At 47.0% G+C, this 46098-nt stretch carries 43 protein-coding genes and 6 tRNA genes; 27 read left to right on the top strand and 22 right to left on the bottom strand.

The features are described 5' to 3' along the window. Nucleotides 1–1441, bottom strand: a 1441-nt coding sequence (locus Q0144_RS06545) for an aryl-sulfate sulfotransferase (protein ID WP_298062701.1), incomplete at its 3' end; no start/stop codon positions are given. Between the two features lie 188 nt (nt 1442–1629). Between Q0144_RS06545 and Q0144_RS06540 the strand changes: the two genes are divergently transcribed. Continuing rightward, on the top strand, nt 1630–1839 hold the full coding sequence (locus Q0144_RS06540) for a 4-oxalocrotonate tautomerase family protein (protein ID WP_297942528.1): 210 nt from the start codon (nt 1630–1632) through the stop codon (nt 1837–1839). 23 nt (nt 1840–1862) lie between these two features. Here the strand turns inward: Q0144_RS06540 and Q0144_RS06535 are convergent, their stop codons facing one another. The 8 genes from Q0144_RS06535 to thiD form a co-directional block, all read right to left on the bottom strand. Then, a complete protein-coding gene (locus Q0144_RS06535) occupies nt 1863–2447 on the bottom strand; it encodes an NAD(P)H-binding protein (RefSeq protein ID WP_298062699.1) in 585 nt (194 codons plus the stop codon). A 250-nt stretch (nt 2448–2697) separates the two neighbouring features. Continuing rightward, nucleotides 2698–3459 (bottom strand): SDR family NAD(P)-dependent oxidoreductase, encoded by a 762-nt coding sequence (locus Q0144_RS06530; RefSeq protein ID WP_298062697.1) that lies wholly within the window; start codon nt 3457–3459, stop codon nt 2698–2700. A 141-nt stretch (nt 3460–3600) separates the two neighbouring features. Then, complete coding sequence (locus Q0144_RS06525; RefSeq protein WP_298062696.1) at nt 3601–4053, bottom strand: flavin reductase family protein; 453 nt, start codon at nt 4051–4053, stop codon at nt 3601–3603. Nucleotides 4054–4323: 270 nt separating this feature from the next. Beyond that, a complete protein-coding gene (locus tag Q0144_RS06520; RefSeq protein WP_298062694.1) occupies nt 4324–4806 on the bottom strand; it encodes a hypothetical protein in 483 nt (160 codons plus the stop codon). Between the two features lie 21 nt (nt 4807–4827). Beyond that, the gene (locus tag Q0144_RS06515; protein WP_298062692.1) at nt 4828–6411 is read right to left on the bottom strand and encodes a tannase/feruloyl esterase family alpha/beta hydrolase; all 1584 of its coding nucleotides are present in this window, start codon (nt 6409–6411) and stop codon (nt 4828–4830) included. Between the two features lie 163 nt (nt 6412–6574). After that, nucleotides 6575–6727, bottom strand: a complete 153-nt coding sequence (locus tag Q0144_RS06510; protein ID WP_298062690.1) for a DUF1440 domain-containing protein — start codon at nt 6725–6727, stop codon at nt 6575–6577. 108 nt (nt 6728–6835) lie between these two features. Continuing rightward, complete coding sequence (locus Q0144_RS06505; protein WP_298062688.1) at nt 6836–7987, bottom strand: MFS transporter; 1152 nt, start codon at nt 7985–7987, stop codon at nt 6836–6838. A 587-nt stretch (nt 7988–8574) separates the two neighbouring features. Further along, nucleotides 8575–9675, bottom strand: coding sequence for a bifunctional hydroxymethylpyrimidine kinase/phosphomethylpyrimidine kinase (thiD, locus tag Q0144_RS06500; protein ID WP_298062686.1), 1101 nt, complete (start codon nt 9673–9675; stop codon nt 8575–8577). A 174-nt stretch (nt 9676–9849) separates the two neighbouring features. On the opposite strand from thiD, the gene Q0144_RS06495 reads away from it, so the two are divergent. The 10 genes from Q0144_RS06495 (at nt 9850) to Q0144_RS06450 (ending at nt 20556) form a co-directional block, all read left to right on the top strand. Continuing rightward, nucleotides 9850–10977: an efflux RND transporter periplasmic adaptor subunit gene (locus tag Q0144_RS06495; RefSeq protein ID WP_298062683.1), complete on the top strand. Its 1128-nt coding sequence runs from the start codon at nt 9850–9852 to the stop codon at nt 10975–10977. Beyond that, on the top strand, nt 10977–14135 hold the full coding sequence (locus tag Q0144_RS06490; protein WP_298062681.1) for a multidrug efflux RND transporter permease subunit: 3159 nt from the start codon (nt 10977–10979) through the stop codon (nt 14133–14135). The genes Q0144_RS06495 and Q0144_RS06490 overlap by 1 nt, the downstream gene beginning before the upstream one ends. Beyond that, on the top strand, nt 14122–15579 hold the full coding sequence (locus tag Q0144_RS06485) for a TolC family protein (protein WP_298062679.1): 1458 nt from the start codon (nt 14122–14124) through the stop codon (nt 15577–15579). The genes Q0144_RS06490 and Q0144_RS06485 overlap by 14 nt, the downstream gene beginning before the upstream one ends. A gap of 424 nt (nt 15580–16003) precedes the next feature. After that, a tRNA-Ser gene (locus tag Q0144_RS06480) sits at nt 16004–16091 on the top strand. A 229-nt stretch (nt 16092–16320) separates the two neighbouring features. After that, nucleotides 16321–17274 carry a Dyp-type peroxidase gene (locus Q0144_RS06475; RefSeq protein ID WP_298062677.1) on the top strand — a complete coding sequence of 318 codons (954 nt, stop codon included), beginning with the start codon at nt 16321–16323 and terminating at the stop codon, nt 17272–17274. A 26-nt stretch (nt 17275–17300) separates the two neighbouring features. After that, nucleotides 17301–17915 (top strand): hypothetical protein, encoded by a 615-nt coding sequence (locus tag Q0144_RS06470; protein WP_298062675.1) that lies wholly within the window; start codon nt 17301–17303, stop codon nt 17913–17915. 79 nt (nt 17916–17994) lie between these two features. Beyond that, a complete protein-coding gene (locus Q0144_RS06465; protein WP_298062673.1) occupies nt 17995–18141 on the top strand; it encodes a hypothetical protein in 147 nt (48 codons plus the stop codon). 318 nt (nt 18142–18459) lie between these two features. Further along, nucleotides 18460–19344 (top strand): hypothetical protein, encoded by an 885-nt coding sequence (locus Q0144_RS06460; RefSeq protein WP_298062671.1) that lies wholly within the window; start codon nt 18460–18462, stop codon nt 19342–19344. 490 nt (nt 19345–19834) lie between these two features. Then, complete coding sequence (locus Q0144_RS06455; RefSeq protein ID WP_298062669.1) at nt 19835–20419, top strand: hypothetical protein; 585 nt, start codon at nt 19835–19837, stop codon at nt 20417–20419. Beyond that, entirely contained in the window at nt 20416–20556 is a 141-nt protein-coding gene (locus tag Q0144_RS06450) for a hypothetical protein (protein ID WP_298062667.1), read from the top strand. The genes Q0144_RS06455 and Q0144_RS06450 overlap by 4 nt, the downstream gene beginning before the upstream one ends. A gap of 393 nt (nt 20557–20949) precedes the next feature. On the opposite strand, the gene Q0144_RS06445 is transcribed toward Q0144_RS06450, so the two are convergent. The 6 genes from Q0144_RS06445 to Q0144_RS06420 all read right to left on the bottom strand — a co-directional run bounded on the left by Q0144_RS06445 (nt 20950) and on the right by Q0144_RS06420 (nt 23176). After that, nucleotides 20950–21957, bottom strand: a complete 1008-nt coding sequence (locus Q0144_RS06445) for a PQQ-binding-like beta-propeller repeat protein (RefSeq protein WP_298062665.1) — start codon at nt 21955–21957, stop codon at nt 20950–20952. Between the two features lie 618 nt (nt 21958–22575). Further along, a tRNA-Ser gene (locus Q0144_RS06440) sits at nt 22576–22663 on the bottom strand. Nucleotides 22664–22721: 58 nt separating this feature from the next. Then, nucleotides 22722–22877: a hypothetical protein gene (locus Q0144_RS06435; protein WP_177387338.1), complete on the bottom strand. Its 156-nt coding sequence runs from the start codon at nt 22875–22877 to the stop codon at nt 22722–22724. A gap of 20 nt (nt 22878–22897) precedes the next feature. Then, a tRNA-Cys gene (locus tag Q0144_RS06430) sits at nt 22898–22971 on the bottom strand. Nucleotides 22972–22987: 16 nt separating this feature from the next. Beyond that, nucleotides 22988–23074, bottom strand: a tRNA-Leu gene (locus tag Q0144_RS06425). 27 nt (nt 23075–23101) lie between these two features. Next, nucleotides 23102–23176, bottom strand: a tRNA-Gly gene (locus Q0144_RS06420). A 133-nt stretch (nt 23177–23309) separates the two neighbouring features. Here Q0144_RS06420 and Q0144_RS06415 point away from each other — a divergent pair. The 12 genes from Q0144_RS06415 to Q0144_RS06360 all read left to right on the top strand — a co-directional run bounded on the left by Q0144_RS06415 (nt 23310) and on the right by Q0144_RS06360 (nt 30182). After that, nucleotides 23310–23385, top strand: a tRNA-Ala gene (locus tag Q0144_RS06415). Nucleotides 23386–23836: 451 nt separating this feature from the next. Next, on the top strand, nt 23837–24208 hold the full coding sequence (gene imm40 / locus Q0144_RS06410; protein WP_298062662.1) for an Imm40 family immunity protein: 372 nt from the start codon (nt 23837–23839) through the stop codon (nt 24206–24208). Between the two features lie 123 nt (nt 24209–24331). Next, entirely contained in the window at nt 24332–24721 is a 390-nt protein-coding gene (locus tag Q0144_RS06405; RefSeq protein ID WP_298062661.1) for a hypothetical protein, read from the top strand. Nucleotides 24722–24827: 106 nt separating this feature from the next. Further along, nucleotides 24828–25580, top strand: a complete 753-nt coding sequence (locus Q0144_RS06400; protein ID WP_298062659.1) for a hypothetical protein — start codon at nt 24828–24830, stop codon at nt 25578–25580. A 26-nt stretch (nt 25581–25606) separates the two neighbouring features. Further along, entirely contained in the window at nt 25607–25996 is a 390-nt protein-coding gene (locus Q0144_RS06395) for a hypothetical protein (protein WP_298062657.1), read from the top strand. Nucleotides 25997–26044: 48 nt separating this feature from the next. Further along, nucleotides 26045–26419 carry a hypothetical protein gene (locus tag Q0144_RS06390; RefSeq protein ID WP_298062655.1) on the top strand — a complete coding sequence of 125 codons (375 nt, stop codon included), beginning with the start codon at nt 26045–26047 and terminating at the stop codon, nt 26417–26419. A gap of 40 nt (nt 26420–26459) precedes the next feature. Then, nucleotides 26460–27212 (top strand): hypothetical protein, encoded by a 753-nt coding sequence (locus Q0144_RS06385; RefSeq protein WP_298062653.1) that lies wholly within the window; start codon nt 26460–26462, stop codon nt 27210–27212. Between the two features lie 64 nt (nt 27213–27276). Next, nucleotides 27277–27753, top strand: coding sequence for a hypothetical protein (locus tag Q0144_RS06380; protein WP_298062651.1), 477 nt, complete (start codon nt 27277–27279; stop codon nt 27751–27753). Nucleotides 27754–27787: 34 nt separating this feature from the next. Continuing rightward, nucleotides 27788–28264, top strand: coding sequence for a hypothetical protein (locus Q0144_RS06375; RefSeq protein ID WP_298062649.1), 477 nt, complete (start codon nt 27788–27790; stop codon nt 28262–28264). A 155-nt stretch (nt 28265–28419) separates the two neighbouring features. After that, a complete protein-coding gene (locus Q0144_RS06370) occupies nt 28420–28929 on the top strand; it encodes a hypothetical protein (protein ID WP_298062647.1) in 510 nt (169 codons plus the stop codon). A gap of 19 nt (nt 28930–28948) precedes the next feature. After that, nucleotides 28949–29185 carry a hypothetical protein gene (locus Q0144_RS06365; RefSeq protein WP_298062645.1) on the top strand — a complete coding sequence of 79 codons (237 nt, stop codon included), beginning with the start codon at nt 28949–28951 and terminating at the stop codon, nt 29183–29185. A gap of 82 nt (nt 29186–29267) precedes the next feature. Next, complete coding sequence (locus Q0144_RS06360) at nt 29268–30182, top strand: DUF3137 domain-containing protein (protein WP_298062643.1); 915 nt, start codon at nt 29268–29270, stop codon at nt 30180–30182. Nucleotides 30183–30416: 234 nt separating this feature from the next. Here the strand turns inward: Q0144_RS06360 and Q0144_RS06355 are convergent, their stop codons facing one another. Then, nucleotides 30417–32789, bottom strand: a complete 2373-nt coding sequence (locus Q0144_RS06355; protein ID WP_298062641.1) for a ribonucleoside-diphosphate reductase subunit alpha — start codon at nt 32787–32789, stop codon at nt 30417–30419. 373 nt (nt 32790–33162) lie between these two features. Continuing rightward, nucleotides 33163–34611: a DUF945 family protein gene (locus tag Q0144_RS06350; protein WP_298062639.1), complete on the bottom strand. Its 1449-nt coding sequence runs from the start codon at nt 34609–34611 to the stop codon at nt 33163–33165. A gap of 137 nt (nt 34612–34748) precedes the next feature. On the opposite strand from Q0144_RS06350, the gene Q0144_RS06345 reads away from it, so the two are divergent. Next, a complete protein-coding gene (locus Q0144_RS06345) occupies nt 34749–36380 on the top strand; it encodes a CTP synthase (protein ID WP_298062637.1) in 1632 nt (543 codons plus the stop codon). Next, entirely contained in the window at nt 36370–37950 is a 1581-nt protein-coding gene (recJ, locus tag Q0144_RS06340) for a single-stranded-DNA-specific exonuclease RecJ (RefSeq protein WP_298062635.1), read from the top strand. The genes Q0144_RS06345 and recJ overlap by 11 nt, the downstream gene beginning before the upstream one ends. Before the next feature lie 301 nt (nt 37951–38251). Here the strand turns inward: recJ and Q0144_RS06335 are convergent, their stop codons facing one another. From Q0144_RS06335 to Q0144_RS06315, 5 genes are all read right to left on the bottom strand, one after another. Further along, entirely contained in the window at nt 38252–38581 is a 330-nt protein-coding gene (locus Q0144_RS06335) for a cupin domain-containing protein (RefSeq protein WP_291939008.1), read from the bottom strand. Between the two features lie 66 nt (nt 38582–38647). Next, the gene (locus tag Q0144_RS06330) at nt 38648–40882 is read right to left on the bottom strand and encodes an NnrS family protein (RefSeq protein WP_298062633.1); all 2235 of its coding nucleotides are present in this window, start codon (nt 40880–40882) and stop codon (nt 38648–38650) included. Then, complete coding sequence (locus Q0144_RS06325) at nt 40875–41564, bottom strand: ATP-binding cassette domain-containing protein (RefSeq protein WP_298062631.1); 690 nt, start codon at nt 41562–41564, stop codon at nt 40875–40877. Before Q0144_RS06325 ends, Q0144_RS06330 begins: the two co-directional genes overlap by 8 nt. Next, a complete protein-coding gene (locus tag Q0144_RS06320) occupies nt 41564–42361 on the bottom strand; it encodes an ABC transporter permease subunit (protein ID WP_298062629.1) in 798 nt (265 codons plus the stop codon). Before Q0144_RS06320 ends, Q0144_RS06325 begins: the two co-directional genes overlap by 1 nt. Beyond that, nucleotides 42355–43314: an ABC transporter substrate-binding protein gene (locus tag Q0144_RS06315; RefSeq protein ID WP_298062628.1), complete on the bottom strand. Its 960-nt coding sequence runs from the start codon at nt 43312–43314 to the stop codon at nt 42355–42357. Before Q0144_RS06315 ends, Q0144_RS06320 begins: the two co-directional genes overlap by 7 nt. Before the next feature lie 193 nt (nt 43315–43507). Between Q0144_RS06315 and ilvD the strand changes: the two genes are divergently transcribed. Beyond that, a complete protein-coding gene (gene ilvD / locus Q0144_RS06310) occupies nt 43508–45181 on the top strand; it encodes a dihydroxy-acid dehydratase (protein WP_298062626.1) in 1674 nt (557 codons plus the stop codon). Nucleotides 45182–45237: 56 nt separating this feature from the next. Continuing rightward, a partial coding sequence (locus Q0144_RS06305) for a hypothetical protein (RefSeq protein WP_298062624.1) occupies nt 45238–46098 on the top strand: 861 nt, incomplete at its 3' end.

Genomic DNA, 46098 nt, shown 5'->3' with positions numbered 1-46098 from the left:
GCGCAGGCTGCTCCATACCGCGGCCGTCGCCGTTGTCAAATACGCTGATGTGCTTGATTGGGCCCTTGTTATCATAGCGCGGAGTGAGCCACGCGGTGTGCTGCGTCCACGACCAATCAAAGTCGCCCTCGCACCTTGAGTTTTCGCATTTGATCTTGTTGCCGTTTTTATCCACGGGCACCAGCACTTTTTCTTTAAAGTCCGCGCTCCAGCCCTCAGGCGATGCGAGGATCCATTTTACCTTTTTGTCGCGGCCGATCTTAACTATGCCTTGGTGGCGAAGCGAGAGGATGATGCCGTCGTCGCTAGGATCGTGCGAGATCGAGTTTACGTGCGCCCAGTTGCGTCCGGTGCCGGTCGAGGTCACGTCGCCAAAAGGCAGATCGTCGCTTATTTTGATCTCTTTGGCGTCCATATCGATATTTAGGCACACGGCGCGAGCGTCAAGAGCCTTGATGAGGTTGCTGCGGTAGACGTTTTTGCCGAAAATTTCATTCAGATCCCACTCGTCCACGACCTTGCCGCTACCGTCCACTTCGATGATGTGATCTCTGATTGTGTGCGAGATCCTGCCGTCTGCGTGGTGGTAGTTGTATTTACCGACGCGAAGCAGTAAGTGATCGCCTTTTAGCGGCATCACCTCGTGGCTAAGGTCGATGTAGCCGCGCGGCAGCTCGCGATTATACACCTCCTTGCCCATCATATCGTAGCGCATATATCGCTGTGCCATGCCCCAGCTCAGATCGCCGTTTGGCAGCTGATGAAAGCCCATCATCATGCCGCCGTCCATCACTCTACGCTCGCTGCGGTCGTAAAATTTCTGATAATCCAGATACCATCTGACCTCGCCCTGCGTATCGACGACGAAATTTTCGGTGAAATCATTCCAGCTAGCCGCACCGCCGTTTTTCCAATCAAGCGGTTTATGGACGCTCGTGATGGTGTTGTTGATGAGATAGAGCCTGTTTTTAAAGGCGGGATCGACCTTTTTAACCTTCATCTTTTGCATGTGGCTAAATCTATAATCGCGGCTATACGTCACGATCGGCTGAGCGTAAATTTTATACTTTTCGACCTTCTTTTCGCCGTTAAAAACGTAGCTTACTTCAACCTCGTTTAGATAGTCGGGATAAAGCCCCCAGATCGGCACGCCGTCGTGCGTCAGCAGCGCATGCTCGGAGACATTATAGGCGATGTCGATACCGCCGCTAGGTTTACCCAGCACCCGCACGTGGATATCCTTGATATCCTTGCCCGCCCTATCGATAACGGCGGTCAGAGGCGCCACATCGTAGGGGTTGATAAATACCGAGCCGAGCTCGCCCTGGGTTTTTACCTGATGCGCCAAAACGCCCGCACTCGCAGTCTGCGGCACCGCTATAAACGCGCCGCCTACCAAGGCCGCAGCCAAAACGATAGAACCGAAAAAATTCTTACACATATTCGCTCCTTTTGGGTAAATTTATCAAATTTTACTACTACCGAATCACATAATAATCATACTAGCTTTAAATCAAATTTAAAGTTAAATTCTAATATATCTACTTAAATTTTAGAACGCAAACGAGACGGGTAACAGGCTAAAATTTAATATAATTAGCCCTGCTTTATCAAATTTAAGGAGAGAAAATGCCATTCGTAAATATAAAAGTAGCCGCTCCAGAGCCTACAAAAGAGCAAAAAAAGCAAATCATCGCCGAGATTACGGACACGCTAGCGCGCGTATTAGGCAAAGACCCAGCCGCAATACTCGTGATGATCGAAACGCTCGGTATGGACAGCATCGGTAAAAGCGGTCTAAGTCTTGAGGAGATCAAACAAAATAAAGAGAAAAAATGAGCGAATTTTTATAGGATTTTGAGCTAAAAATCACGCTCGCAGCGGGCAATACTTGCGCCGCTAAGCGGTCTAAATTTACCGAGCACGCAGGCGGGCAGCAGTTTAAAAACCGCCGCCGCGAGCCGCTCCAGCGGGCGAACATCCGATCTCTCGCCGAGGATTATCGGCGGACGGACGATCTGAAGGCTGTCAAAGCCAAGCTCGCTCACGCGCCGCTCAATACGTCCTTTGGCGCGCAGATAAAAGCTTAGCGAATCCTCGTTCGCACCCGGAGATGATACGAGCACGAAGCGCCGCACGCCCGCTGCTTTGCCCCACTTCGCCGCCGCATAGACATAGTCCACATCCACGCGCAAAAACGCCTCGCGCGAACCCGCCTGCTTCATCGTCGTGCCCAACGCGCAAAAAATTTCGTCAAATTTATGTGGCGCGATATCCGAAATGCTCTCAAAATCAATGATCCGCGCGCGAAGCTTAGGACGGCAAAAGCCTATCTCGCGGCGCGTCCATACTTCTACCTCATCGTAACCCGAGCTCTCGCAAAGCTCGCGCACCAGCTCCCTGCCTACGACGCCCGTAGCGCCTAGTACAAGAGCGGATTTTCCCATTTTCACTCCCTGAATTTCTTTAAATTTTAACGCGTTGTGCAGTCAAATTTAACTCCGGCGCTACGTTATTCTAAATTTTACGCGCATATCGTCTGCACAGCACGGCTCATCGTGCGATCTATAAATGCGTAAAATTCAAAGGCGCCTGCCTGCGCAGCTTGTCGCTACGAAGCTAATTAAGTCCTGCTCGCACGTAAAGAAGCAACTTAACAGCGCAAGCTATAAGTGAGCTTGCGCCTCACCCGATCCGCTATTTGGCGGCTGCTATATAATTAAATTTCGGTTCGCTAAGTTTAAATTCGAAGCTAGCCAAATCCACCTCTCCGATGCATGCATCGCTATCGTAAAGCGTGAGCAAAAATTCTGCCGTTTGTTCGCTGCTGTGGTATTGCGAAAACGCCGCATCGTAATCAAATCCGCGCTTTCCCGAAGCTACGTCGCAAAACTCGCTTTTAGTCGCGGCGGGAGCTAGAACTTTAGCCTGCATTTTGGCGTCTTTATTCTGCGCCAGCTCGTGGCTCAAACCCTCGGTGAAAGCGCTTACGAAAAATTTTGTAGCGCAATACGGCACGACGCCGGGCGCCAGAAAATAGCCGCCCACAGAGGAGATGTTTATAAGCTGAGTTTGTTTGCGTTTGTAATCTCGCGTAAATAAGCTCGAAAGTATCGCGAGCGCGGTTACGTTTAGGTCTATCATTCTTACCGTTTTTTGTAAATCCTGCTCTCCCACTAAGCCAAAATCCCCAAAGCCAGCGCTATTAATTAGCGCCTTTAGCTCGTAGCTTTTTAGCTCGTCCCAAAGTGCTAGGACGTTCTCGCTGCGTGCAAGGTCGCAAATTTTAATGACTACGTCCGATTTGGGCGCGATCTGCGCGATCTCCTTCTTTAAGCTTTGCAGCAACTCCGCTCTGCGCGCGATTAGGATCAAATTTTCTCCGCGCCTCGCAAACGCCTCGGCCGCGGCCGCTCCAATACCAGAACTCGCGCCGGTGATGACGATATATTTTTTCATTTTCTATCCTTTTTAGATTCTTTAGTTTGAAATTTTATCGAAGCTCGCCGCGTATTCACGCGTGCGCTCGTCTTAAATTTACAAATTTGCCGGCATTTTGCGAGGCGGTTTATTCGTCGCTTATAGGCGTGCGCTTGGTATCTACCGCCTTGCCGTCCAGATAATACCGACCGCCCCGGCGACGTAGTGAAGCGTCTTTAGCTCGTCAGGGATCTTTTCAAACAGCCAGTGTCCGCCGTCAAATATCCGCTCGTCCGCATACGCCGCGACGACCTCGCCGATGAAAAGATCATAGCTCTGCTCGTTATGAGGCTCGGGGATACGCTTGCAAACGAGCCATGCGGCGCAGCCCGCGATCAGCGGTACGCGGGAGTCATCTTTATAAAAAATTTCCACGTTTTTCATCTTGTCCGCATTATCAAAGCGCGAGTTGTTCTCGGCACCCAGCTCGCTAAGCGGCTCCGCCTGCGCTGCCGTGGGGATCTGCACGGCGAAATACCCGCTCTTTTCGATGAGCGTCCTCGTGTACGAGCCGTTGTGCGGCACGATGGTAACTTTGTCGTAGTCAAGCGCCTGCGCCCACGTTATCGCCATCGCATTGACGTCGCCATCGTATTTGGCCGATACAAGCGCGGTCGCGCCTGGGTTTGGGATATGATTTTTGTAGATCGACTTTTATGACCTCAATTTTTGCTCCTTTAATTAAATTTTATCGGCGGCAGATGCCGCAAATAACCGAATGCTTGGTATTAACTTGCCCTTAAATTTAAGCCTTAGGCTCTACTAGGCCAGCCCGAGCTTTGGCGCGCTTGGATTAAATTTCTCCACAGCGCACGAAATTTGGCTGACTTAAAATTTCACCCGCTATTTTCTGCGGATCTTATAGCCCTTGCCGCTTTTTGTTTTTAGCAGCGAAATTTTGCCGTCCTTCGAGACATAGCCACCTCCCTTAACTTTGCTTAAAATTTCGCTCTGCGGTAAGCTCGACCAAAAAATTTCTACCCTGCTTTTATCCGCGGAAAATATCCCGTAGATCGCAAGCGTAGCGTTATCCGGATCGTCTAGCCTCACGTCCGCGACGTCAAAAACCTGCACGCAGCCATTCTTGATCTTTGAAAAGCTCTGCCCTGCGGCGACCAAGCAGCCGTGCTCATCCGTGCCGCCGCCTATCACCGGCCCCTGCGCCGCGGGCACTTTGCAGACGCCCTCACTAGCGCCGCAGTCCGCAGCCGAGCTTTCGCCCCTCTTATCCATTGCGCTTGCCTCCTTGCCTAGCTTTGCGTCGTGCGCCGCGCAGCCACACAAAAGCGCCGCCGCAAAGGCCGCAATTAAAATTTTACTTCTCATCTTTACTCCTTTAAATAAATTTTATCTGCACTCAAAGCTACTCGCGCTATTTTCGTCGCCACCTACGTAGGCAGCCGCTTTCGGATACGCGCAGATCGGGATCTGTTTGTCCGCGCGGCTCGTGCTTTTGCCTAGCAGGCTAGATGGAGCCGTTCCCTGCTCGCGCCACGCTTCAAGCGCGCTTAGCGGATCGACGTCATCGATGCCGTTACCGCCGCCACAGTGATTCATCCCAGGCAGTGCAAAAAATCGCGCAAATTCGTCCGCATTCGCGTTCGTTTCCACTAGCTTTTTAAACCAATCGCGCTGATCCATCGCCGAAAATACAGGATCGGAAACGCCCGTTACGATGATGAGCTTACCGCCGTTAGCGCGGAAGCTATCTAGCTTGGTCGAAATCGCATCGTTTATCGCCGCGGTCTCGAACGTTCGCTCTACGTCCTTATCGAAATCAAATTTCATCAGATCAAACTCCGGTTGCGGCGACGTCAAGAAATAATAATTCATCGAACCCTTTGAGAGCACGATATTTCTAGCATTTGGCTCTGCCGTTTGCGAGTCGCCTAGCTTCCACATGCGCCAGCCCGGCTGATTTACCCCTGCGTCGTAAAACCAGCCGCTGTAAATTTGCTCGCCCTTGTTGTTTTTTGCGCCCTCAAATATCGCTTTTATCGCAGAAATTTTTTCTTTAGCTAGATCAAGTCCGCTGGGATCGAACTCGCAACGCTCCCAAGCGCCGATGATTCCGTCTTTTGGCCCGTCTAGCGCATCGCATTTATCCAAAACCGCCTTGCTTAGCTTATCCAAATCCTCCTGCGTAAGGGCGTTTGCAAAAATTTTATCCCCTGCGGCGTTTTTAGGCGCGATCTTCATAAGCTGCCGGTTGTCCCACTGCTCCGCGATCGCCGCGCGCGAAAGCCTAAAACCCGGATTTGCCGCGATTACGCCGTCAAATTCCAGTGGATACCTCTGCGCCGCCATCAGAGCCGAGCGCCCGCCGTTTGAGCAGCCCATAAAATAGCTGTGCGCGGGCGCTTTTTTATACGCCGCGAAAACCAGCTGTTTTGAGACGCTCGCGACCTTGCCGATAGCCTGATACGCATAATCTAACCGCGCCTGTTGCTCAAGTCCGAACTCGGGCGTAGGCGTAGGATGTCCCGAATCAGTCGTGACGACCGCATAGCCCCTCATAAGCGCGGGCGTTGCGGTGCTAGTGCGGATAGATACGGCGCCAAGAGCCGGCGCTACAAAGCCGTCCAAACCGCCTCCGCCCTGAAATAGCAGTTTGCCGTTCCAGTCGCCTGGCAAGCGCAGCTCAAATTTTATGCCGTAATGCTTGCCGTCCGAGCCCGTGCGCGAGGCTATCTCGCCGTGAATTATGCAGTGCGGCGCGGCTTTTAGCGTCTTTTTGGCTCCGCCGGTTAGCGCAGACATCCTATCGGCGCCGATTTCGCCGCTTTGATTCCAGATCGCTTCACTGATCTTTGTATCGTAAATTTTCGTGCCCTTTAGCGCCGCGCAAGCCCGCTCGCCAAAATCGCTCGCAAGCGCTCCCTGTAAGCCCAAAGTAGCCGTAAAGGCCGCAACTAAAATTTTATATTTCATTGCCACTCCTTTTAAAATTTTATTAATCGTAATTCTAACATAAAAATTTATCGTGAATTTCAAGCGTATTTGAGAAATTATGGAATTCCTAGCGGAGCCATGCGGAATTTCAAATTTTAATTAAAAGGACGAAGCGCTCGGACAATCCACAGGATCAATCTGACTAACCCGCCACGCAATTTCGCAAATCGCGGCGAAATACTTCGATCGCCCAAAACCAAACCACGTGCCCAAAAAATCCCGAAACGAACTCATACCACGGAAGCTGAAAAAGCGGTGGTGTAAGTCCTAAAAGCGGCAGCGTGATGCAATGCACTGCGATATTTATGACGATGCCAATGCGGCGCCCTGAAATAGCGTAATTTTAGGTAATTTCTCGACAGCGAAGTGTATTTAATTTTAAATTTTCTATTGTCGCGAAGCATTAAATTTCACGCGTACCCTTAAAGCTTGCACGGTAAAAAATCAGCAGCGTGGCGGCTAACGCGGCAAAGCCGCAAAATAGCCCTTGGTAGCTTAAATATTCAAGCGCCTTGCCACCTACGGCAGTACCGATGCCGCCTCCGAAAAATATCGCCGTGCCTATGATCCCAGAGGATAGACCTTTGGCGGAGCCGCAACGAAGCGCTGCGCTTGCTAGGACCGACTGCGCACAAACATAGCCAAATCCCAACAAAAATGTTCCTACATATGCAGTGGCAGCGAAGCAACTCGCCAAAAGGCACAGCGCCGAAGCGGACGCCAAAAAGCCGAGGGATAGAATTTCTTTTAGCGGCAACTTCTCTTTTAAATATCTAGCAGCGTTTCCTGCCAAAAAGCAAGCGACGCCGTAAAGCATAAGGCAAGCTCCGGCGAAATTTGAGCTCAAACCCAGCTTTTTAAGCAGATAAGCACCTATGAATGAATACGCCCCAAGCACGATTACGCCGTTACATAAAGCCAAAAAATAGCTTCTCAAAAGCGCAGCATCGCCGCGCAAGCTAGCTATGGATTTTACGAAGCTCTCGCCTCCGCTTTTCGGAGCGTCTTTGAAATTTAGCGTAAATAGTGATACGAAAGATACTGCAGACAGCGCAGAAAAGGCTAAAAATATCTCCCTCCAAGAAAATCTAGCCACCGCCCACCCGCCTAAAGCTGCACTCAGTCCCTGCCCTAAAAATACCGAGCCTAGAAATATCGCTACGATTTTTTGTCTATCCTTATCGTCATATGCATCGCCTATAACGCCGAGGCAGACGGCGATTATACCCGCTGCCGCGCATCCCGTGCAAAAACGAAATAAAACAAGCCACGCTAGACTTTTTGCAGTGGAGCAAAGAAGCGTAAATATCGCCAAAAAAAGCATTAGCGAGATTAAAATTTTACCTCTGCCGTAGCGATCGCTAAGATGTCCGTAAACCGGCTGAAGTAAGCCATAGGGGATCAGATATGCCGTCAAAACTGCCGAGGCGGCGCTTACCTGCACCCCAAACGTATCTGCGATGCTAGGTAGCAGTAGCGATGCGATCCAGTTATCTGCGGCAGAGATTGTCCCCGAGGCGATGATTAAGGGTAGTAGTCCTTTTTTGCGGCGCATTTTAAATTCCTAAATTTACGTAATTTTAGCCATTATAACTCTTTTGCGAGGAAATTTGGAATTTTAGCGAACTCAGCAAATATGAGACGAAAGGAATGGATCGCGAATTCGCAGCGATGTCGCAATGCTGCGGCAAGTATAGCGCAATGGTCGGACATACAATGCGATGCATCTACCTTGAAGGGGCGAAGACAGGTAGTAACGTGAGCAGTGAGTGCATGACTAGCTTATATTTATAATCCACTTTTTTCGCGTATAAAGACCTATAAGAAATAACGCAAATTTAACAATGTCGCGAAGCAGGACTATAGCATAAGGCAAATAAGGAAAGCCCTAACTTGCAACGCGAACCCTATAATAAAATTCAAAAATTCTTTAAAATTCTACGCGGATTATGATGCCTAAAAATCAACTAAAATTTTAAGTATGCATATCCCCGTAGCGCACGCTTTTTAGCCGCGCAATCCCGTCGTTTATCACAAGTCGCGACGAGCCATTCGGACGATCTCGTGCCGCTAGGTTAAATTTAATAGCAGCGGAATTTTGAAATTTTACGAATGCAGGGATTTCAATGAGCGCTTGAAATTTTAATCCGGGGCGATGATTTTGATTTCATTCGCGCAAGATCCGCTAAAGTCCGCGCCAAAGGGATCTTGGACCGTGAAATAATGATCTATCGCGCCGCATCCGTGTCCGATCTGCTCACCCCAGCCAAGCGCCCTGCGCACGAAGCCCTTGGCATGGGTGACGGCTGCGGGCAGGCTAAGCCCCGCCGCTAGCGCGCACGCGATCGCGCTTGAGAGCGTGCAGCCCGTGCCGTGGGTGTTACGCGTAGCAATTTTCGGCGCGAAAAACTCATAAAATTTGCCGTTTTCGTACAAAATATCGACTGCGAAATTTCTCAAATCCCCGTCCTCGCCGCTCGGTTCAAAACCAGCGCCTAGGGAGGGTGCGGATAAATTTTGCCCAAAAGAAGGCTCCGCACCCGCCGTTAAATTTACGTCTTCGCTAGTAAAATTTTCACCCGCGAAATTTGCGCTCTTCGTCGAACCCGCAGAATTTTCGCGTGCGCCATTTTCGCCCGCTTGGCGCTGCGAAGCATTAAAATTTCGCGCCGTATCCGCTCCCGCCGCGCCGCAAGCCTCGCTCGCACCCGCAAGATCGCCACCTTTAATCAAAATCGCGCCGCTAAAAAATTGCGAAATTTTAACCGCAGCAGCGCGCATGTCGGCTAAACTTGAAATTTTCATCTCCGCCAAAACCTCGGCTTCGCGCACGTTGGGCGTGATGATCTCCGCGGCGGGGGCGAGCTCGTATTTTAGCGCATGCAGCGCGCTTTGTTTCATCAAAACTCCGCCGCTGGTGGCGACCATCACGGGATCTAAGACGACGTTTTTCGCGCCGTGCTTGCTCAGGCTCTTTGCGATGGTCTCGGCAACCCCTGCATTGGAGATCATTCCGATTTTAACGGCGTCCGGAAAGATGTCGCTAAAAATCGCATCGAGCTGCGCCTCCACAAAATCTGGCAAAACGTCTAGTACGCCGAATACGCCGCGAGAATTTTGCGCCGTAAGCGCCGTAATAGCGCTCATAGCAAACATCTTATGCGCGCTAATCGTCTTGATATCGGCTTGGATGCCGGCACCGCCGCCGCTATCCGAACCCGCGATAGTAAGAATTCTTTTCATATAAAGCCTTTAAAATTTTAGCGCGATTATATCGAAATTCCGCTATAATTCCGTCCGATATATTATTTTACGGGCCAAATTTAAGTTTTATTTATATAGTTTTTATTATAATTTATAATTTATTCGTAATAACTATTACAAATACAAAATTTTAACCCAAACAGAGGAATTTACATGAAAAAAGTCGCTAGTTTGATTTTCGCAGCGTTTTTAGTTTCGGGCTGCTCCTATTTCGAAAAAAAGGAAGATAAAGGCGCGAAGCAAGGCGGCGAGACTCCCGCGCTGCCGGTAGGCGTATTTATCGCTAAATCCGCCGATGTGCCGATAATTTTGAAATTTAACGGACAGACCGTAAGCGAGCTTGAGATAATGCTAAAGCCGCAGGTTTCAGGCACTATCGAAAAGCAGCTTTTCGAGCCTGGTCGTAGCGTCAAAAAGGGCGACGTGCTCTACGAGATCGACCGCTCGCGCTACCAAGCGGCGTTTGACAGCGCAAACGCTAATCTGCAAAACGCCTCGGCGGACTACAAAAGAGCCAAGGCGCTAAAAGCTAGCAATACGATCTCTCAAAAGGATTTCGACACCGCAAAGGCCGCGTTTATGGTGGCTGAAGCAAATTTTAAAAGTGCAAAGATCGATCTTGATCACTCGCTCGTAACCGCGCCTTTTGACGGCATGGCTGGCGATACGCAAAAAGACGTAGGCGCATACGTAAACGTGGGCGAGGATCTGGTTAGGCTTTCTAAATTTGATCCGATCGACGTGGAATTCGGTATCGCGGACGTCGATAGGCTGGAGCTTGATGTAAATTTAAAAAACGGGCAGTGGAAGCAGCTGGGTCGCCAGGTAAGCATAAATCTCGGCGGCAAGGACTACAACGGCACGCTAAGCTTCATCGATAGCGTTATCAATACAAACACCGCGTCCGTCAGCGCCAAGGCGCAAATTCCAAATCCAAACTTAGAAATTCGCCCTGGAATTTTTACTAAAGTAAGCGTCGAGGGCTTTTATCAGAAAAACGGCTTTAAAATTCCGCAAGTTGCGCTCAAACAAGATCTTAGCAACACCATAGTCTATGTCGTACAAGACGGCAAGGTTGCTAAAAAAGTAGTCAAAATTTCGGCGCAAGATACCCGCACGGCGACGATCTCAAGCGGGCTGCAGGACGGCGATCAGATCATTTTGGATAATTTTAAAAAGATCAACGTGGGCTCCAAGGTCACTCCCGTACCCGCAAGCACCGATCCTTACGTAGCAGGACAGCCTGAAGCATCTCAGAGCAATGCGGAAAGCGGGAAATAATGTTTTCTAAATTTTTCATCAACCGCCCCGTTTTTGCCTGCGTCGTTTCGATCATAATCGTAATCGCGGGCGTTTTGGCTCTTAAAAATTCTTCCGTCGAGGAGTATCCGCAACTCACGCCGCCGCAAATCGTCGTTAGCGCTACATATAGCGGCGCGGACGCGCAAACGATCGCTGACGTTGTCGCAGCCCCTCTTGAAAATGCGATCAATGGCGTTGAAAATATGATCTATATGGAAAGCTCGGCAAGCTCCTCCGGCGACGTTCGTATCAACGTATATTTTCAAATCGGCACAAATCCAGCAGATGCGAAAGTCAATGTAAACAACCGCGTAACGCCAGCTCTTACGCTACTTCCCGATGAAGTGCGCCGCTATGGCGTAACCGTCACCGAGCGCAGCAGCACGATGCTGGAAGTGCTCGCGTTTTACGATCCTAGCGAGCAAATGGACGTCGTAGAGATGCAAAACTACGTAGCTATCAACGTCGTAGATGAGCTAAAGCGCGTGCCGGGCGTCGGCGAAGCGCAGGCGCTGGGAACGAAAGACTACGCGATGAGGATCTGGGTAAAGCCCGAGCTGCTTAAGAAATTTAACGTTACTACCGCCGAGATAATCGCCGCAATAAGCGAGCAAAATAGCCAATACGCCGCGGGTAAGATGGGTGAGCAGCCGATGAACTTAGGCAATCCCTACGTATATGCGATCAAGCCTGAGGGTCGTTTAAAAACCGTAGAAGAGTTTGAAAATATCATCATACGCGCGCAAAAAGATGGGAATTTCTTGCGCGTAAAAGATGTCGCCGAGGTCAAACTTGGCGGCGCAAGCTACAATATCTCGGCGAAATTTAACGGTAAAGAGATGGTGCCTGTTCTTATCTTTATGCAAAGTGGCGCCAACGCCCTAGCCGTAGTTGAAGCGGTAAATAAGCGCATAGACGAGCTTAAACCAAATTTCCCAGGCGAGCTGACCTACGACGTCGCCTACGATACGACTAGCTTCGTAAAAGTATCGATCGAAGAGGTCATTCATACCTTCATTGAAGCGTTAATCCTCGTCATCATCGTTATGTATATGTTCTTAGGCAATCTTAGAGCGACGATCATTCCGACGCTTGCCGCTCCGGTGTCGATCTGCGGCGCGTTTATCGGAATTTATGCCTTCGGATTTTCAATAAATTTAATCACTCTTTTCGCGCTTATTTTAGCTATCGGCATCGTCGTGGACGACGCCATTATCGTGATCGAAAACGTAGAGAGAATTTTGCACGAGGAGCCGGATCTTAGCGTCAAAGAGGCTACCACAAAAGCGATGGGCGAAATCGTAGCGCCCGTCATCTCGATCGTGCTCGTGCTCTCAGCGGTTTTCGTGCCGGTTGCGTTTATGGAGGGCTTTACCGGGGTTATGCAAAGGCAATTTGCATTAACGCTCGTAGCCTCGGTATGTTTTTCAGGCTTCGTAGCCCTTACGCTAACGCCCGCACTTTGCGCTCTAATCTTGCAAAAAAAGGAGTCCGAGCCGTTTTTTTTCATAAGATGGTTTAATAATCTTTTTAGCATCTCAACTAAAATTTACGCCGCAGGCGTCGGCATGGTTCTTCGCCACGTACTAATCAGCCTCGTTTTTGTAGGCATCATCATCTATGCGATGGTGAAGCTTCTTGTGCTCACTCCTAGCGGCCTGGTGCCTAACGAGGACAAAGGCTCGATTATGGCGATGACTACGCTTCCCTCGGCATCTACGCTGCCTAGGACGGAAGCCGATCAGGATTTCATCGCAAGTATCGCTAAAAAGTATCCAAACGTAAAAGATATAACCCAAATCACGGGATACGATATGCTAGCCGGAGCGCTTAGAGAAAATGCGGGAGCTTTTTTTATGAAGCTAAAAGACTGGAAGGAGCGCCCCGGCGATGAAAATTCCAACTTCGCCATAGCCGCCGCGTTAAACGGGCAGCTCTACGGCGCGGATCGCAACTCGATGACCTACGTCGTCACGCCGCCGCCTATTATGGGGCTTTCGCTTACGGGCGGATTTGAGCTCTACGCGCAAAGCACGACGGGCAAGAGCTACGATGAAATTCGCGCAGATATGGATCGCGTAACTGCCAAAGCCAATCAACACCCCGCTTTAAAGCTCGTGCGAACGACGCTGGATACCGATTTCCCGCAGTATAAGCTCTATATAGATAAAGAGAAGATAAAGATGCTAGGCGTTAAGATAGCCGACATTTTCACCGTGCTAAATTCCACCATCGGGCAGTATTACATCAACGACTTTAACCTCTTGGGTCGCACGTTTAAGGTCTATATCCGCGCTACGCAAAACTACAGAGACGATCCTAACGATCTAAAATCGCTCTACGTCCGCAGCGACAGCGGCGATCTGATCGCGTTAAATTCTTTAGTGAGGCTTGAGCGCTCGCTGGGCCCTGATTCCGTTAATAGATTTAACGCCTTCCCAGCAGCGCAGATTATGGGCGAGCCAAATACGGGTTATACCTCGGGTCAGGCGATTGCAGCGATCCAAGAGGTTATAAAAGAGGAGCTTCCTAGCGGATATTCTATCGGCTGGGCGGGCTCCGCGTATCAAGAGGTCAGCGAGACCGGCAAAGGCTCGCAGGCATTTGTATTTGGAATGATCTTCGTGTTTTTGATCCTAGCGGCTCAATATGAAAGGTGGCTCATGCCGCTTGCCGTGCTTACCGCCGTGCCGTTTTCGGTATTTGGTGCGCTCGTATTTACGTACTTCCGCGGGCTAAATAATGACATATATTTTCAGATCGGGCTTTTACTTCTAATCGGTCTGGCGGCGAAAAACGCGATTTTGATCGTAGAATTTGCGATGAACGAGCACCTAAACAACCACCGCCCGATCGCGGAAGCTGCCGTCGAGGCCGCCAAGATGAGGTTTCGCCCTATCGTGATGACGAGTCTTGCATTCGGCCTCGGCGTGCTTCCGATGGTTATCGCTACCGGCGCAGGCGCTGCTAGCCGCCATGCGCTAGGAACCGGCGTCGTAGGCGGAATGCTCGCGGCATCTACGATCGCGATCTTTTTCGTGCCGCTATTTTTCTACCTGCTCGAAAGCTTCAACGCTTGGCTTGATAGACGCGGTAAAAAAGTCCAAACCAACGAGGTGAACGATGAAAATAAATAATGCTCTTTTAAGCGCCTTGACGCTTGGAATTTTACTCTGCGGTTGCAACTTCAAGCCCGTTACGCCGCAAAAGCAGACCGGCTTTAAGGCGGATTACGCGAGCACGAATGTTAGCACGCAGTGGTGGAAAAGCTTTAACGATCCGCAGTTAAATGCCCTTATCCAAAGCGCGCTGGAGCAAAATTCCGACCTGCAAACCGCGCTGAATAACGTCGAGTACGCACGCGTAAATTTAGGGCTGAACAAGATTGAATATCTGCCGAACGTAAATTTAAGCGGCAGCGCAGTGCGTCAAAATAATTTCGGCAACCAGCCCGATCGCAACTCCCACGGCTCGTATCAGATTGGCGCCGTGCTAAGCTACGAGATCGATTTTTGGGGGCGCGTGCGCAATAGCGTAGATTCGGCGCGATCGAAATTTAATGCGACGAAATATGACTACGAAACCGCCAAAAACACGATTACTAGCACGGTTGCGACGACTTATTTTACGCTACTAGCACTAAAGCAGCAGGAGAAAATTTTAAAAGACAGTCTAAAAAGCTATCAAGATACGCAAAACTACCGCAAAAAGCAGCTCGATGCGGGCGCGGTTAGCGAGATCGTATTTTATCAGGCCAAAGCTGCGGTGCAAAGCGCCGAGGCAAGCCTCATAAGCGTGCAAAATCAGCTCTCCGCAGCTCAAACTTCGCTAAATATCCTAACGGGCAAGAGCTACGATGAAATTTTACGCGGCGCGCCGCAGACCGCCGCGAAAATGCCTAGCGCACCGCAGATCCCAAGCGGAATCCCAAGCGACGTGATCCTGCACCGCCCCGACGTCGCAAGCTCGCTCGAAAATCTGCGCTCAAGCAACTTCTTAGTAGGCGTCGCCAAGGCGGGCTACTTCCCTACCTTCTCGCTTACGGGCTCGGCAGGATATGCAAGCGGCGAGTTTGACAGGCTGTTTACCGCAAGCGCGAGTACATGGAATATCGGGGGCTCGCTCGTAGGGCCGCTACTTGACTTCGGCCGCCAAAAAAGGCGTGTAGAGCTTGCGAATTTGGAGCAAAACGCGAGCTTCATCGCATACGACAAAGCGCTTAAAACCGCTTTCGGCGACGTTCGCGACGCGCTTGTAGGCGTACAAAACGCCAAATTGAGGCAAGCAAGCCTCGCCGATCTCGTCGCTTCGCAGAGCAAAATTTATTCAAACGCCTCAAGCAGGTATCAGGCGGGCTACAGCGATCATCTGGAGTTTTTGGATTCGCAGCGAAACCTACTTAGCGCGCAGCTAAACAAAGTGCAGACCGATCTTGACGTGCTAAACGCGACAGTGAATGCATACAAGGCGCTCGGCGGCGGCTTTAGCATAGAAGATAGCGAAATAAAGGCGCTTATCGGCGCCGAGCAGGACGTGCAGCCCGATATGTCCGCCTTCCCGAAGGATAGGATTTTTAATTAGCTTTCTAAATTTACTGGCGGCGCGAAATTTTAAAATACCCGTAAATTTAAAGCGCCGCCGAAATTTTACGGCGCAAGCGGACTATATGAAAGTAAAATCTACTTGCGCTTTTTAAATTTAGCCCCGCGGCGGGCGGCAAATCCAAATTTCAAAGATAATCTAAATTTTAAAATAGCCGCAGCGAGGTGAAATCGTCGCTCGGCTAGGAAGCGCAAAGCGGCTTGGCTTAGTGGCGCGGTAGAATTTTAGGCGCGCGGTAGAATTTCTAAGCGGCACGGCAAAATTACAAGCAGCGCGATAAAATTTCAAACGCTACGGTAAAATTCTAAGCGCCGCGTTTTAAATTTAAAGGCAAAACGGATTGCGCGCCAAAACGGAATTTGGCAAAATTTTAGATTTTCGCTATAATCACGACTTTTAATTTAGATGGGTGTCCGAGCGGTTGAAGGAGCACGCCTGGAACGCGTGTAAAGTGCAAGCTTTCGAGGGTTCGAATCCCTTCCCATCTGCCACTACTTTAAAATTTCGTCCTCGCAAAACTCTAAAATTTCGCTTCCCATTCGGCGTAAATTTTATAAATTTAAAGCCCAAATTCCACCCTTGCCGCAAGTCCCACGATCAAAGACAAAATTTCCTCCGCCGAAATCAAACCCGAAAGCCACCTAAATTCTATCTCTACGCCCGCCGTTTACCGATATTGCGCTAAAATTCCTTTTAAAATTTCACTTTGAAGGAGCGAAAATGAGTAAAGAAAAAAGTTGCGCCTGTGCGCATGCAAAATCCCAAAACGTAACCGACGCGCCCGGCAATAACACCGTGTTTATGATCTGGCGTTTTAGCGCAGACAAAACCGCCTGTAAAAAGGCTTTCGAGGGTCTTTGCGGCCTGGTGATAAATTTAAACAAAACCGCCGTTACGAGATTCGGCGCGGCTAGCGAAACGAGCTGCGTGCTGGGCGTGGGCTTTGAGGCATGGAAAATGCTCGGCTTGCCGAAGCCTTTGCCGAAAGAGCTAAAAAATTTCGAAGAGATTAGGGGCGATAAACACGCTGCGCCCGCCACCGGAGGCGATCTGCACATCCACATCAGAGCCGCAAATCAAGCCGTTTGCTACGATATGGCAAGCGAGATCAGAGCCGCGCTGAAGGATGTCGCGACGTGCGAGGAGGAGATCTGCGGCTTTAAATACTACGACGGGCGCGCTATCATCGGCTTTGTGGACGGCACCGAAAATCCGCAAGGCGCAGATCGCGACTTTTTCGCCAAGGTAGGCGACGAGGATGCGGCGTATAAGGGCGGCAGCTATCTTTTTACGCAAAAATATATCCACGATATGAGCGCGTGGAACGCCGCGGGCGTCGCCGAGCAGGAGCGCGTCATCGGTAGATCCAAGCAAAACGATATCGAAATGAGCGAGGAGATAAAACCCAGCAACTCGCACTCCGCCGCAGCCAACGTAGGCGACGACAAAAAGGTCGTGCGCGGCAATATGCCGTTTATGCAAGACGGTGAGACGGGAACCTACTTCATCGCCTACGCAAGCACCTTCAGTACGCTGGAGCTGATGCTTGAGAGTATGTTTATCGGCCGCCCGCGAGGCAACTACGACCGCCTACTGGATTTCAGCACCGCAAAGACGGGCGCGCTCTTTTTCGCTCCGACCTTCGATATGCTGCAGGCTTATAGCGCAGAGTAAATTTAGCTTTAAATTAAAGGCGCGCAATGTTTTGCGATCTAAGCCCGTATCAGAGCAGGCGCTGCAAAGAGATCATAGAAAATAGAGCCGAAAACAGCGAAAATATCAGCGGCTTACTGGAGTTTATAAACTCTAAATTTAAGGTTCGTCCTATCAGCGCGTTTTACGGCGCGGGCAGGGACTCGGCGTGGCTTAAGATCGTGCTTCGCTTCGATAAAGATGCCGCAAAAATCACCGATAAAAAGTGCATCGAGCGCTATCTCGCCCGCACGCCGCTTTACGCGAAGCTAAACGAGCTAAAGAATTTTTATATCTCGGTCGAGTCCTTCGAGTCGCAGATCCGCACCGATCTGATCCAAGGCGCGGTAGAGGAGCTGCTGCGAAACCGAAACGAGCTTTTAGCGCCGCTTAAAATTTGGTATATCGCGGCGGTGTCCGACGCGCCCGTAGTTTTTTATTTCACGAGGCAGGACGCGGCACGCCGCGAAGGGGGCGGAAAGATAGAGCGGCTGATAAGAAATTTTATAGAGAAAGCGCAGGACGCTAAATATCTGAGCCACATGGAATTTAAGCTGTTTTTTGACAGCAAGGAGTTCGTGGATCTTGAGTGCGGCGGAAATTTGTTCTATTATTTTAAATGAAATTTAGCTAAGGAGTGAAAATGGATGCGAAGCTTTACAGAAGGTAACGCAGATCTCGCGGGGGCTTGAAGAGAGCGGCGTGCAGAGCCTAAAAGCAGCACTTGATGGCGAAGGCGACGAGGTTAGCAAGACGCAAGCTCGCGTGATATTAGGCGAATACTACGTGATGAAAGGGGATTTCGCGCAGGCTAAGGAATATCTAGGGCCCGTGGCGCAAGGCGCCTAGCGACTGCGGGATCAATACGACGATCTGCTGGACGATGAAATTTGCAGAGCCGATATGCTTTTGGATATGATCGAGCGCTTCGGGTTTTTGGCGGAGTAAAAGAGCAAGTAACAATCAATCCAATGCGCTAAGGATCTAATGTTGAATTGCATAATATATCGACAAAATTTAAACTTCTTAATAGCCTTATTTCAAAGTTTAAAATCTGTTATTGAAAGTGAACTTAGTGTATAAAATGGTAAAATTATTATATAATGAGCTTAATTATACTAAGAAGATACGAAAGCGAAAAAATTAATTTGAATACGGATAAATTTTATGGATCCAATAGTTATCAATATACAAAAGCAAATATTGAGTAAAAGTACTACGGATGTTCTTAGGCAAGCATATATTATTGCTAGAAAATTAAAGATCAAAGATTTTGAAATTTGGATTAGCAATGAGTTGAATGGGTATAAAGAAGGTGCTAGTATTCCAGAGTATAGAAATATTTTTGGAGATATTAAAGGGTGGAATCCGTATCATGGTTGGGTTTCTGTAATAATTGAGAATATTGAAATGTATAATAAATTAACTATGTCTAAAATTGGACAAGGAATTCCAGGATTGGAAAATATAATCAATCGCTCTGAAAATAAGAGCATCATAAGTATAAATTTACCAGACTCGTTTAACCAACTTATAAGCGATGGTGTTCCAACTAAATATAGAAAAGAGTTAAGCCCCACTAGTATAATCGGCATTATTGAGACCGTGAAAAATATTATTATGGAATGGATATTAAAATTGGAAGAAGATGGTATTATAGGAGTGGATATGAAATTTACAGATGAAGAAAAGAAAATTGCAAGTGAAAAGAACTACACGGTAAATAATTTTTATGGCAATGTTTCAAACAGCCAAATTCAGCAGAATAGCAATTACTCTTCGCAAACAATTAATAATAGTTTGGATATTGATAAAATAGTTAAAGTCCTAGAATTAATTAACACCCATAAAAAAGACATTTTGGTATCGCTAGACAATCCAAAAGATTTTGAACAAGAACTAGACGCGGTTAATAATGAAGTAAAAAAAGCAAGTCCCTCTAAAGTAGTTTTAAGTCAATCGTTAAAAACCCTTAGAAATATACTTGAAGGAATTACTGGAAACGTTATTGCTGCAGGAATTTTATATCAACTTAAACTCATATTTTCATGAGAAAAAGGATTATAAAATCCAGCATTATACATTGCTATTCTGTCGTAAATACTTGAATGACCCAAAGTGGACAAATGCTAAAATTATTCATTCAAAAACGTGGAGCCGACACAATTAAAATGAATTATTATAGGATGGATGACCAAGCCTACGTCTGCGTAGCAGAGAGTATGCGATAATCATCTATTTTGATTGCCCGCTTATTTTAAAGAATATGAAAAAGAGGCGGGCGCTCGCTAGAGGAGCTTTGGAGCGAGGCGGATGAGTTTTACTGTTTTGATTTCGAGCCATGAGGCCTCGAAATTTCATGCGGCGGTGCGGCAAGCGTACATGGTACTGATAAATTTGAACTAAATAAAATTTTGAAAGGACGCAAACAGGCTCTGCTTGGGATAGCGTCGCTAGAACGTACGGCACGAACGGCAAATTTAACGCCGCAAAACGCCCGAGCCGCTAGCGATAAAATTTTAAAACGGGAGCAAAAAATTTAATGAAAAATTTTAACGACGAGCCGCAGAGGTCGCAGCAGCCTGAGCAAAACGGCGCCGAGCGCCTAAATCCGCCGCAATTTGACAATAAATCCCTCGTCGTCAAAGACTACAACATAATAGTATTCTTTATTTATAACCTATTCTTCGCTCCCTTGGCAGTACCGGTATTTCTATACATAGGGGATATTTTTCCATACTATACGCCGTTTGTTTCCGTAGCATTCGCCGTCGTGTCCTATCTCAACAGTGCCCATACGCGCTTTGTTCATTTGACGAATAGGAGCATTAACTACGTTAACAAGGGCAAAATCACGAAATCTATAAAATTTGATGAGATATCGCTCATAAAGCTCACTGCTACGCCGCTATTCGGACATATCGTGCCAGCTAGAAATTCCGTAGGTATTGTGTTTTCGTTCATCGTAATAGCCGTCGCGTTTACCGGATTTTTACAAAGCCTTAGAGGATTTATAATTTTTATTATGAGCGCGGTGTCATTGATTTTGCCGTTTTTCATCTCCAAACTGATTTTTTCAAAGATCACGGGGAGGGGAAATTTAGCTTCCGCGCGATCGATACTTTGATCATCTATGACGGCAAGGGCGGATTTATCAGTTTTATGATGAGCGGAGCGGACTTTGAAAGGGTTTGCCGCTACATGCTGAAAGAGCGGCGGATCAGCCCGTCAAAATTTCAAAAGCAGTTTGTGATATTTCAATGAAACGGGCGTCGCGATCAATATCATCGCCGAGGTTTGCCCGCGCACGCCACAAAGCTCTATGGAATTTCACGGCAGCTCGCATCACTTCGCGCCTTGAAATTTTGCCGCGACTGTTTTAAATTTTAAGGCGCGGGGTTTGAATTTCAGTCCGAAACGACGCGCCGGGCAAATAAATTTTACTTAGCAAGTGAGCTACGACGTGCTTTATACCAAAGAATTCGCGGTTTTTGGCATTTGCCGAATGGGCGAGAGATGGGATACGGCTCGCAAGGGTGCTGCGGCTAGCGGACATGAGACTTAAATAGGTAAATTTCATATCCAAAATGTTCGGCGGTTCAAGCCTTGCGTTTAAATTTAATCTACAACTACAAGCCGAATTTTAATATGTCCAATTTAAATATCAGCGCAGACGGCATGCATCGTGGCTCCGTCGTTTGCCACGACGTAGAGGCGACCCCTACTAGCGAGCATGATCTGATCCGAGCCGAATTGAAACTCGCCGAATTCCACCTCTTTTAAGATCAAGCCGTCCTCCGCGCTAATCAAAACAGGCTTGCCGCGGCGATCTGCGAGTAAAATTTTATCCTCGCACCACGCGAAATGCTCGGTGCCGCCGGTGTCAAGCTTAAAGATCACCTCGCCGCTTGTCGCGTCTACGGCGTATAGGTGCCCGCCCTTGCCTGCGGTGCCGAAATACAGCGTCTTGTGACCCTGCCGCTTGTCTTGCTCGCTAAAATGCGACGTCGCTGCGTCGCGCAGCCAAACGGGCGTATACAGATACGCGCCTAGCTTCAGCCGCCAAAGCGTTTTGCCTTTTGCGGCCGCTTTTTTGCAGGGCCGCTTGCTGCCGTTTGAAATTTTATCTTTCGCTTCGCTCGTTTTATCGCGTAGATCGTTTTTGCTTTCTTTACAAACAGTCGCCACATCGTCATTTTCGGAGGAATTTTTTAAATTTTCGCCCGCCGCGCCGCTGAAATTTACTGCGCCGCCCAAATCGGCAGCCGCGCCGTTTAAATTTGACCCGCCTTGAGAGGCTCTGCATTCCATCATAAAGGGTGAACTCATCCGCACGGCAAAGCCGTCAAACTCGTAGGTTCGCGCATCGTTGTAGATCTGCTTCACGGGCGTTGGGGTATCGCCAAGCTCGGTCATTTCGCCGTCTTGTATTTTGATGAGCTTTGCGGGCGAATCGACGAAGCCCCCATAATATCTCGTATTTAGCACGAAGTGGCCGTCCTGCGGGTAACAAAGCGCGGAGGCGGCAGAGAAAATTTCGCGCTGCTCGTAGGCGAGCACCGATCTTTTGTGCTCGCTAAAATCGCGCGAAAACGTATCTAGTAGCACGTAGCCGGGTGTTAGCTTCGCGGCGATGTTTTGCTCGCTAGGGGGCTGCAAAGGCAAAGTGGACGAAAGCTATCCGCTCCTCTATCTCGTAAATGCCCGTCACGCCATGTCCGCGAAACTCCACGCCCTGCATCGTAAGAGGATATGATTTTAGCATTTGCAGCTCCTTAAAATTTGAAGCGATTATAGCTTAAATTTGGGCGCGAATTTTAAAATTTTGTATGCATGTTGAAATTTTACGGCGTGCACGTTAAATCATACGATGCGCACGCTAAAATTTTACGGCACGCGGCATGGAATTTTAAATTTCGCGGAGCTTCCAAAATTTTATGCCTGGCACAATGAATGCTACGTCTTAAAAACTCATAACTAAATTTCGTTGCTAGGTTTTTCGTTCACTTTTATACCAGACGAACGCTCAAAGCTTAATGCCATTATATTATTTCAACATTGTGCACTACTTTGATTCGGACTGATCAATTAAGGCCACTATCGAAATCTTGGCTTTTTTCCTACGTATCTTTCTAGCATTCATTTGCGAATATGCTATTCTAGCTGCCTATTTACGCCGTATATCGTGAAGTAGAGTTTAAACGCAAAGAGCATTAAATGAAAATTAGTATAGATAAAATGTGAAATTTTGAAGTTAAAATGGAATTTCGGATTAGATTAAAATGGCCGGGAGATAGGGATTCGAACCCCAGGAGGCTTTCACCTCAACGGTTTTCAAGACCGCCGCTTTCGACCGCTCAGCCATCTCCCGATTAAGGGCGGGTAGACCCCGCCGAAAGTTCGCGCAGATCAAGACCTGCGCGCGCAATTTATTCGGTTTTTTCTCCGACCCACTCGGCGCCGTTGTGAACCTTTTCTTTGGTCCATTGAGCCGCGTTGTGCGAATCCTCTTTTACGCCGTGCCAAGTATTAGAGCACCCGCTAAAAACCATCAATGCCAAAAGAGCCGCTAGTATGTATCTCATAATAACTCCTTTTTAGGATCTGGAGGCGACACCCGGATTCGAACCGGGGATCAAAGCTTTGCAGGCTCATGCCTTACCACTTGGCTATGTCGCCGCGCCGGCTTATTAGGTGGTGCCCGGAGCCGGACTTGAACCGGCACGGAAAAAATTCCGAGGGATTTTAAGTCCCTTGCGTCTACCGATTCCGCCATCCGGGCACGTTTAATACAAAACAGAATGTAAAATGGAGCGGGAAACGAGAGTCGAACTCGCGACATCAACCATGGCAAGGTTGCGCTCTACCACTGAGCTATTCCCGCGCAAAGAAATGAAATATTACCCAATGCAAGCTTAAAATTTCATTTTATAGCGGCTTTTGCGGAGAAAATTTTGGCGTAGCGCCGGAATTTAAAAATTTTGTAAGTAAAATAATGTAAAATTACAAAATCTTTTGGGGTTATAGCTCAGCTGGGAGAGCGCTTGAATGGCATTCAAGAGGTCGGCGGTTCGATCCCGCTTAACTCCACCATTTAAGTTATTTTAAAGCTTTAATCACTTCTTTTAAATCTCTTTTACTTCTTTTAAATACCGATATCTAGGGCTTTTAGTAATTTTGATTATTTTTGTTTCTTCTTATGTTATAATTGTTTTAGAATAATTCAGTTAGTTACTAGGTTAGTTAAAACCTATTTACAGAAAGAGCGATAAATATCGTCCAAAAGCCCTTTGGCGCATATATCGCACAAAAAACCAAAAAAACGGCATAAGCGAGAGCTATATCGCAAAAATCATTAAGATGAACGAAAAATATATACCTCCATCTTTTGACGAGCGCTATATAAAGACGATGAAATATAGCGATATTTTAGAATTTTGAACCAAAATAATCCGAGTTCTAGTCGTCTCGAAACGCTTCATCGCCTAATAAATGATATAGAAAAGTCTTTGCAATAAATTAAATTTTAATGAAAGGAGAGATTATGTCAGTTGAAGAAGATGGCGCGGCGTTTATAGATGAAGATTACGTAAATATCGTGCCGCAGGATCTGCTGGAGCGCGGTATACGCTTAAGGGAGGAGTACGGAATTTATGGAATCGCTTGGAGATTTGATGATGTAATGGAGGTGCTAAAAATCGCAAGAGATAGAGATATGCTTATCGTCGGAGGGGATGTATATCGCCTAAGCGGCAATGAGCCCATCATCACATACGATAGCTGGAGCATTAAAGAGGGAGATGACGGTGACGATGCATTCGAACTAGCGGTTCGATACATCATTAATTATCGCGCCAGAAACGGAGATGATTTTGCATACTGCCCGGTCATTAGCCCCGGGCGGGTGTCCAAATGAAAATTTTAGCTTCCAATACAGAATATGTTGGTTTTGCTCATATTCGGATAAATATAAAAATGTGCGCCGAGCCGAATGCCGATGTGTGCGTAGATGGGATATAAAAGATTTTTAGGAGTGATCTTGAAAAGCAACAAAGTAGTTTTAATACTATCGATCGAAAGCGATAGGGATCTATCCGAAACAATAAGCAGCAACGGCATATCTGCAACAAAAGTCTGGCAAAAAGGAGATTTGAAACTAAAAGGTTCTATTTTAAAATACAGAAATTTTGGCTTTAGCATAGAGGAAAAATTTTATGATATACCTTTTGCGGGAGATCTAATTAAAAAATTTTTAGCAGATATAAATGTCGCGAGGAGTATAAAATTACAAAGCGTGAAAAAGCTGCTAAGAGTCGTAGTTTACAGTTATAATAGCATGCCCGGTCTATATTATAATGCAAATTTACTAAAACTATTAGCAGATAATAATGTGGATTTGGACAACGACATATACTGCCTAGATGGATAAATTTGAATCGTTATCGAGACGCATTTATCGATGAAATTCTTTGACTCTGATTGGGCGAAAGATGACAAGCTGTCCTTGGAATTTCATATAAGGATAATTTGAAACCATGAAGCCCGTAAGAATTGTAATGACGATATTTTTTATTATCCTATCGTCTTTAAATTTTCATAAACTATTGATGGAAGGCGGTTATCGCGGAGGCAAAGTTTATGTCGTAGCTACAACCCAGTCCGTCATTATGCAACTACTACTTATCATAGGATTGATCCTGTATTTGATATATCTATTAAGAGTAAAAGAGCATTATAAGCCAAGCTCAAATTTTATGCTTTCTAAAAAGGAGAACAAAATGAACTTATCAAATAGAATAAAGGCGCTAAAGGCGCGGCTTAAACTGCAAAAGCCGGAAATTATAACAAATCCTGTACAAAAGGATGAGCTTGTCGAGCAAGATCTGTGCAGTAAAGATCTGTGCGATTTAGACCATAGCACAATCAAACTCTTATCGGGAGATTTGCAGGTTTTCAATGATTATACTTTTAGGTATTATATCCTGGATTTTATTGATTTTTACGAGCGCTTCGGCGATGAGGAGGTTATAGAAGATATGTTTATTCAAGCATTTACACCGCCTATGCGGCGGGCGAGAGCGAAACAATTTAGCAGGGATGAGGTAAAAATAATCATAGATTTTTTGCAAAAAAATTATGAAGATATTGCGAGAATTACGCATTCCAAGAAATATAAAAAGTTAAAACCCTATGAGCAAGAAGAAATTTATATACCATTCAAACATTTTGAAAAGGAGATAAAAAATGCGATAAAATTTTGGGGGAAGTATTATAATGGAATTTTATAAGGGTAAAAAATTATAAGGATTGGCAAATGCGCTTAATAAAGACTGATTTGGGCAAATATGAGGAATATATCTATTTCTTTATAGAGAAAAACAGGGCGTATTTTAACGCCTATCAAGAGCAGATATTTCCTTTCGATATGGAGTACATACCTAGCTTATTGTGGCTACTTGCATCTTTTGCAGAAACTACGATTAAAATTTTTGATGATTTGGACGAAAAGACAAGAAATGAAATTTTCGATTTTGTGGAAAAGGGAGCGGCAAGCGAAGACGAATACATCGGCACGGCGTTTTGCACCGGCTTTATTGAAACAATTGTAAATATTGCGAAAGAAGACGAATATAAGATAATTAGCAAATATTTTAGGAATGAAACACGAGAATACGCCGTCTCTTGGATGAAATTTGGCGAATAGCTAGATCGAGTTTTATTAAAGTCATATTTTAAAACAATAAGGAGCTGTATGCCTAAACATGAATTTTTACTCAAAAAGACAAAAGAAAATATCTTCTCTAAAGAGTATTGCGTAGTAATTAGCGATGATCTGATACTTCGCATTTCGTATTCTCTTGAGTGGGTACAAACCACATGGAACGATGAGATAAATTTGAAAAAAGGTCTAAATTACTATAGCTATAGCTGGATAGAAGATAAAGCTAAATTTAGAGATATAATATGCTCTTGGAGGTCGCTTTTCTTGAGCGCGGATGGGCAAATTGTTTTTGATAAAAATTGTGTGTTAAACAAATCCTCGGTTATTGAGCAACTAGACAGTCTATTGGAACTAATCGATTCGGCGGTTAAAAACAATTTGTATATTTTGCATCTAGGGATTTAGCGAGTATGCCGCGATTTAATAATAAAACGGAAGAAAGACCATGAAAAGAAATTATAAAAAGATAATACCCGTAAGAGGTAGAAGGAAATTTTCGATTAATAATTTTAGAGAAATTTTCGCGGAGGGCGATATACTGCAGATCGGTCAAAGGCGGTTTTTATTTTGTAGCTGGAATAATCTGCTACGTATAAACGGCGATAATTCGGGGGAGTTTATAGTATTGCCGCCCGAAGCTAATGCGAAAAATAATAATGGTCTGATTTCTAAAAAGTGGATATTGGAGAATTTAGATTTTGTATGTGATCCGGAGTCGCCCAGAAATATAAGCATATTTTCTTATTACGATAGTTTTTTAGCCGAATACAAAAGGATAAATGATAAAATTCCCGCAAAATTTACTTATAAATTTTTAGAATTCAAAGACGATCTAAAAAATGGAGATATTATAGAGTGTCACAAGGCTTTTCGTCCATATGATCGAAAGATAAAATTTATCGTCGCAACCGATACGGAAGGATGCCCGAGACTACCCTATCTGGAGGGGTTTTATTCCGGTATGTTTGCGCCTATTGGCTATAGCGATAAAATGCGCTCGAATAAAGGACGGGAATATGCGATAAGCTCGAGTTGGCTAATTAAGAACTGGGAAGCCGCCTTTGTCGGTAATTGCGATATAAGGCACACTTATGTAAATTTACAAAATCGAAAAGAGGTTTTAAATTTTACCGATAAACAGTTGGAAAATTTTATAAAAATGAAGCGAAAGAAATTTAAATTTAAATGGAAAAAGTAGATAAAGATTTTAAAGCGAGCTTGTATAGTATCATGCAGCAAAAGGGCTTTGAAAGGTGGCGGCAATGATAAAAAGCATTATAGACTCAACTAATTTCGATATAGAATTTAGAAAAATAAGTAGAAATAAAAGAGGCGTAGCCAGATCAAGAATAGATTTTGAAAATATCGATGTAGAGGCCAAAATAAGGCTAGTTATGTTTTTAATTTCAAAAGCAAGCCACTTAGATAGCGTAGTTTATAAAATTCTTTTTTGGGAAAGAGATGAGAAAATAGAAGAATATCTTCTTAAAAATATGAAGGGGCAATACACAAAAGCTAAGCCTTATAAAAACGGCGCCAGAGCGGGCGTTATCTTTATAAAAGAAAAGGCGCTTGAGCCAAATTTTTTGAGGTCCGTGCTGCTGCACCATTTTAATTTTGAGCTGGCAAAAGAGCCATCTTTGAATATCAGAGTTCAATTAGCCGCAAACAATAAAGATAAATTTTCGATTTTATTTGATATATACGATGATCGAGGCTGCTATGTGTATTACTTTTAAAATTTTATAATGAAAATATTTGAGGAAGGAAGATATGGCAATTTGGCAATGTAAGTTTTTTATTCTGCCCAAAAGCGATACCTACGATCTGCAATACGGCCGGCAATATGGCAATATAAAGCTCTTTGAAGACGATAAGTATTGGAAAAAAGCAAAGATCAAAAAAGAGGTATTTTCTGAAATTTCGCGCCTATTAAAGCCCGAAAAATCTTGGTCTAACGAAATAGATCTATACGGAAGCGAAAACGGCAACCGCCTAGAGGTATTTTTTGATACTAATAATATAATAGAGTCCGTTACGTTTCGTATCGATTTTAGATCCGAGTACGAAGCCGTATTAAGGGGCATAATATCATTGTGTGAGAAAAACGGTTTTTACATTATAGACGGCAATTTAAAGAATTTAAAATTATCCTTTAATGCTATAAAAGAGGCAATCAACAAATCCAAAAACAAAGAATTTTTTACAGAACTTGTTAGAAATAGTATAATAGGCGATAAAGACGGGTAGCCCATCATAGAAGCCGTAGATGATTTCAAATTTAAGGATGATTAAAAATGATTGTAAAATGTATAAAAGAAGACAGGTATGGGCATCTGGGATTAAGCAGAATCTATTTTGTTCATGGTATCCAATATGAAGAGGGACAGGTTTATTATTGCATATTGCCACTTGAAGATGATAGAGATTGGTATCGATTTGATAGTGAATATTTTCAAGTAATCGATGAAACGGTGCCTACGAATTGGAAATTTGGAATGTACGGGGAATATTTTACCGCGTCTTACGAAGAGCTCATAACAGACGCAGATCATTATGAAAAGCTTTTTGATGGAGACCCAATAGAGAAGAAAATTTTTCAGAAGAGAAGAGCCGAGATGATCGATGACGTATATAATACGCATATCATCAAAGATCTTAACCGCTTCATATATGATCTAAGCCCTAATCTATCGGTACAGATGAATATTGCAAATAAAGTACTGGATATAGAGATATCGGACGCAAGCACTGAGGTCAAACACCGTAAAATGAATATTTTAAAGGATGACGGATATAGCTGGTATTTGATAGAATCGGGCGTAAGCACCTTTAAAGCCAACGTTACAAATGATTATTTAAGACCCGTATTAAAATATCTTAAATTGTGGCTAGGCAGAAATAATTTTAGATAACCGGGCAGAAAGATTTAATATGACGAGCGCGACCGATAAAGAAATTTTTATAAAAATTTTGAATGAAGATATCGATGTATGGCGCTTGGTAAAGGCTGTTCAAATCGCGCAATATATTTTTAAAATTATCGATACGACGAAATTTGAATCCGAACTGGATGAAATTTTAGAATTCAAACAGGGCGATATTGTAAAATGTAAAGAAAAAGACGGCGATTTCTATGCTTTTGAGCTATTTATAAAACCCACCTTATAAATAGCGACACGCTTATCATATGGCTTGATTTAATCCCATTTTTCGCTATAATGAGCGTCAAATTTCACTCACGGGGATAGCGATGAGCCTTGTTTCTTACGAATTAAAAAAGCAAAAACTAGATGGAGCGCGCAATGTGGCGCTTTGGAAGGCGCGTGGCGGCGTGGCGGTGGTGGTGCTGGCGCTGTTTATTGCTATGCGCAAGGATTTTGGAGATTTCTCATTCCTGTTTTTATTAGTGTTGCTAGCTCTTGCTTATCCTGCTTACAAATATCTAGCCATGCGCATTTCGCGTAAATTTGAAACGCTCAGCGAAGAGGCCTTCAAAAACGAATTTTTGCTTTGGATCGCAAAGGAGCTGCGCCTTACCTTTCAGCCCTTCGGCGCGTTTTTGCTCGATGAAATTTACAAAAATCCGCTCCGCAAAGAGGCAAATTTATGCACTTGCAAGCATGCGATAGTGGGCAAGACGCCCGAATTCAGCATAAAAATAGGCGACATCTGCCTAAGCCGCGACTTCGATAAAAATAGAGAGGATCGGGTATTTGAGCTGGATAAAATTCTGCATCTTAAAAAAAAAGACGATACCGCGATCTTCGACGGGCTTTTTGCGAAATTTGATTTTAGCGAGACTTTCGATAGTAAAATTTTAGTTGTGCCGCGCGGAGAATTTATATTCGGCGCATCGGATCTGAAGCTGCTCAAAGATAGCCCCCATTTAAGCGCGTCGTTTGACGTATATCTAAACAACCCCGCCGCCGCCGCATTTTTGCAAAACAAAAAAATTTTAGAAAATATGCAGACGATCACTCTAAATTTGTTCGGTAAAACCGAGCTCTATTTGGGCGAAAACAGCCTCGTAATCGGCGTTGAAAATAGCGAAATTTTCAAATCTGCGCCGAGCTCGCAAAGCGCGAAGCTGCTCGAAAGCCTAAATAAAATGATCGAGATCGCTAAAATTTTTGCCTATCTCAAAAAGCTCGGGCAGGTGGAATAATCTACGCTTTAAATTTGAGCGAGCGCCGTTGAAACAATTTGGTTCTTGCGAAGGCTGCGCTTTTTTGCTCGTCCGTTATTAAATCAAACTACTTCGAAAGGCAAGGAATTCTTTAATAAGCGCTTTCGCTTTGCTATCGACCTGAGCCGCTTAAATTTTACAAAAATTTTATAGCGGCTCTTAAAAATTTCAAAATTTTTCAAATTTCATATTCAACCATAGCGCCGCCGTATTTTACTGACACCCCTCACACTCGATCGAGCGGTCCGCGACGTTGTTTAGCTTCTCACTATCTGGGCTTTCGGAGCGCAGGTAGTAGGTCGATTTTAGCCCCAGCTGCCACGCGAGCGTGTAAATTTCGCTCAGATAACCGCCGCTTGCCTTATCTAGGCTCATGAAGATATTTAGGCTCTGACCTTGATCGATCCATTTTTGGCGGATGGCGCCTGCTTTTACGAGTAGGCGCTGATCGAGCTCGTACGCAGGTACGTACGCCTGCCACGTTTTCGGGCTTAAATTCGGTACGACGACCGGGATCATGCCGCTTAGGTTGTGCTCGAACCATTTGCGCTTATACACCGGCTCGATCGTCTGCGTGGTGCCTACGAGTATGCTGATACTCGATGTCGGCGCGATCGCCATCAGGTAGCCGTTTCGCATGCCGTCGCGCTTTACTTTCTCGCGCAGTCCGTCCCAGTCGCAGCCGCTCTGCTCAAAAAGCCCGCCGCGCTTAACGAGTGCCTTAGCGTTTTCGTTCGCCAAATCGATCGGGAAAATTCCTTCGCTCCACTTCGAGCCCGCGAAATCAGGGTATCTGCCCTTTTCTACGGCTAAATTTGAACTTGCCTTGATCGCGTTAAAGCTCACGTTTTCCATTATCCTATCGATCAGCTCGAAGTGCTCATAGCTGCCCCACTTCACGCCGCGCTCGGCAAGCATCTGCGCCTCGCCCATTACGCCGAGCCCTATCGCGCGGGTTTTTAGATTGGTGTGTTTGACCTTGGCGTGCGGGTAAAAATTTAGATCGATGACGTTATCGAGCATCCGCACGGCGATCGGCATCACGCGAGCTATCTCTTCGCGGCTATTGATTTTGCTTAAATTTACGCTTGCGAGGTTGCAAACCGCCGTCGCACCCTCGCTGCAGCCTTTTTCCACGATAAAAATTTCTTTGCCGCCCAGCGTGTCTAGCGCGGTGATCTTTTTCGCCTTTTTTACGATGCCCGCGTCGGTCGCCACATCTTCGTTTTCCTCAAACAGCTTCTCGTCGCCGTCGGCAAATACGACTTTGATTTTGTAGTGGTTCGGCGCCGTGTTTTGAAAGATCTCGGTGCATAAATTTGAGCTTCGAATCAGGCCTTGATGCGCGTTTGGATTGATGCGGTTGGCGTTATCTTTGAAGCATAAAAAGGGCATTCCCGTCTCAAAATAGCTAGTTAAAATTTTCTTCCAAAGCTCCTTTGCCAGGATCGTAGATTTTGAAATTTTATCGTCAGCCTCGTACTGCTCGTAGCGCGCTTCAAATTCCGCGCCATATAGATCGCTCAGATCGCTTACTTCTGCAGGATCGAAGAGCGTCCACTTGCCGCCGTTTTGAAGCCTTTTCATAAACAGATCGTTTATCCACAGCGCGGGGAAAATTTCATGCGCGCGGCGCCTCTCCTCGCCCGAGTTTTTGCGCAGATCGAGGAAGTCGCTCACGTCCATATGCCACGGCTCGATATACACGGCGATAGCGCCCTTGCGCGTGCCTAGCTGATCGACGGCGACTGCGATGTCGTTGGTAATCTTTAAAAACGGTATGATGCCGCCCGCGGCGTTTTTATGCCCGTCGATGCTGCCGCCCATCGCGCGCACCTTGCACCAGTCCCAGCCGATACCGCCGCCGAATTTGCTCAGAAGCGCCATCTCCTTGTAACTATCGAAAATTCCTTCGATATTATCGGGCGTGGAGCCCACGTAGCAGCTGCTTAGCTGATGGCGCGTCGTGCGGGCGTTTGAGAGCGTTGGAGTAGCGAGCATAACTTCAAATTTAGATATGAGATCGTAAAATTTCTTCGCCCAGCTCTGACAGTCAAGCTCGTTTTGCGCAAGGAACATCGCGATCGCCATAAACATCTGCTGCGGAAGCTCGATCGGCGCGCCGCTTTTATCCTTGATGAGGTAGCGATCGTAAAGCGTCTTGATGCCGAGGTAATTAAACTGCAAATCGCGCTGCGGCTGCAAATAAGAATTTAGATCCTCAAGATCGTATTTTTCCTTTAAGCCGAGCATTATGCGACCCGCCGCCTCGCCGCGAGCGAAGTAATCCCCCAGGCTGTTGTAGCCGCTAAAGCCCGTTACTTTGTGATACAGATCGTATAAAAATAACCGCGCGGCGACGAAGGTCCAGGTCGGGCGATCCACGTCGATCTTCTCGACTGCGGTTTTGATGAGGGTTTGCTGGATCTCTTCAGTGGTGATCATATCTCGAAACTGGATCTTTGCGTCCACCTCAAGCTCGCTAAGGCTTACGTTTTCCAGACCCTCCACTGCCTCGCTCGTGTACTTTTTGATCTTGCTTACGTCAAGTTCCTCGGTTCTGCCGTTGCGTTTGATTACTTTCATATCGTTCCTTGAAATTTAAAAATGCAAATTTAGCGTTAGTTTCCCAATATAAAATACGTCGTCAAAAGAGGCGGCGTAATAAATGCCGCTCATAATCCGCCGTCTTTTAAATTTACGCTAACTGCGCTGCAAAATCGCGCATTATAGCCAAAATTGCTTAAGTCTATCTGTCATTATTTTGGCTTATAGATTTTAAAATTTAACGAAGCGGGCGGCAATGATGCGGTAAAATTCGAGCGGAATTTTATGGTGGCGCCGCGGAATTTTACAGGGAAAAATTTGAGTGGAGTCTCACGAAATTCTGCGCCGAAAAAGCAAGAAATAAAAAGGGCTTTGCGAGCAGGTTTAAAATTTGCCCGCAAAGCTTAAAAATTTAATTGTGCGGTAGCGGGATAGGCTTTCCGTTTAAGATCATAGAGTTGCTTGCCTTATCGAAGCTAAACTCCATCTTAACCCCATCTCCATCAGGCTTAAGAAACTGCGAGCCGTAAACTTCCGCCATAGGCGCAAAATCGCGCAAGCTGTCATAAGGCGATAGGAAGTCCGTGATGGTCGTATTTATCGTAGCTTTGCCGTCCAAGCTCATACGCTTAAAAAGCTGCGTCTCGTCGATGTAGCCGCCTAATAGCGCGCTTGCGTTAAAAGCAAATTTCTTACCGAGGCTATTTTCAAACGAAAAATCATTCACGTTGATTTTCATATCATCTTTTAGCAGCTTCATAAAAAGCTCTTTATTTTCCGCTAATTTTTCGCCTTCTTGGGGATTTGAGATAACAGACAGATATTTTTCGAAAAGTGCGGCGCTAAAGCTGGTATCGACGCCCAAATGGATGTTTCGCACTAGCACGTCGGCGATTTTTAGGCTTTGGGCTTTATCGCTTTCGTTGAAATTTAAAATTCCATCTTTTACGCGGTAGCTACCTTCCGTGTTCATATCTGTAACTACGACGAAGCGCTGCTTATCTACAGTTACGACGAGCTCTTTTGTGCTGCCTGCAAAATCTATGTCATTCAAAAAGAGCTTGGTTATATTATCGTCTAGATCTTGGATACCGTTTTTAAAGTTCGCCTCATAGATAAGATCCTTCATATCAAGACCCGAATCCTTGCCGTCGTCTATAAAAATTTCACCGATTTTAAAGCCCAAGGCTTTTATCGTTTTGCCGCTCATATCGCTCGTGCCGTTTAGGCTAAGACCTGCAAGACGTCCCATTCCGCCATCTTCTAGCACATTTATATCGGCTAGCTTTGCGCTAAATTTAACCTCTGTAGGTCCGTAGTTTAGATGCGTGCTAAGCGGCGCGTCAGTCTTAAACAGCTTCTTGCAAGGCTCCGCGTAATATGGAGTCTTAATCGTTAAAATTCCGTCGCTCTCAAATCCATCCGCAGCGTTTTTTACGCTATGCTTGATAGTGTAGTCGTAGCGAAAAGCAAAATCCTCCGGGAAAATTTTAGCAGGATCTGGCTCGTCCGTATCGTTGCTATCTTGCGCGCCTGCTTTTTCCTTTAGCTTACTAAAGCCTTCAGCAAGGCTTTTTTGTAGTTTCTCTTTTTTTACTATGCCCTCGATAAAACCGCTCGAGTTGCTATCTCCCGGATAAAATTTAGCGCTCTTAGTCTCGAAAATTTCGTTTCTAGCGATAAATTCCGCAATCTGCTGCTCAATCGCCGCGCTGGCACTCTTGCCGACCGCACCGTCAACCGTTTTGGTTATGCTATCGTTTACACTTTTAGCTACTCCCGTTTTAGCGTCCTTTGTCGCTACAAAAACGCCCACTATAAGCGCTACGATGAGCACTAAAGCCGCGATGATCTTTTTCATCATCTCTCCTTTAAATTTAAAATTTATTTGGGTCGTATTTTGCCGTAAATTTCTAAAATTTTCAAATTCTAGCTTAGTGTGCTTTAACCTAAAAGAAGTTATAATCGTAGCATTAATATCAAAATTTAGGAAAACTTATGGCAAAACAAACGAAATATATTTTCGTCACCGGCGGAGTGCTGAGCTCGCTGGGTAAGGGTATTGCGGCGGCGTCGATCGCGACGCTTTTAAAGCACGCTGGGCTTAAAGTGCGCATATTAAAGGCGGATCCTTATATCAACGTCGATCCGGGCACCATGAGCCCGCTGGAGCACGGAGAGGTTTTCGTCACCGACGACGGCGCGGAGACCGATCTGGATCTTGGGCATTATGAGCGGTTCTTGGATGAAAATTTAAGCCAAGACAACAACTTCACCACGGGCAAAGTCTACAGCTCCGTCATCGAGAAGGAGCGCAGGGGCGATTATCTGGGCAAGACGATCCAGGTGATCCCTCACATCGTAGGAGAGATCGTACGCCGCATAAAAAAGGCGGGCGAGGGCAACGACGTGCTGATCGTCGAGATCGGCGGCACCGTGGGCGACATCGAGGGGCTACCGTTTTTAGAGGCGATCCGCGCGATGAGAGTGGAGCTGGGTAGGGTAAATACGATGAATATCCACCTTACGCTCGTGCCTTTTATAAAGGTAGCGGGCGAGCTTAAGACCAAGCCCACGCAGCACAGCGTAGGCGAGCTGCGCCGCATCGGTATCAGCCCCGATATGATAATCTGCCGCTCCGAAATGCCGCTAAATCGCGCGCTTAAAGACAAGATCGCGCTAAGCTGCGGCGTGGATAAAAACTGCGTCATCGAAAGCCCAGATAGCGCGAGTATCTATCAGATCCCACTTGCGTTTTTGAAGCAGGATATTTTAACGCCGATCGCAGAGACTCTAAGCTTAAACAAGCTCGAAGTCGATATGAGCAACTGGGACAGCCTCGTTAAGCGCGTCATCGTGCCTACGAACGAAACCACGATCGCTTTCGTAGGCAAATATATCGATCTAAAAGAAAGCTACAAATCCCTCACCGAGGGAATCATCCACGCGGGCGCTACGCTTGATACGCGGATAAATTTAAAGTGGGTAGATAGTGAAAAAATTGAAGCGAGTAATGTAGATGAAATTTTCCGAGACGTAAACGGAATTTTAGTCGCGGGCGGCTTTGGCTCACGCGGAGTGGAGGGTAAAATTTTAGCCATAAACTACGCGCGGGTGCGTAAGGTGCCGTTTTTGGGCATCTGCTTGGGGATGCAGCTTGCGATGGTGGAGTTTGCGCGCAATGTCTTAAAACTGAAAAACGCTAACTCCTCGGAATTTGACCCGCAGACCGAAGATCCGGTGATCTACCTCATCGATAGCTTTATCGACGCAAGCGGCAAAAAGCAGATCCGCACGCACAAATCCCCTATGGGCGGCACTATGCGGCTGGGCGGCTATGACTGCGACGTCAAAAAGGGCTCGCTTTTGGGTAAAATTTACGGCGAGCAAAAAACCATCCGCGAGCGCCACCGCCACCGCTACGAAGCCAATCCGAAGTACCGCGCCGAGTTTGAAAAGCACGGTCTTATCGTCTGCGGCGAGAGCGACGGGCTTATCGAAGCGGTCGAGCTAAAAAACCATCCGTTTTTTCTGGGCGTGCAGTTTCACCCGGAATTTACCAGCCGTCTAGTGCGCCCAAATCCCGCTATTTTGGGCTTTATCGAAGCATCTATAAAAAATGCTAGGTAAAAATGAGATAAGGGAAATTCTAAAATCGAGATTTGCGAACGATCGGCATACTAAAATTTCTGAAATTCCCTTACCCTGCGATCTGAAAGATACCTATAAGGCGGCTTTGCGCATAAAAACTGCCATCGAAGAAAACCAGCGCATAGCCGTAGTCGGCGATTACGACGTCGACGGTATCGTAAGCACCGTCATAATGAGCGATTTTTTCAATCAAATAGGCGCGGAGTACGTTATTAAGATACCAAACCGCTTCACCGACGGATACGGGCTAAACAGCGAGATTATAGAAGAGCTTGAGGATGTGGATCTCATCATTACCGTAGATAACGGCACCTCCGCGACGGAAGCCGCCGAAATTTGCGCTCAAAAGGGGATCGATCTCATCATCACCGATCATCACATGCCTCCGCCCGTGCTGCCGCGCGCTTATGCGATAATCAATCCGAAGCAGCCTGACTGCACCTTCCCAAATATCGAAATTTGTGGCGCGCAGGTAGCGTGGTATCTCGTAGGCGCGCTAAAAGAAACCCTCGGCGTGAACTACGATATGGCAAGCTCGATGGATATCCTCATCATCGCCATAATCGCCGATATGATGGAGCTACGCGATATGAACCGCGCGCTGCTGCGCTTCGGCATCAAGCGGCTAAATAGCTCGAACCGCGCCTGCTTCAAGGCGATTAAAGAGCATTATTTTAAAAAGCACTTCGAATTCGACGATATTAGCTACACGATCGCGCCGCTAATCAACTGCACGGGGCGGATGGACGATGCGACGATGTCGTATAACTTTTTATGCGCCAAAAATATCAGAGAGGCAAACCACTACCTAGAGACGATAAATTCCATCAATAACTCGCGTAAAGAGGAGGAGAAAAGCCTCTACGACGAGATCGTAAAAAGCGTCGATCCAAGCGACAACGTCATCGTCGTGTGGGGTCCGCAGTGGCACGAAGGGATCATCGGCATCGTCGCAAGCCGCCTAAGTAAGACCTACAAAAAGCCCGCGATCGTCTTTAGCGTAAGCGACTCGCACGCCAAAGGAAGCGCGCGCAGCATCGGTAAATTTGACATTTTAGAGCTGATCTCCTCGCAAAGCGAAATTTTAACGACCTTCGGCGGACACAAGGGCGCTGCGGGCGTGGGGATCGATCCTGCGCTACTTCAGGAGTTTAAGCGGCGCGTAAATGAGCGTATCACGCCTAAGGATCTGAGCGATTTTAGCGCGCAAGACGATCTGCTGGGCGAGCTGGACGCGTCGCAGATAGACTTCGAGCTGCTTGAAATTTTAGAATTTTACGAGCCGTACGGGCAGAAAAATCCGCGCCCGCTCTTTTGTATCAAAGGCGCGCGCGCGCGCAATATCAGAGAGATCGGCAAGGAGGGCAAGCATATCAAAATGGCGCTTGATAAAAACGGCGGCAGCGTCGAGGCGCTGTTTTTCAACTACGACTTTTTGCCGCGCGCGGGCGAGCGAGTGGACGCGATCTTTACGATTAGCAAAAACAACTTCCGCGGCACGATCACGCCCGAGCTCATCATCAAGGAGCTGACCCCGAGCGAGAGCTAAATTTTAAAATTTAGGCCGGCTTGACGTGCATTTCGCGCAGAACACGGCCTTTAAATTTAGCGCTCGATATATGCATTCAAGTGCGCAGTTTTCGGGGCTCGGCACGGTTTGCAAACTCAGCGAATTTTTTTGGCGCGATAAAAGTAAAATTTAAACGTTTCTAAATTTTAAAATTTTGCGAGGGCGAGCGATAGCCGTCAGAAAGAAACAGAACGACCCTGCGAATGGAATTTCGGATAAAATTTTATGAAGCGGCGGGCGGGCTAAACTTTAAAATTTGACCCGCCCTTAAGCTTAGAGGCTAAAAAACCACCACTAAAAACCACTTAAACGGCACCGGCGCGAAGATCGCGTGCGGCAAGCCCGCAGGCATGACGATGCTTTGCCCTGCTTTTACGCGGTGCTTCTGCCCGTCGATCGTGAAATCGCCCTCGCCCTCAAGCACGTAAACGAACGCGTCGCCGTCGGATTTGTGCGAGCTGATCTCCTCGCCGCCGTCGAAGGCAAAAAGCGTCATATTCAGCGCAGGATTTTGCGCGAGGGTGCGCGAAATCACCTTATGAGGGGATACTTCGACTAGCGAAGCAAGCTCTACGGCCTTAGCGGCGTCGATATTTTTGATGTGTTGCATAAGTTCTCCTTAAAATGAAATTTGATCGATTGTAGCTAAAATTTAGCAAGCCCGCTTTGATGAGCATCAATCCGGATCCGCGCTGAAAGGATTTTTCAGAAAGATCGGGATGAAGCTTATCAGATATAGCGCGACCGCGGCGATGAAAAGCGCCGAGGGGATCATCACGTATAAAACAAAGCTCTCGCCCGCAAAAACGGCTCTTAAAGCTCCCGCGATTAGAGCCAAAACGAGCGCCGCGCGGCTTAGGCGCGGGAAGTTTAGCGGCGAAATTCCGCTGTGGCGCTGTCCGGCGATCATTCCTACGAAAAGTATCGCTCCATACATATAGCAGATCGCGATGACGTGCAGCGGCGCGGCAGCGTATCCCCCGCGGATCAGCGCCGCGCCCAGCCACAGGTACCCCGCCGCGCACGCAACTTGCAACGCGTAGTAAAACGCCATATAGTGGCGGCTTAGAATTTCGGCGTAGTGCAGCTCGCGAAGTTTCGCCAAAAACAAAAATCCGATGCCAAGCGCGATAAATCCGCACGTCGCCTCGCTTAAAAATGGCGTCGCGAGCGCCAAGGCAAAGGCGAGGAAAGCCGTTAAATTTTTGTAAATAAAATTTGGAATAAAAACGGCGTCGCTTAGCCCCGCCTCTCTTAGCGCTTCATTGCCGATGACGACGCTTATACGGTAGCTTACGACGGCGATTGCCGCGACGTTGATATGCACGAAGCTAAGCAAAAACTTCTCATCTCCGCTCGCGCCGTAGGCCGCAGAGCAGGCGCAAAACGCCGCTAAGACTGCTAGGATGCTAAAATTATTCGAGTTTTTATCCAGCCACAAAAGCCGCGCCGCAAAGATGAAAAATACTGCCCAAAACAGCGCCGTAATCGCAGCCGCGAGCAGTAAATTTAAAAAGCTTGCGATAAAAGCCGTGATCAGGCAGGCGGCAAAGGCGAGTGAAACGGGCTTTAGCGAGCCCTCGAAGTTCGTCCAATCGGGCAGCGCGGTAAGCAAAAACGCCGCGTAGATGCACGAGGGCGCCAAAAATAGAAAGTAAAACTTATGAGCGCCGACATAATCGATCGCCAGCGCATCGGGTGCTAGGAAGCTAAGCGCGCCCAGCACCGCAAAAAAGCAGGCGCAAAGAACGAAGGCGCGCATCGGATGGGAGAAAAAATTCCTAGCGCGCTCGTCTTTAAATTTAGGCGCGTAAAAGCCCAGCTCTTCGCGCTTTCCTGCAGAGTTCGGCTCCGCTTGATTATCCTGCGTGGAATTAGCCTTAAAATTCCGATCGGAATTCTTGAGCTCCTGCGGCGAAACAGGTTCGGTTTGGTTTTGCGTGGAATTGGTCTTAAAATTCCGATCGGAATTTTTAGAGCTCTGCGAAAAGTTCTGAACAGAATTTGGTTCGGCATGGCTTTGCGCGAAACTGGATTTAAAATTTTGACTTTGATCGGAATTCTTGGCGCTTTGTAAGAAGCTTAGCGGTAAATTTTGCTCGGAATTTTTAATGCTCTGCGAGAAGCCCAGCTCGGAATTTGACTCAGCGCTTCTGCCGCTTTGTGAGAAGCCATGAGTGGAATTTTGATTTTTGAAACTTTGCACGGGCTCCGCTTCCAAGCTGCGAGCGGAATTTTTGAAATTTCGCGTAGAAATTCCGCCTGAATTTTTAAAATAATCTGCGCCAAATTCACAACGCAGACGGGCGTCTGGGTTCGCACCAAATCTGCAATGCGGGCAGGCGGTACGAGCAGGGCGATCGGATACGCGCTGCAAAGGATCGCTCGCGTTAAGGCTGAGCCGTGAGCTGGGACTCTCGCTAGAGCCGCGGTATGTATCGCCGCATAATAGCGCCGAATTTCGCGCAGCAAAGCCGTAGCGCACTGCGCCGCTCAAAAGCACGCTCATGTTATAATCGCAGTTCGCACGGCTGCACAGTTCGTATTTTGGCGCGACAGAACCACGGCATCCGATGTCCTGCGAAAGGCTATATCCGCTTGCGCTAAGATCGCAGCCTCCGATGTCCCGAAAGGGCCTGTCTATGCAAGCAACGAAATCATAACATTTAGCATCTCGCAAGAGCCTGTGTCCGCCCGCTCCGACATCGCGACATTTAGTACTTTGTAAAAACCCATGCCTGCGTGCGCCTAAATCGCAGTATTCGGCGCTCCGCAATAGTCCGTGTCCGTACGCGCCCGGATCGCGACGCGCGCCAAAGCGGAGTTTGCTCGCGTCTGAACCGCAACGTAAGTTTAAATTTTGTGCGGAGCCTCCCTGTTTGCGCGCATTAAAGATAAAATTTCTACTCATAATAGCTCACTCCCCTAAACTGCTCGCTTACCACGCGCTCTTCGTACCGCTCGTCGCGCGCGCTTAGCGGCTCATCTAGCCTCACGACGCGCCTAAGCCCCATCCCTTTGGGCTCGAGCTCGATGATCTCGTGGCTTAGGCGTGCGGCTTCGAAGCGGTCGTGGGTCACCAAAAGGCAGGCAAGCCCCTCGCGCTCGATCTTTGAGACTAAAATTTCGATCAGCACGCCGCGCAGATCGCGATCCAGACCTACAAACGGCTCATCAAGCAGCGCTAGATCGCAACCGCTAAGGATCGTGCGCAAAAACGCCGTGCGCTTTTGCATACCGCCGCTTAGCTCGCGCGGGAATTTATTCAGATCGCTCGGGCTAAGCCCGATCTTTGCGGCGAGGGCGTAAATTTCGCTCACGCCCGCGGGGCTAAAAATTTCGATATTCTTAAGTGCCGTGAGGTTTGGTAATAGGCGGTTTTCTTGAAACAAAAAGCTGATTTTTTTAAAGCCGTTTTCGATCTGTCCGCTTTTTTTATCCTCCAGCCCGCAGACCAGCCGCAAAAGCGAGGTCTTGCCGCAGCCGCTGGGGCCAAAAAGCGTCTTTACTTCGCCCGCGCGCAGCCGCAGCGAAAAATCGGAAATTATAACGTCGCGTAGAATTTCGTAGCGCAAATTTGAAATTTTTAGCATCATCTGCTCCACGGCATCAGTAAAATTTCAAGCGGCTTGGTCACGAGATAATCGAAAAGCGCCGTAAAGGCTATCACTAGGCACACATACGCCATAACCTCGACCGTATCGATATTGACGCGCGCTTCGGCTATCTTTGCGCCGATGCCGTCGTTCGCGCCCAAAAGCTCCGCCATTACAAGCACCTTCGCGCCGTTGCTGACCGCGACGTAGATCGCGGGAAGCAGCCGCTCGATTAGGTGCGGCGCGTAGAGGTAGCGCAGTTTTTTTAAAATTGAGCTTTTGTAGCTGTCAAAAAGCTCGGTGTATTCGGTGCTCACGCTAGCCATCGCCTGCGCCGCGGATGCAAAAGTCATCGGCGCGACGACGATAACGACGGTAAAAAGCACGCTTGTATCGCCGAAATGAAACCAAAATATCGCAAGCACGATCCAAACGATAGGCGGAGTCGAAAGAAGCACGGTAATTAGCGGGTTTAAAAAGGCTCGCAGGCTTTTGAAATACCCCGCCGCAAGCCCGCTGCAAATCCCCGCAAAAAGCGCGAGGAAGGTGCCTGCAAGCGCGCGCTTAAGCGACAGGGCTAGATCGTTTGCGGCGAAATTTTTTAAAATTTCGCATGCCTTAGAAAAAACAGCCGCGGGTTCGGGCAAGATGAGCGGCCCGTAAGCCTCGCTCGCCACCTGCCAGACGGCTATGAAAAAGCACACCGTCCCTAGGCTCGCAAAGCCGCCCCATAGATAGTCTATGACGTAAAACGCGGGGTTTTGAGCTTTGCGAATTTTATCGATTTTTAGCATAGAAAAAACTCGTCCTTAGGCATCGCGCCACCGATGAGCTTGGGGTTAAATTCCATCAGAATTTCATAAAATTTCAAAAGCTCGTCCTTGATCTCGCTAGGCTTTTTGACGCACAAATTCGACGTATCGATACTCATAAATATCGCAGGCGGCGGTGCGGGAAAGAAATTCGTCCCGATCGCCGCGGCGCTTTGTTTGTTCGCTTTGATCCACGCAAGCGCGTCCGCTAAATCGGCGTTTAAAATTTCAAAATCCGCCTTTTTCGCGGCGTAAAAATCGGTATCTGCGATGATGCCAGCCTGCGGGATGATGGGCTTTACCGAAAACGCCTGCGCCCACATATTGCTTAAATTTGCTCCTCGCTGCACGGCAATGCCCGATACTTTGCCCTTCAGGATCATGGCGCTTGCTAGCGGCTCCACCGTGATCGCGACGTCGTAGTCCTTGGCCAAAAACAGTTGCGCGCTCTCTGCGGGGCTGGCGGTGTAGTCGATATTCAGCCCGCTAATGCCCTGCTTTTTCGCTATGGCTCGCACGATGATGTCTAGCATATCGTTTTTAAAAGGCATTACGATCTTTTTGCCCTTCAGCTGCGCAAATTCCGTTATCTTCTCGCCCTTGCTCATCACGAAATTTAGCCCCTCGGTGAGGATATTTACCATGCCGATCTTGCGCCCCTGATTTGCGAGGTTCACCCCTACGTTGCTAGGGCTCATCATGACCTTGTACTCGCCGTTTGCTACGCCTGCGCGCAGCTGATCGGGATCGCGCCAAAGCTCAAGCCTGGCGTCGTATTTTTTGCCGATCCGCCCCTGCATGCACGCAACGCCGATGATGAGACTAGGCATCGCAGGCGCGCCGTAGACGATGAAGGCTTCCTTTGCAAAAAGAGGGCTAGCAAGCCCGTTAGCCGCCAACGCGGACGTTAGTTTTAAGAAATTTCTTCTTTGCATCTTCTCCTCTTTTCATTCCTGCCAAACGGCAAGATTTTGATAATCGATGTGCAATTATATCAAAAATAGGAGTGATTCGGTTTGATTAAGCTCAATAGTCCCGCTTTAAATTTTAATGCGCCAAAATTTAAAACGCCCCGCAGCAGTAAAATTTTATGCTAAAATGGCGCAAATTTCAATCCAAGGACATAAAATGAGAAGTGACATCATCAAAAAAGGCTATACGCGTGCGCCGCACAGAAGCTTACTAAGAGCAACCGGGCTAAAGGACGAGGATTTTGAAAAACCCTTCATCGGCGTAGCAAATAGCTTCATCGAGATCATCCCGGGGCACTTTTTCCTCAACAAATACTCCGAAATTTTAAAAGACGAGATCCGCAAAAACGGCTGCGTACCCTTTGAGTTTAACTGCATCGGCGTGGACGACGGCATCGCGATGGGGCATAGCGGGATGCTTTACAGCCTGCCTAGCCGCGAGCTGATCGCAAACTCGATCGAAACGGTTATGAATGCGCACGCCTTAGACGCCCTCGTATGTATGCCAAATTGCGATAAAATCGTGCCCGGCATGGTGATGGGCGCGCTTCGCGTGAACGTGCCGACGGTTTTTGTTAGCGGCGGCCCGATGAAAAAGGGCTACACCAAAAAGGGCGAGCCGATCGACCTATCCACGGCGTTTGAGGCGGTGGGTAAATTTGAAACCAAAGAGATCAGCGCCGAGGAGCTAAAAGAGATCGAGTGCAAAGCCTGTCCGAGCGGGGGTAGCTGCTCGGGGATGTTTACGGCAAACTCGATGAATACGCTGTGCGAAGCGATGGGAATCGCGCTAAAAGGCAACGGCACGGTGCCGGCGCTAACTCCTGAGCGCGAGGAGCTCATTCGAAAGGCCGGTCGCCGAATTTGCGAGATCGCGCTAGATGAAAAATACAAAATCCGCAACATCGTGAACGAAAAATCGATCCAAAACGCCCTGGTGGTCGATATGGCGATGGGCGGCAGCAGCAACACCGTGCTGCATATCCTAGCTATCGCGCGCGAAGCGGGGGTAAATTTACAGATCGCGGGGCTCAACGAGATCAGCCGCAAGATCGCGCATATCGCCAAAATCAGCCCAAGCCTGCCAAGCGTGCATATGGAGGATATCGATCGCGCGGGCGGCCTAAGCGCCGTGATAAACGAAATTTCGCGCCGCGACAACGGTCTGCTAGATCTGGGCGCGCCGACCGTCACGGGCGAGAGCCTAGGCGAGCGCGTCGGAGCGAGCGCCATAAAAGACGAAGAGGTCATCCACAAGGTCGAAAACGCCTACTCGCAGGTCGGCGGGCTGGCGATTTTGTTTGGAAATTTAGCCGAGCAGGGCTGCGTCATCAAGACCGCAGGCATCATCGGCGAGCGCAAATTTAGCGGCAAGGCGGTCTGCTTTAACAGCCAAGACGAGGCGATAGAGGGGATCTCAAGCGGCAAGGTAAACAAAGGCGACGTGGTCGTCATCCGCTACGAAGGGCCGCGCGGAGGCCCGGGCATGCAGGAGATGCTAAGCCCGACGAGCCTCATCATGGGGCGAGGTCTCGGCGCGGACGTGGCTCTCATCACGGACGGGCGTTTTAGCGGCGCTACGAGAGGGTTAAGCGTCGGACACGTGAGCCCCGAAGCTGCCGAGGGCGGTATGATCGGGCTGCTGCAAGATGGCGACATCATCGACATCGACGTGGACACATACGCGATCAACGTGCGTCTAAGCGAAGCCGAGATCGCCGAGCGCAGGGCTAAATTTAAGCCGCTTGAAAAACCGCTGCCGTATCGCTGGCTGCGAATGTACCGCAAGCTGGTAACGAACGCTAGCAACGGAGCGATTTTGGAGGCGTAGAAATTTAAAATCGGTAGGTATCGTAGTTTTAAAAATTTAAATAAGGAATGATTTTTATGTTTGAAGGAGATTTTACCTATAAGGATTTAAAACTAGTAGATGATGAGATAGGCGCGCTTTCAAATTTTAAAAACCTAAATAAACAATGGTGCCATGCACATAACATAAATAAAATTATTGATAAATTTAAGCATAAAATAAGTATAGGATGGGGAATTGAGTGTATAGAGAACCTCCTGACAAAATGTATTAAATACGAAAACAAAATCGATAAAATCAGATCGTATGTGAAAGACATAATGGATAATAAATATAATCTTTTATCAGAGGAATCAAAAAAGGATATTGATGAAATCTATATTTCACTAACTTACCTTAAAGAAAATGGTATAAATTCTATAAATATATATACATTAAAGAAACTATCGGCTGATTATGAAAAAATATTTAAAATATTAAAAGAAGAAAAAGAGATTATCGATAGGCACATAAAAAGCAGAAATATAAAGGAACAAAAAGATTTAAATCATAAATTTTTAGAGAAAGAAAGCATATTGTACGATGTTTACAATAATCTTAGTAAAGCACTTGAAGGTGCGAGTATTATGCAATCATATATAAGACATATGAAAAATTCTATGCATTTTAATTTTCTTAATTTGATTTCTATTGCTGCGAGACATATAATTTTATTATTTTGGATAGTTGTTTTTGCTGGAGGATTTTTTTGCCTACCTTATTTTTATCAAATCGAAACACCGCCACAAATTAATACAACCGAAATAATCCCACTCTTGCTTTTTATTGGCGCTATGGGGTTGTTATATACAGCCGTGATAGGCGCACTTTCATTTATAGGTAGTTATTTTATTTTTAATGTCAAAACTAATCAAAAATGGATAAATATATTTTTTATA

The sequence above is a fragment of the uncultured Campylobacter sp. genome (genome assembly GCF_938045345.1).
Lineage (GTDB): Bacteria > Campylobacterota > Campylobacteria > Campylobacterales > Campylobacteraceae > Campylobacter_B.
Note: the sequence above shows the minus strand (reverse complement) of the source record. Positions and strands in the feature narration are given on the sequence as shown.

Coding starts and splice junctions, on each gene's coding strand:
- Q0144_RS06540 (WP_297942528.1), top strand. CDS start 1,630: ATGCCATTCGTAAATATAAAAGTAGCCGCTCCAGAGCCTACAAAAGAG.
- Q0144_RS06535 (WP_298062699.1), bottom strand. CDS start 2,447: ATGGGAAAATCCGCTCTTGTACTAGGCGCTACGGGCGTCGTAGGCAGG.
- Q0144_RS06530 (WP_298062697.1), bottom strand. CDS start 3,459: ATGAAAAAATATATCGTCATCACCGGCGCGAGTTCTGGTATTGGAGCG.
- Q0144_RS06525 (WP_298062696.1), bottom strand. CDS start 4,053: ATGGCGATAACGTGGGCGCAGGCGCTTGACTACGACAAAGTTACCATC.
- Q0144_RS06520 (WP_298062694.1), bottom strand. CDS start 4,806: ATGAGAAGTAAAATTTTAATTGCGGCCTTTGCGGCGGCGCTTTTGTGT.
- Q0144_RS06515 (WP_298062692.1), bottom strand. CDS start 6,411: ATGAAATATAAAATTTTAGTTGCGGCCTTTACGGCTACTTTGGGCTTA.
- Q0144_RS06505 (WP_298062688.1), bottom strand. CDS start 7,987: ATGCGCCGCAAAAAAGGACTACTACCCTTAATCATCGCCTCGGGGACA.
- thiD (WP_298062686.1), bottom strand. CDS start 9,675: ATGAAAAGAATTCTTACTATCGCGGGTTCGGATAGCGGCGGCGGTGCC.
- Q0144_RS06495 (WP_298062683.1), top strand. CDS start 9,850: ATGAAAAAAGTCGCTAGTTTGATTTTCGCAGCGTTTTTAGTTTCGGGC.
- Q0144_RS06490 (WP_298062681.1), top strand. CDS start 10,977: ATGTTTTCTAAATTTTTCATCAACCGCCCCGTTTTTGCCTGCGTCGTT.
- Q0144_RS06485 (WP_298062679.1), top strand. CDS start 14,122: ATGAAAATAAATAATGCTCTTTTAAGCGCCTTGACGCTTGGAATTTTA.
- Q0144_RS06475 (WP_298062677.1), top strand. CDS start 16,321: ATGAGTAAAGAAAAAAGTTGCGCCTGTGCGCATGCAAAATCCCAAAAC.
- Q0144_RS06470 (WP_298062675.1), top strand. CDS start 17,301: ATGTTTTGCGATCTAAGCCCGTATCAGAGCAGGCGCTGCAAAGAGATC.
- Q0144_RS06460 (WP_298062671.1), top strand. CDS start 18,460: ATGGATCCAATAGTTATCAATATACAAAAGCAAATATTGAGTAAAAGT.
- Q0144_RS06455 (WP_298062669.1), top strand. CDS start 19,835: ATGAAAAATTTTAACGACGAGCCGCAGAGGTCGCAGCAGCCTGAGCAA.
- Q0144_RS06435 (WP_177387338.1), bottom strand. CDS start 22,877: ATGAGATACATACTAGCGGCTCTTTTGGCATTGATGGTTTTTAGCGGG.
- imm40 (WP_298062662.1), top strand. CDS start 23,837: ATGTCAGTTGAAGAAGATGGCGCGGCGTTTATAGATGAAGATTACGTA.
- Q0144_RS06400 (WP_298062659.1), top strand. CDS start 24,828: ATGAAGCCCGTAAGAATTGTAATGACGATATTTTTTATTATCCTATCG.
- Q0144_RS06395 (WP_298062657.1), top strand. CDS start 25,607: ATGCGCTTAATAAAGACTGATTTGGGCAAATATGAGGAATATATCTAT.
- Q0144_RS06390 (WP_298062655.1), top strand. CDS start 26,045: ATGCCTAAACATGAATTTTTACTCAAAAAGACAAAAGAAAATATCTTC.
- Q0144_RS06385 (WP_298062653.1), top strand. CDS start 26,460: ATGAAAAGAAATTATAAAAAGATAATACCCGTAAGAGGTAGAAGGAAA.
- Q0144_RS06380 (WP_298062651.1), top strand. CDS start 27,277: ATGATAAAAAGCATTATAGACTCAACTAATTTCGATATAGAATTTAGA.
- Q0144_RS06375 (WP_298062649.1), top strand. CDS start 27,788: ATGGCAATTTGGCAATGTAAGTTTTTTATTCTGCCCAAAAGCGATACC.
- Q0144_RS06365 (WP_298062645.1), top strand. CDS start 28,949: ATGACGAGCGCGACCGATAAAGAAATTTTTATAAAAATTTTGAATGAA.
- Q0144_RS06360 (WP_298062643.1), top strand. CDS start 29,268: ATGAGCCTTGTTTCTTACGAATTAAAAAAGCAAAAACTAGATGGAGCG.
- Q0144_RS06355 (WP_298062641.1), bottom strand. CDS start 32,789: ATGAAAGTAATCAAACGCAACGGCAGAACCGAGGAACTTGACGTAAGC.
- Q0144_RS06350 (WP_298062639.1), bottom strand. CDS start 34,611: ATGAAAAAGATCATCGCGGCTTTAGTGCTCATCGTAGCGCTTATAGTG.
- Q0144_RS06345 (WP_298062637.1), top strand. CDS start 34,749: ATGGCAAAACAAACGAAATATATTTTCGTCACCGGCGGAGTGCTGAGC.
- recJ (WP_298062635.1), top strand. CDS start 36,370: ATGCTAGGTAAAAATGAGATAAGGGAAATTCTAAAATCGAGATTTGCG.
- Q0144_RS06335 (WP_291939008.1), bottom strand. CDS start 38,581: ATGCAACACATCAAAAATATCGACGCCGCTAAGGCCGTAGAGCTTGCT.
- Q0144_RS06330 (WP_298062633.1), bottom strand. CDS start 40,882: ATGAGTAGAAATTTTATCTTTAATGCGCGCAAACAGGGAGGCTCCGCA.
- Q0144_RS06325 (WP_298062631.1), bottom strand. CDS start 41,564: ATGCTAAAAATTTCAAATTTGCGCTACGAAATTCTACGCGACGTTATA.
- Q0144_RS06320 (WP_298062629.1), bottom strand. CDS start 42,361: ATGCTAAAAATCGATAAAATTCGCAAAGCTCAAAACCCCGCGTTTTAC.
- Q0144_RS06315 (WP_298062628.1), bottom strand. CDS start 43,314: ATGCAAAGAAGAAATTTCTTAAAACTAACGTCCGCGTTGGCGGCTAAC.
- ilvD (WP_298062626.1), top strand. CDS start 43,508: ATGAGAAGTGACATCATCAAAAAAGGCTATACGCGTGCGCCGCACAGA.